Raw genomic sequence first — 55,660 nt, 5'->3', positions numbered from 1 at the left:
CCGGCACCGGCAGGATGTCGTCGCCGACGAACGGGGCGAGTACGAGCATGCCGTCGCCGCCCCTCTCGTCCCGCAGGTCGAGCACAGCCCGCTGGAGCTCCTCCACGGGACGGCCGCCGAACCCGGCGCGGGTTGCGGAAACGCCGAGCCTGTCCCCGAGTTCGTCCAGGAAGTCAGGTACGGCGCCCGCCTCGAAGAAGCCGCCGGACAGACTGACCGCGCGGTGGAAGCGGCCGTCGCGGGCGGGTGAGGAGAGCAGCGCGAGGACCGCCGCTCCCCCGGCCGACTGGCCGGCGACGGTGACCCGGTCCGGGTCTCCGCCGAAGGCTGCGATGTTCTCCCGCACCCAGTCGAGGGCGAGCAGCAGGTCCCGCAGGCCGAGGTTGGTGGGGACGCCGTCCAGTACGGCGAAGCCGTCGACGCCGAGACGGTAGCCGACGGTGACGCAGACGACGCCGTCGCGGGCGAAGGCGCGGCCGTCGTACCACGGGCTGGCCGGGCTCCCCGCGAGGAACGCGCCGCCGTGGATCCACACCAGGACCGGGAAGGGCCCGCGGTCGTCGTCCGCGGCCGGGGCGACGACGCCGAGGTTCAGCACGTCGTCGCCCGGGACCGACGGTTCCGGCACGGTGGTCGTGGCGAACAGGGGCACGCGCTGGGAGGTGGCGCCGTGCCGGGACGCGTCGTACGGCTGGCGGAACCGGCCGCGTGGGACCGGTGCGGCGAACCGCCGTGTGCCCGTGGGCGGTTGGGCGAAGGGGATGCCGAGGAAGCGTCGTGTCCGGCCGTCGCGCCGGCCGACGATCGTGCCGGCGGGAGCGAGCACGGCGTCCGGCTCTCCGGGTGCGTCGAGGGGGTTCATCTCGGTCACCGCATTCCCGTTCCGGAGATCCCCTGCACGAAGTAGCGCTGCAGGAACAGGAAGAGCAGCAGCACCGGCAGCATCACGACGATCGCACCGGCGAGCAGCAGGCCGTAGTCCGTGACGTGGGCGGCCGCCTGGCTGGTGGCGGCGAGGCCCACCGGCAGCGTGTAGGTGGACATGCTCTGGGCGACGATGAGCGGCCAGATGAAGTTGTTCCACGAGGCGAGGAACGACATGATCGTGATCGTCGCGACGGCGGGGCCCGCCAGCGGAAGAAAGATCCGGAAGAAGATCCGGAACTCGCCCGCGCCGTCGATCCGGGCCGCTTCGAGGAGTTCGTCGGGGATCGACGCCGCGTACTGCCGCATGATGAAGACGGACAGCGGCATCGCCACGCCGGGCAGGGCGATACCGGTGAGGGTGTCCGCCAGGCCGAGGTCGACGGTGATCACGAACTGGGTGACGAACACCGCGGTGAACGGCACCATCATCGCCGCCATGACCGCGCCGAACGCGATCCGTCTGCCCGCGAAGTCGAGCTTGGCGAGGGCGTACCCGGCGGCCGACGCCGCGACGATGTTGCCCGCCACCACGATGACCGCGACCACGACGCTGTTGACCACGAACTGGCCGAAACCCTCCGTTCTGAACAGTCGCAGGAAGTTGTCGAAGGTGACCTGCTGCGGGAGCCAGGCGCCGGGGTCGGAGCGGATCTCGTCGAGGCTGCGCAACGAGCCGCTGACCACCCAGAAGAACGGGAGCGTCGTGAGCAGCGCGCACAGCACCAGCGCGGCGTAGAGCAGCGGCCGGGCGACGGACCGGCGGGGCGCGGCGAGGCGGTCGGTGGTGGTCGCGGCGTTCCGCAACGCGGTGAGAGCGGTCATGCGCGGGGCCTCAGCAGTCGGAACTGGACAAGACTCACCACGGCCACCAGGACGAGCATCACGAAGGACGCGGCCGAGGACATCCCGAACTCGCCGGCCCCGAACTGGTGGTAGGTGTACAGCGCCACGGACTCGGTGGAGCCGAGCGGGCCGCCGTCCGTGAGCAGGTACGGCTCGTCGAAGACCTGGAGGTAGAACACGGTCAGCAGCACGGACACCATCAGGGTGGTCGGCAGCAGCAGCGGCAGGGTGATGTGCCACAACTGCCGCCGCTTTCCCGCCCCGTCGAGGGAGGCCGCCTCGTACACGTCGTCCGGGACGGCCTGCAGCCCGGCGAGGAACAGCACCATCGCGGTGCCGAAGTTGCGCCACACGCCGAGCAGGATGACCACGGGCATGGCGAGGTCCGGGTCGTCCAGCCAGTTCGGTCCGGCGAGGCCGACGGCGCCGAGCGCCTTGTTGACGGTGCCGTCGGCGTAGAAGGCGTACTGCCAGATCAGGGCGACCGCCACCACGTTGGTGACGACCGGCGCGAAGAAGAGCGTCCGGAAGGTGCCGCGCAGCCGGCGGATGCCGGAGTTCAGCGCGACGGCCAGCCCGAAGCCGATCAGCATGGTCAGCGGCACGCCGACGGCCACGAACAGGGCGGTGTTCAGGATGTCGCGCAGGAAGCTGTCGTCCTGGAACAGCCGGACGAAGTTGTCCAGGCCGGTGAAGTCGACCGCGAGCGGGTGCCTGAGGTCCGTGCCCCGCAGGTCGGTGAAGCTGAAGCCGAGCGCGGCGACGGTGGGGACGGCCGTGTAGAGCAGGAACACGAGGGCGAACGGTGTGAGGAACAGCCAGGCGACGGCCGTATGACGGGTGCGCCGCCGGGCGCGCTGCCGAGTGCCCGCAACGGGCGTGGTGGTGGTCATGGGCGGCTCACTTCGCGCCCGTGCCGAGGCTTTCGGCGTACGACTGGATGGTCGCGGCGGCCTTCTCGGCGGTCGACGTGCCCTTGACCACGGCTTCAGTCTCCTTGCCGATCCGGGTCGCGACCTGCTGCCAGGTGGTGACCTGCGGGAAGGTCCGGGTGTTCTTCAGCTGCGTGAGGAAGGCGTCGAGCAGCGGCTGGCCCTTGATGGCGGGGTCCTCCCAGGCCGAGATGACCGCCGGCAGCGAGCTGTACGCCTGGTACTGGGCGACCTGGGTGCTCGGCTTCGCCATGTACCGGACGAGCTTCCACGACGCGTCCGCGTCGCCGCCGCCCGCGAGGACGCCCCAGCTGCCGCCGGCGGAGAAGGAGACGTTGCCCGAGGACCCGGCCGGCAGGGGTGCGGTGGCCACATGGGAGGATGTCCAGCCCTTCTTCTTCGCGGCGGTGTCGAGCTGCCCGATCACCCACGGCCCGGTGATCATCGTGGCGGTCTTGCCGCTGACGAAGTACGGCTGGGCGTCGAGGAACGTGGGCGTGGCCGTGTCCGCGATGCCCGAGGTGAAGAACGACGCGTTGTACTTCAGCGCGTCGACCATCGCCGGCGTGTCGAGTGTCCAGGTCCCGTCGGAGGAGAGCAGCGAGCCGCCGGCCTGCCAGGCGTACATCGCGACGTCCTGGCCGTTGAAGATGTCCCACCCGTTGTCGGCACCCAGGCCGCGCTTGGCACCGGCGCCCTGGAGGGCCTTGAAGAACGGCACCATCTCCTCCCACGTGGCCGGCGCCTCGACCCCTGCCTTCTTGGCCAGGTCGGCGCGGTAGACGAGGGCGTACGTGTAGGCGTACCAGGGCACGGTGTAGGCCACGTCGTCGACCACGCCCGCGTCCCACAGGCTCTTGAAGAAGCCGTCCGGGTCGACGAGGCCGTCCGGCACGGGCCGCAGGATCGACGGGTCGAGGAACTGCGCCTGCGACTCGGGGAAGAACTGGGCGACGTCGGGCCCCTTGCCCGCCGCGACGGCCGACTGGAGCTTGGTGTAGTACTCGGCGTTCGGGATCAGCGTGACCTTCACGGTGACGTCCGGGTTCGCGGCCTTGAAGGGCTCGATGACCTTCTCGAGCACGTCGGCGTCGCCCTGGGCGGCCCAGACGGTGACGGTGCCGGTGGCCGGGGAGTCGTCGATCGGCTTGGCGGAGGCTTTCGCGGCGGCGGTGTCGTCCTCGCGCCCGCAGCCCGTCAGGCCGAGGGTGCCGAGGACGGCCATACCGGCGGTCAGCTTCAGGGCACCGCGTCTGGAGAGGTTGGGCACCTTGGGCTCCTGGGATTTCAGGGGGAAGTAGCGTTTTCGGTCCGACGGACCCAGGAGCGAAGCTATGAGCGATGCATTTCGGCCACATGCACGGGGCCGTCACGAATAATTTCGGAACTTGTAGCGAAATCGGTATGGGTGGCTTCGGGGTGATGTGCCCGGTCGGCGGGACGCGCTCGGCCCGATCTCCCTCACCAGCGTCGGCCAGGCGGGCCGCGAGATCGGCGGAAACGCCGCCCGTCTCGCCCAGGACCGGATCGCCGGATCGCCGACCGGAACCGGCCCTCGACCCAGGTCCGCCTCTCCCCCGCCCTGGTGGCACGCCGCACCACCGGCCGGCCACCGGCGGCGGCCGACGACGGTTCCGCCTGACGGCCCTGCACCTCGACATGGCGGCAGCCGTGGGGAGGCGACAGAGGAGCTCGAGCGGCCCGAGACCGCCTGGCGCCTGCTGGAGCCCGAAGATCTCCTGCGTGAGCAGGTTGCTGTCCGCTGCGAGCCTTCCGAGCACGGTCGGCTCGTAGAAGCAGCCGGGGCCGTCGATCCGCGACCCGCCGCACAGTACCTGCGCGCCCTTGGCAACGGCGTCCGCGACGAGACCGGCGACCTTGGTGAGTCTCGCCGTACCTGGACGAGCTGTTCACCGTGTACGACGTCCGGGACGCGGTGGGGGCGGTGTTGAAGCAGGTCATGGAGGCGGCCCGCCTGCCCCTGCCGGTGTACCGGCCGCTGCCCGGCGTCGCCCGCGACGGCGAGCACACCGAGCACCTCGCTCCCCTGCTGACCGAGCTGCAGAGCGTGGCCCGCGCCCACCCGGAGGCGGCATGGTGACCGTACTCACGGACGTGCGCCGCGCCCAGCGCATCACCGAGCGCGTTCCGGACCCCGAACTGCCCATGCTCACCCTGGCCGACCTCGGCGTGCTACGGGACGTCGAGGTCGGTGAGGACGGGACGGTCGTCGTCAGCCCACCCCGACCTACTCCGGCTGCCCGGCCTCGGCCGCGGTCCGCCCTCTCAACGCCGCCCTCGCGGGCGACGCGGAAAAGGCCTGCCGGCACCACTCACCGGCCGGTGCCCAACGGCGTGAAGTCCTTCACCGACCCACTGACCGTACGCGCGAACCTGACCGGCCTGGGCTACTACGTCCAGCTGCCGGGCCTCCTCGCGGATCAGGCCGACGACCAACTGCGCACCGCGTACACGGCTGCGGCGGGCGCCGCCGGGGTCAGCTCACTCACCCAGCTCAGGACCGTGGGCAGGGGCCGCCTCTGCGCCCGCCGACCGGAAGCGCAGAACAAGCGGGTACCGGTGGGTGACATCGACCCCTGGATAAAGCTGCTGAGCATGATGAACGACCCGAACTTCGGCACGGACCGCCGACTGCGCGGTTTCGTCACCCACACCCTGGCGGCGTTCACGGCACTGCCTACCAAGTAACCAGGCGGGTCGCTTCGCGCAGAGCGCCGTCCTCCTTGGGGCCCGGGCCCCGAGCGGGTCCCACCATCCCGCCCGGTGTAGAACACCGCGGCCGCCACCATCAGCCCTGGTGAACATCAGGATCAGGACCGTGCCGACCGGTCACCACCACAGCGCGTGGGCAATGAGGAGGTACGGCTGTCCCGGGCAAGCCGGTCGAGCAGAGCCGCTACGACTGGTCGCGCACGGCTTGTACGGGTACCGCGTCGGCTCGCCCGGCCCGCCAACGTCCGCTTCGACAAGGGCCGTTGGCTGCTGCTTCCCGGAATCCGCTCTACCACCTCCTGGCCGGGCGCGCGCCCTTCCACCCCGACCGCCCCAGCGATCGCGCAGCCGACATCGCGGACTTCTTTCGGGTGCCGCTCCCCTGGACTCTGGGCCGGGACCCTACTTGGCCAGGAACTCAAGCGGCGCCTTGTTCCACCTCGGCGGCGTGGGTCCACAGCAGCCATGGGGTGCGCCGTCGATCTCCAGGTCAGCACTTCGTGAGGTAATTGACAGGGTACTTTCGTACCTCTTAACGTACCCACATCCTGGCAACGCCGCCGAGGCTCAACGAGGAGCACCGATGCAGCACCTGTACGAGATAGACGTCCGGGTTCCGATGCGTGACGGCGTGGCCCTCGCCGCCAATGTGTGGCGGCCGGCCGACGGGGAGGCTCCGACGCTGCTCGTGCGCCTGCCCTACGGCAAGGACGTGATGGCCATCAGCCAGTCGACCACCCCCGACCTTCTGGCACTGGTGCAGGCCGGGTACGCGGTGGTGGTGCAGGACTGCCGGGGCACCCACCGCTCGGAAGGCGAGTTCGTTCCTCATATGGCCGACCGGGCCGACGGCGAGGACACCGTCGCCTGGATCACCGACCAGCCCTGGTCGGACGGCACGGTGGGCATGTACGGGCCGTCCTACCTCGGGATGGTCCAGTGGGAGACCGCCGTGACCGGCGCCCCGGGCCTCAAGGCGATCGCTCCGGCCCTCACCTCGATCGACAATTACGAGGCGCCCTGGTACTCACCGGGCGGTGCGCTCTCACTGAGCCTGGTCACGGTGTGGAACGCCATGATGTACGCGGCTGACGCGCAGCGGTCCCTGGGCCTCGGCGAGGACACCTTGTCCCAGCTGCAGGAGCTCGGGCAGGCGTTCCTGTTCCCGGAGCCGCTGAACGATGTGCTGCCGACGGCGGAGGTTCCGGTCCTGGCGGCGTACGGGAAGTGGTGGGACGACTGGATGGCCCACCCGTCCCACGACGGGTACTGGGATGCCATGGAGCTCACGCCCGAGCTCAAGAACGTCACCGTCCCGGCGCTGAACATCGGTGGCTGGTACGACCTCTACATCGGGCAGACCCTGCGCACCTACACCACCGCCCGCCAGAAGGCGGGCAGTGCGCAGGCGCGTGACGGGCAGCGGCTGATCATCGGTCCGTGGGATCACCTCTCCACGAGTGGCGTCTATCCCGACCGCTCCTTCGGGCCGCTGGCCAGTGCCGACATGCTGGGCCTGACCGGCCTGCATGTGAAGTTCTTCGACCGCTGGCTCCGCGGCGACACCACCGCGCTGGACGGCGTGGCGCCCGTGAAGATCTTCGTGATGGGCATCGACCAGTGGCGCGACGAGCAGGAGTGGCCGCTGCCCGACACGAGGTGGACCGACTTCCACCTCACCAGCGCCGGTCCCGCCAACACCGCGGGCGGCGACGGCGTGTTGACGACCGAGGCGCCGGCCGGCGCCGGGCACGAGACCTATCTCTACGACCCGCGCCGCCCGGTTCCCTCGGCCGGCGGGGCGTCGATGCCGACGACGCCGGGGTTCTGCGGCCCGGTCGACCAGCGGACGGTCGCCGGCCGCGAGGACGTCCTGTGCTTCGCCACGCCCGTACTCGACGAGGCCGTCGAGGTCACCGGCCCGGTCAGCCTGGAGCTGTTCGTCTCCTCGTCGGCGGTGGACACCGACTTCACCGCCAAGCTCGTCGACGTCTTCCCCGACGGCAAGGCGATCAACCTGTGCGACGGGATCCTGCGCACCCGCTACCGAAGCGGCCTCGCCACCGAAGAAATGATGGAGCCGGGCACGGTCTACGAGATCACCATCGACATGACGGGCACCTCCAATGTGTTCCTTCCCGGTCACCGCATCCGCGTGGACGTCTCCAGCAGCAACTTCCCCCGCTACGACCGCAACACCAACACCAGCGGCGTCATCGCTCACGAGAGCGAGGAGCAGATGATCCCCGCGGTCAACCACATCCACCACGGGCCGAACCACCCCAGCCGCCTGGTGCTGCCGGTCATCGACCGGAAGGACCAGCAGTGAGCGCGGCCGACCGGGTGTCCGAATTGACCGCGACCTTCGCAGCTCCTTCCCTCGACGTGGCCCAACTGTTGTGCGACCGGCACCCCGCCGACCGCGTCGCGTTCACCGTGGTCGACGGCACCGGCAAGGCTTCGACGCTGACCTTCGGCGAGCTCGCCGCCGACTCGCACCGCTGTGCGCGGGCGCTGCAAGGGCTTGGCGTCGGTCCGGGTGACCGGGTGGCGACCCTGATGGGCAAGAGCACCGACCTGGTCACCGTCATCCTCGCGATCTGGCGGCTCGGCGCGGTCTACGTCCCGCTGTTCACCGCGTTCGCGCCCCAGGCCATCGCGCTGCGCCTGGAAGGCTCCGGTGCGCACGTGGTGGTCGTCGACCCGGACCAGCGCCACAAGCTCGACCCGGGCCCCGACATGCCCGACGACCCTCGGCGCCGTGTCGTCGTCACCGGAACCGGCACGCAGCGCGGTGACGTGTCACTCGCCGACCTCGTCGCTGCCGCGTCGCCCGAGCCGGTACCCGCCATCCCCACGAGCGGGGACGGACCCCTGGTGCACATGTTCACCTCCGGCACCACCGGCAAGCCCAAGGGAGTCATCCACCCCGTCTCCTACATCGCCGGATGGCAGATCTACCTGGAGTACGGCCTCGGCGTCACCCAGGACAGCAAGTACTGGTGCGCCGCCGACCCCGGCTGGGCCTACGGGCTGTACTCCGTCATCGTCGCGCCGATGGCCGCCGGCATCCCCAGCCTGCTGCTGTCCGGCGGGTTCTCCGCCGAGACGACCTGGCGCACCCTCGTCGACCACCAGGTCACCGACTTCACCGCCGCCCCGACCGTGTACCGGGGACTGCGCTCCTCAACGGTGCCCGTGCCGCAGAAACTGCACCTGCAACGGGCGTCCAGCGCGGGCGAGCCCCTGACCCCCGAGGTCAACGAGTGGGCCGGCGCCACGCTGGGTCTGGCCGTGCACGATCACTTCGGCCAGACCGAGGTCGGCATGCCCCTGGCCAACCACCACCATCCGGAACTCGCCCGTCCCCTCAAGACGGGATCGATGGGCCGGCCGGTGCCCGGCTGGAGCCTCACCGTCCTGGCCGACGAGAAGGACGAGCCCGCCGGACCGGGCGTGCTCGGCCGGGTCGCGATCGACGTCACGGCGAGCCCGCTGATGACCTTCCGCGACTACCAGATCCCCGGGCAGAGCGGCACCAAGTTCACCGCCGACGGCCGCTGGTACCTCACCGGCGACGCCGGGCGCATCGACGCCGACGGCGACTTCTTCTTCTCCTCACGCGACGACGACGTCATCATCATGGCCGGCTACCGGATCGGGCCGTTCGAGATCGAGAGCGTCCTCGCCCAGCACCCCGCCGTCGCCGAGTGCAGCGTCATCGGCGCACCCGACGACGTCCGCGGCGAGGTCATCGAGGCGTACGTCGTCCTCCGCGACGGCGTCGACGGCTCACCGGAACTCGCCACCGAGCTCCAGCTTCTGGTCAAGACCCGCTACGCCGCCCACGCCTACCCCCGCACGATCCACTTCATCGACGCCCTGCCCAAGACGCCCAGCGGCAAGACCCAGCGCTACCTGCTGCGTAAACGCCGACGTACCGAACTCGCCACCCCGGAGTCCCGTTGACCGGCATGGAACCCCTGCTCGTCGAGCAACGCGGCCCCGTCCGGTGGCTGTGGCTCAACCGCCCCGAGCGGCGCAACGCCCTCGACATCACCCTCATCGAAGCCCTGGACAAGCAGATCACCAGCGCCGAGGCCGATCCTGGGACTGCGGTCATCGCGGTGGCGGGCAAAGGACCGAGCTTCTGTGCCGGCGGGGACTTCCACCAGTTCCTGGAACTGCACGACAAGGGCGACAACCCGGTCGGCTTCCTGACCGACCTGTCGGCCTGCTTCAGCCGCATCGAGGCCAGCCCGAAACCCTGGGTCGCCGTGCTGCACGGTCACGCCGTCGCCGGGGGCCTGGAACTCGCGCTGGCCTGCGATGTCGTCGTGGCCGCCGACACCACACTCATCGGCGACGGTCACCTGAAGCGGCGGCTGGTACCGGCCGGCGGGTCAAGCGTCCGGCTTCCCGGTGCGGTCGGCCGCGGGCTGGCCCGCTGGCTCCTGCTCACCGGCGAACTGCTGCCCGCGACCGCCTTCGCACACACCGGCTGGATCCGCGCGATCGTGCCCGAGGCCGACCTCGACGCCACCGCCACCCGTACCTGCCGGCAGTTGGCCGACCGCAACAGCCCCGCCCAGCAACGGCTCAAGACACTCCTGCACCGGATCGACGGCATCGCCCCCGAGCAGGCCCTGCGGGAGGAACTGGCCGTCTTCGCCGACAACTGGCCGGCGAGCTCGGTGGCGGACGCCCTGCGGGCCTTCCTCGCTCCCCCCACCACGAAAGCAGACACCAAGTGAATCGCTACCATGGACGCGTCGTCGCCATCACCGGCGCCGCGCAAGGTCTCGGCCTCGCCATGGCGACCCGGTTCGCCGCAGAGGGCGCCACGGTCGCGCTGGCCGACGTCAAGGAACAAGCCCTCACCGACGCCGCCGGGACGATCGCCGACGCCCACGAGGCGAAACTCCGCGCCGACGTGGTGGACGTGACGGACTCCGCTCAGGTCGATGCCTGGATCGACGGCGTCACCGCCGACCTCGGCCGCCTCGACGTGCTGGTCAACAACGCCGGCATCATCCGCGACAACCGCGTCGAGGACATCACCGACGACGACTGGCACGCCGTCATCGATGTCAGCCTCACCGGTGGCTTCCACTGCGCCCGCGCCGTGTTCGGCCCCATGAAACGCCAGGGCTACGGACGCATCGTCAGCTTCTCCTCCATGTCATGGCGCGGGAACTTCGGCCAGACCAACTACGTGGCCGCCAAGGCCGGCATCGTCGGCATGACCCGCACCCTCGCCCTCGAGGGCGCCCGCCACGGCATCACCGCCAACGCCATCGCCCCCGGCCTCATCGAGACACCCATGCTCGCCTCCATGAACGGCCCCGCACGGGACAAACTCACCAACAAGATCCCGATGCGCCGCACCGGCAGGCCCGAGGACATCGCGGAAGCCGCGGCCTTCCTCGCCAGCGAGGCCGCCGGCTACATCACCGGCATCGTCCTGGACGTGGACGGCGGCATCTCCATCGGGTCCTCGATCCGGTGACACCGCCTTGACGGTCAGGCGGTGACTGCGGGCTCGCCGTCGGGGACTGCCACGGCCCAGGTGGCCATGGCATCGAGGACCTCGCGCAGACCTTCACCGAGAGGGGTGAGCCAGTACTCGACCCGCGGCGGGATCTCCGCGTAGGCGGTGCGGATGACGATGCCGTGCCTCTCGAACTGGCGGAGCCGGCTGGTCAGGGTGTGCGGGCTGATACCGGGCAGGGCGTCACGCAGCTCTGTGAAGCGGTGGGGTCCCCGCAGGAGCTCGCGCTCCCCTGTCGTCGCCGTCACCGCCGTGGACGGTGCCCGCGCGCCGGCCGTCGACCACTCCTCCACCGTGGACCTGGCCGATGCCTACCGTGGCGCTGAGGGGGTGTTCGTCCACCTGCCGGTGGCCCCGGAGGAGGACCGCCTGGCCTTCGCGCAGTAACATCGTGGCCGCCGTCGGCGAGGCCCGGCCTGCCAGCGTGGTGTTCTCCACCAGCGGCGGCCTCGTCAGCACCGAGGGCGACAGCGGTCGGGACGACTCGGAAGAGAGCGCTGTTACGGTGCTTGCCGTCGGGCTGGCGGACAGCGGGGGCTCCCACGCAGTGATCGAGCCCGGTTCTACCCGGAGAACCTGCTGCTGCCGACCGTCATCACAGGCGTCCGCGAGGAAGACGTACTGCGCTACGCGCTGCCCAGCGGCTTCCGCGCCTCCTGGGCCTCACACCTCGACATCGCCGACACCGCCACCGCGCTGTTCGAACGCACCGACGTCACCGGTGTGGCCTCCGTCGGCCAGTGCCCGGCGATCAGCGGCGGGAACCTGGCCGAGGCACTCAGCACCCGGCTCGGACGGACCGTGACCTACGAGGCGACCGACCCCCACGCCTTCTTCACGCCGCTCGCACCCATGCTGAGCGAGCAGGCTACCGCCGCGTCGCGGACATGTACCGGGCACCATCGAGGAGACCACCGACGCCTCTCTCCAGGGTACGTTGGACGGCACTTTGGTACCTCTTCGAAAGGCCCGGCCTTCCGGCCGGGGCGACGGCCCGCCACTTCCGGCGAAGACCCTCATGGGAGACTGCTGCGGTGACAGCCCCGACTGACTCGCGTGACCGACGACCGCGCCGAACGGCACGCAGGCGGGTCGTCGACACACGCCGGCGGGACGAACTGCTGCGTCAGGCCGAGGCAATCATCCTGGCCGAGGGCTTCACCGCGGTGACCATGGATCAGCTCGCGCAACGGCTGGAGTGCTCCAAGGCCACGCTGTACAGCCTGGCCTCCACGAAGGAACAACTGGTCCTTGCGGTCACCCGCGCCTTCTTCCGGGAGGCCACAGCCGAGATCGAGCAGGCCGTCCAGGCCGAGCCCGATCCCAGGCAGCGCATCCGGGTCTACCTCGCCGGCGTCGGCACGGCCATGCGCCGCCACTCCAACGCCTTCTACGACGACATGGTCGGCTACGAACCGACCGCACAGATCTACCGCACGAACTCCGCCGCCGCCGCGCAGCGGGTCCATGAACTGATCGAAGAGGGCGTGCGGACCGGCGTCTTCCGCGCGCTCAACGGGCACTTCGCCGCCCAGGTCGTGGCGGTGACCATCGACGCGGTCCAGTCGGGGGTCCTTCTGGAGAGCACCGGCCTGACCGCCGGCGAGGCCTTCTCCGAGCTCGGGGACCTCCTGCTGGACGGGCTCAGTGCGGGGCAGGACGCACCCGGATAAGAAGGGGTGCGCCTCCCGGATCGTCTCCGACCGGGCGCCCGGTCCTCACCCGGACGACGTCGGCAGGACCACGCGGGACACCGCGCCGCTGTCGTGGTGGACGGTGCGCGTGCACGGCCACAACTCGCCCCCGGTGCCGGGCAGTTCACCGGTTCCCTCGTTGCTTGCGTACCGCGGATGACAGCCGCCGGCGATCAGCAGACGTATCTGGTGTCCGGCCTTGGCCTCGTGCGCGCAGGAGTTCAGCCGCACACGTACGGACTACACCGGATCGAGGGGAGAGGTGGGATCCAGCCGAAGGAATCCTTCGGCGAAGGTGCGCGACACGCCTTCGAAGTCGACGTCGCAGAGCCGTACGAAGCTGGAGACGTCGGAGCGTCTCGGCTACGTACCGTCGGGGGCCGGCCGCCCGCCGACGCCCAGTCACCGCACCGGGCGGAGATCCTCCTGCTCGACGGCGTGTACACACCGGACGGCACCGGCCTGACCGGGATTGAACCAGGAAGACATCGGACGGCTGCAGATCGAGCACCTCGCGGCACGCGGCACCGGCACATCGGCTATGCCGCGCTGGACGACCCCCCGAGAGCGGCCCTTCTGTCTGCCGCGCCTTGAGGGAGCCACCCGGGCTTGCCGTGATCTGGGACTGCCTGCGCCGCAGGTGGGTCAGCATGCGCTACTCGCGGGCCAGTGCCCGAGCCGCCGTCGTGGAGTGGACTCAGGGCGCCACCCCGGTCACCCCGGTCACCCCGGTCGCCGCGTTCAACGATCTGATCGCCCTCGCCGTCCTGGCAGCCGCCGCACGCAGCTCATCGACGTCCCCGGACGACCTGGCCCTCATCGGCGTCGACGACCTCCCCGTGAGCTCGCTCGCCGTACCGGCCCTGACCACCATCGGGCTGGACCTCACCGCGGCAGCCGGCGATCTCACCGCCGTCATCCTCTCGACGGTCGGCGCTCCGGTCCCGGCCCCGGGAGTGCCCGGCCGGGCCGGGCCCGGGCGACATCCTCGCGCTCATCCGGCGCGAGACGGCGTAGCCGCCTGGTTGACGGCCCTGTCGTGAATACGGCGAGCCGGTCCGAGGCGAGCATCCGCGAGGGTGTCGCGCACCGCCGGAAGGGCGGTGCTGCCGCGGCGACGGTACGGCGGTTTCGGACGGACCCGACGGAGCGCGGGAGGGAGGGTGGCGGCCGTGTTCGCCCTCATGAGCGTCGGCGAGAAGGCGGGGGCGCGTACGGGGCGAGCGCCAGGCAGAACCATGACGTCGGCAGGCGCCGCTTCGAGGCGACGCCTGCCGATCAGGAGTCAGGGGTGGGCGTAGCCCTGGAAGATCTCGCTGTTCACGCCGGCTGCGCGCCACTGCTGATCTGCTCGGCCAGCTTGAGCAGCTCTTCGACGTGGTAGATCTCGGTGATCTTGCCGTCGACGATGCGCATGATGTCCTGGCCGTTGATGTCGACCGAGTTGCCGCTGGCGGCGAACCCGAAGGCGTCTCCGGTGTGGATCGCCGTCATCCGCCAGTGGAGAACCACCCAGCCGCCGGGAAGTGGTCGATCACATTCGGGGCGAACACCTCGTCCGCCCCGTCGACGTCGCCGGTGTCGTAGAGCTCCAACTCGCGCGCGGCGACCCGGAGCACGGTGCTCGTGGCCGAGCGCACCATCTCACTCGCGGTGTTGGACGAGGTGATGGCGGTCATGGAGTCCTCCATGGTGTGGGGTGCGGGCTGGCGACGGCTACGGTTTCCGAACGGCACCAGTTACTTCAAATGCACTAATGGGGGGCGCGCGAGTGATACAGAGCACACCGTGCGACCGGCCCGTTTACAACTTTCCCGTCCTGAAGTCCGCGCTGCTCTTGAGGACCGCCGATTCCATACTCCAGTTCTCCAGCTGAACCCTGTCCCAAAGACTCCCCTTGCCGAGTTCGCTCCCCAACTGATCCTCCCGACGGAACCACTCCTCGGCACTTTTGATCCTGCCGGGGTGAATTTCGTCGAGCAGCGCGTAGTCCCTGGTGATGATCCCGTACTTCCACACATTCCAGAAGCCGGTGAAATTGTCACGGAAACTCATGGTGCTCTTGTCGTCGGGGTCGGCGTTGTATCCAGCAGGGTGATCGGCAAGCCCCGTCAGGTCCGGACTGTTCCAGTACGCGTCCAGATCGGTGTCGATGTACTGCGCCGGGTGCCCGGTGACCTTCTCGAAAGCCGCGGCCATGTCGGCATAGGTCATGTGCTCGATGGCGACTTCGAGGTCCATACCGTTGGCCCGTTCCGGGTGGTCGAAGAGCCAGCGGACATAGAAGCCGCAGTCATCCAGGGCCACGTGCGGGACGGCCCCCTCACCGAGCGGGACTCGCCACGTGACGACACCGTCCTCGACGGAGGGTGTCATGGGCGTCAGCGGTGAGATCACCATCTCGATATAGGGCCCAGAGGTGAAGACCGCCGCTCCCATCCGGTCCCTGTTCTTTTCGTTCTGGAACAGCACCCATTCGGCCATGCGGCCCTTGCCGTCATAGTGGCCGGTGCGGAACCTGGAGTCGTAGCCCGACTTCTTGAGGGCGTAGTCGAGGTTTCCGTAGACGAAGAACTTGATACCTTCTTCGATCGCGATCTCATAAGTACGGATGGCCCAGTAGGTCTCCGTTTTCTCGCCGGTGTTGAACCCGTCGATGTTGATGAACGCTCCGTCGCAGCCGCGAAATCCTTCGCGCAGTACGTCCTCGTCGGCGAACGTCCCTTCGAGGATGGAGACGTTGCCGAGCGCAACGAGCTCCTGGGCTCGGGGGGAACTGGCCTCCCGGGTGAGGACCTTGACGGAGTACTTCTTGTCCGCGACAAGAGCGCGAACAACGGGCATTCCCTGGGCCCCTGTGCCGCCGATGACGAAGATGGAGGAGGTGGCATGAGTAGACATGGGTGCGACTCCAAGCTGGAAACCGATCGGTTTCCATCACTGTACACCGATCGGTTTCCGAGCGGCAACCGCTCAGGCACGCAAAACCGTCCGACTCGATGACGGTCGGTTGCTCGGGGCGGGTGCGTGGCGTCGGAACCCAGGGCAGCAAACCCTGTCACCGTGTGGCGACCACCCCCTCGAAGCGGGTACTCGCTCCCAGCTTGCGCATCGCGCAGCGCAGACACGACTTGACCGTTTCGGGCAGCAGCGACAGCCGGCGCCCGACTTCGGCGTTGCTGCAGCCCCGCGCCACCTGCGCCAGAACGTCGAGTTCCCGGGGCGACAGGGGCGGGCCCGATAACGACACGTACAGGGACCTGCGCCGCGACTCGGCCCGTTTCGCCGCCGCACTCGCCGACCTGGGGATCGGGCCCGGCGACGCGGTCGCCACCCTGATGGCCAAGTCCGCCGATCTGGTCGTGGCCCTGCTGGACATCTGGCGCCGCGGGGCCATGCACGTACCGCTGTTCACCGCCTTCGCGCCGTCCGCCGTGGCACTGCGGCTCGGCGCGAGTGGAGCGAAGGCCGTCGTGGTCGACGCGGACCAGCACGGCAGGCTCGCACCCGGGGAGGACATGCCCGCCGACCGGCCCTGGCTGACCGTGGTCGCCGGGGGTGCCCCCGAGAGCGCGGAACTGTCCTCGGTGAACTGCTCGCCCGGTACTCCGGCGACGAGCCACAGGGCCGCCCGGCCGCGACGGGCCCGGACGACGCTCCGCTGGTCCTGTTGTTCACCTCGGGCACCACCGGCGCTCCCAAGGACGTTCCGGTTCCGTCCGGGCGCTGGCGTCGTGTTGGGAAGGCCCGGCCACCCCCGTGCCCTCCAGCGCGGTGAAGTTCCGGCGCGAGGCCGGCCGGCACAGTCAGGCGCTCGCGGAGATGGCGGTAGGCGGCCGGGATCGAGATGCCGTTGTCTCGGGCGAGTTGCGCCCGCCGGGTGCCGTCGGCGGATCAGCGCAGCACGAGTACCGCCTGCAAGTGAAGTGGTACGTGGCGGACATGTCCTTGGCCTGTTCACGCTGAAAGATCAGCGGCAGGCCTTCCACCAGACCGTCGATGCTGTTCGCTCGCAAGCTCATCGCCACATGCTTCGTGCGCTTGTTCGGGAACCGGTCGGTCACGTGCCGCTTGGCGCCGGAACCCGGGACGACGTAGACGGTCGGCCGGTTACGAACCAACCGCACAGATCTACCGCAAGAACTCCGCTGAAAAGCGCGGAGAAAGGGGCGCACTTCGCGGAGAGCACGACAGGTGCGACGCCTGCTTTCGACGTCCTCTGGATACTTGCGGCGGGCGCGCCGCAGAGAAACGGGTTCAGGCCACCGCCTCGCGCGAGCGGTAAGTCCATCCCCGCCGCACCGACCCGGCCCGGAAGTGGCCGCTGCACGAGGCCGGGCAGTTCGGGCGTGTGAGCACACCCGTCTTCCGACGACGGAGCCGCCAAAGCACGGCGTCAAGACAACGCCCAGCGGTGCAGTCGGCGGTCCCGCCACTCTGCGTCCGTAGGGCCGTTCGGCGCCGGTCCGGGAAGCGTTGGCGGAGGGTTGGGTTGTGCTGGTTGCGTTCGTGCTGGCGTGTGCCGGGGTGTCAGGCGCTGTCGGCGTTCGCGCGGGGGGTGACGCGGGCGGCGCTCTCCTTGAGGACGAGGTCGATCAGTCCGGGGAACCGCTGGTCGAGTTCTTCCTTGCGGAGGGTGTTGATGCGGCGGGTGCCGACGTCGTGCTGGTGAATGAGGCCGGCTTCGCGCAGGACGCGGAAGTGGCGGGTGAGTACGGAGGCGGTGACGTCCTTCTTGAAGACGCTGCAGGCCAGGCCGGGGGAGGCGGCGAGTGCGACGACGATGGCGAGCCGGGTCTCGTCGGTCAGTGCGCTCATGACCTTGAAGAGGTCGAAGTCGTCCATGTCGGGGTGGATGAGCGGGGATGCGGTGCGGCTGGCCATGAGAGAAGGGTATCGGCCTTCATGTACGCGTTCACGTGAACATAGGCTACGGTGAAGGCCGGAATGACCCCTTCACCAACGCCTTGATGGCGTGGCTTGCATCCAGAACGGAGCACATCCCATGAGCGCAACAACGGCGAATGAGTCGAGGACGAGCCAGAGCGAACCGGCTACGGAGGCCGTCGGCCGCCTTCGCGCGACGTTCAACACCGGCGTCACCCGCGGACTGGACTGGCGCGTCAACCAGCTGCAGCAACTGCGGGCCCTGCTGGTCGAAAACGAGAAGGAGCTGCTCGAAGCGCTCTGGGCGGATCTGAGGAAGAACGCCACCGAGGCCAAGATGGCGGAGATCGACCTTACCGTCGGTCACATCGATGAGACTCTGGCGAGTCTCGAGAGCTGGCTTCAGCCCCGCCCGGTGGAGGTTCCTGCCCTTTTCGGTCCCACTACAACGGCTTACACCAACTACGACCCGCTCGGGGTCGTCCTGGTGATCGGCACGTGGAACTTCCCGGTGCACCTTCTCATCGATCCCATCATCGGCGCACTGGCCGCCGGAAACACCGTGGTGGCCAAGCCGAGCGAGATCTCGGTGCACACCTCGGCGGTACTTTCACGCCTCCTGCGACAGTACTTCGACGCCGACGTCCTCACCGTGGTCGAGGGAGGCGCCGAGGAGACGACGGCCCTCCTGGCCCAACGCTTCGACCACATCTTCTACACGGGCAACGGCACGGTCGGCCGGATCGTCATGGCCGCAGCGGCCAAGAACCTCACCCCGGTCACGCTTGAACTCGGGGGCAAGTGTCCGGTCTTCGTAGCACCCGACGCTGACGTGGACGAGGCTGCGAAGCGGCTGGTCGGCGGCAAGTTCTTCAACGCGGGACAGGCGTGCGGAGCCACGGACTATGTTCTGGCTGATCCTGCCACCGCTGCCGCGCTGGTTCCCGCCCTCCGCACGGCGCTCGAAGCCCAGTTCGGCTCCACTCCGCAGACCGCACCCGACTACGGCCGGATCGTCAACGAGCGGCATTTCGACCGGCTTACCCGTCTGCTGGATTCCGGCCAGGTGGCGGTGGGAGGCCGGCACGACCGTGACGACCTGTACATCGCACCGACGGTGCTCACCGATGTCGACCCCGCATCGCCGGTCATGCAGGAGGAGATCTTCGGTCCGATCCTCCCCATCATCGAAGTCGCCGGCCTCGATGCCGCCATCGCCTTCATCAACGAACGCGACAAGCCGCTGGGGCTCTACGCCCTCACCACGTCCGAGGCCACCAAGTCGCGCCTGGTGAACGAGACGTCCTCCGGCGGCGTCTCCTGGGGGCAGCCGGGGATGCAGGTGCTCGTGCCCGGCCTGCCTTTCGGCGGCGTCGGCGAAAGCGGGATGGGCCACTACCACGGCCTGTATTCCCTCGAGACGTTCAGCCACCTCAAGAGTGTCGTGGACGTGCCGCTCAGTTAGCCTCGGCTCCCCCCGAAACAGACTGCCGGACTGATGAGCAGCAAAGCATAAAGTGGTTCTGACAAGCGAGAATGAGGATTGCCGAGGTCCCTGTTCCCGCCACCGCCGGAGCCACTTCCAGGTTCCTGGCCTCGTGGTCGAGTTGAGGGCGGTGGCCGTAGGGGCGTCTCACAGGCCGGGGCCAGTCCCGGGTCGACGTGATCATCGAAGCCCTGAATCGGCTCCATGCTCTCCCGAGCCCGGGCTGACCAGCACCTTCCCACCCTTAGGAGCACCACCCCACGGGGGTCGTGAAGACCGGCGCGCACCCGAGGCGACAACCGGCCGCTCAACTTGCCCGGACTCCGAAAATCCCTACCAACACTCACCGCACATAGGTAGGTCCGCCAGCAATGGCGGGTCCTTACGCAGGGGCGAGGACTGGCGCGGTGGCGGATTAGGTCAGGATTTGGTCCCCTCCGTTTCCAGCCCTGCCACATCGAGCCGTGCGTGCGATTCTCTCGCCTACGGCTCACCGACGCCGTTCACCACCGGCATTCGGTCTGCCCCGCCAGTCCCGGAAGGGCCTGGTTTCAACGACGGTTCCGTGCAGGACGATCAGGCTCAGGGAGTCGTCGGCGGTGGAGGAAACCACCGCTCAGCCGAACTTCCTGGTGCGCCCGTGATTCTTGGCGAGAGCCCGCCGTTCCGCATCCGCGCGTACGAGCCGATCCGGCCGACGAGTGGGGTGAGTTCCCAACCGGAAAGAGCCGGCCCACCCGGGCAGGAACGCATTCAGTTTCCTCCACGATGCTCCGCTCAGGCCGCGCGCTGGTCCGCTTCCGTCACACCGCCGCCCCGAACACCGAACTCGGTGACCAGCAGACCAAGAAGGGTCACTCGAGCGCGGACGAAGCGCGGCGGGCCCCGAGGGAAGCGGGCGGTACGACCCTCGGACTCATGTACGCGTTAACGCGTACATGAGCTGCAGTGAAGGGGCGGAATGACCTTCCTCCCGTTATCCACCGCATTACAGAAGGACACCCATGCCCGTCAACACTTCAGAGCTTTCGCCTCCTTCGTTGCTTTTCTCCCCGGTCACCCTCGGGAAGATCGAGCTCGCCAACCGCATCGTCATGGCACCGCTGACCCGGGTCCGGGCCGGTTCCTCCGGCATCCCCGGGGATCTGATGGTCGAGTACTACCGGCAGCGGGCGAGCGTCGGAATGATCATCACCGAGGGCACCTACCCCGACCACGCATCGCAGGGATGGGTCGGCGCGCCGGGCATCGCCACCGACGAGCAGGCGGCCGGCTGGCAGCGGGTGTTCGAGGCGGTGCACGCCGAGGGCGGCCGCATCGTCCTGCAGATCATGCACGCCGGCCGCGCCGCACACCCCGACGTCAACGGCAGCCGTCGCATCCTCGCCCCCAGCGCGATCGCCATCGACGGCAAGACGTTCACAGAGAAGGGCGAGCAGCCCTTCCCCGTACCGGAAGCGATGACCACCGCAGAGGCGCAGGCAGCCCTGGAGGACTTCGTCGCCGCGGCCCGCCGGGCCATCGAGGCGGGAGCGGACGGCGTGGAAATCCACGGCGCCAACGGCTACCTGCTCCACCAGTTCCTCTCCCCGGCGGCCAACCAGCGCACCGATGAATACGGCGGCTCGCCGCAGAACCGGGCTCGCTTCGTCGTCGAGGTGGTCACGGCGGTCGCCAAGGCCGTCGGTGCCGAGCGGGTCGGCCTGCGGATCTCGCCGGAGATCAGCCTCGCGGACGTCTTCGAAACTGACCGGGATGACGTCCTGGCCACCTACGGCACACTGGTGGACCAACTGCGCCCGCTGGGCCTGGCCTACCTCTCCGTCCTGCACCCCGAGCCGGGCGGCGAGCTGGTGCAGGAGCTGCGGCAGCGCTTCGGCGGCAAGCTGCTCGTCAACAGCGGCTTCCTCGGGGGGGCAGACCACCCGCGAGGACGCGACACAGCGGATCGAGGCCGATCACGCCGACGCCGTGGTCGTGGGCCGGGCTCTCATCGCCAACCCCGACCTGGTCGAGCGTTGGCAGGGCGGGCACCCCGAGAACGAGCCGCGGCCGGAACTGTTCTACGTACCTGGCGCCGAGGGCTACACCGATTACCCCTTCCTCCAGTCGGGCCAAGAACTCACGGGTGCGCCGGTCCATGCTGCGGCCCGCCACTCAGGATGAGCTCGCCGCCCTCGCTGGACAGGCCCCCGTGTTCCCGTTCGACGGCCGGCCAGTCCTCCAGCCGCGTCTTCAGGCTCCGTCTCCGCGCCGGCAGTGGGCTGGCTCCGCAACGGTATCGGTGCCGGCGTCACCACCACGGCCACTGCCAGCCATGGCCTCCTCCGTCCATCAGAAAGCAGGAGCACACATGACCACCCTCGGCATCATCGGAAGCGGAAACATCGGCGCCGCCGTCGCGCGCCTCGCGGTCGCAGCAGGCATCCCTGTCGTGGTGTCCAACTCCCGAGGACCGCAGAGCCTCGCCGACCTCGTCGCCGAGCTGGGCCCGCCGGCCACGGCCGGCACGGTCGAGCAGGCGGCCCGGGCTGGTGACCTCGTCCTGCTGTCTGTACCACTCAGTGCGCACACCGCTGTCCCGGCCGCGCTGCTCGCGGGCAAGACCGTGTTGGACACCAGCAACTACTACCCTTCCCGCGACGGCCGGATCGCCGAGCTCGACGACGACAAGCTCACCACCAGTGAGCTGGTCCACCGGCACTTCGACGGAGCCCGGCTGGTCAAGGCGTTCAGCAACATCCTGGCCCACCACATCCCCCAGCTGGCCCGCCCCTCGGAGAACCCGGGAGCCGCCGACCGCACCGCACTGCCGATCGCCGGTGACGACGCCGGCACGAAAGCCGACGCGGCGACGCTGATCAACCGACTGGGATTCGACACCATCGACACCGGCTCGCTCGCGCAGAGTTGGCGCTTCGAGCCGGACGCCACCGCCTACACCCGCCTCTACCTCGCCGATCCCTCCACGCCCGACGAGCAGATCTTCACAGCGCCCGGCCGCCCCGTTCCCGCCGCCGAGCTGCGAACCGCGCTCCAGGCAGCCGAGCGGGTACGGGTGGCCGACCGCGTCATCTGACCCCGACAGCGCCCACAGCTCAATCAGTACACAACACGGTCATTCTCCGCGGGGAGCACCTGATACCCGTGCTGACCGCGACGCCGCTGCGTGCCCGGACGCACAGCGTCCCGTGGGTCGGCTGGGGTGTGCGCCGTCCATGGTCTTGGTGGCCGTGGAAACGGTGGGCTCCTCACGGGAAAAGATGCCTGTTGTGGTGTCGGATGGCGAGGAGCCGGTTGAGTGTCCGCGCCTGGCTGGTTGTCGGTCAGCCGGGCGGCAGCCTGGGCGGTCCGTCGTGGCGGGCACGGATGACCAGCTCACGCCATGCCGAATTGCGGGCCTCGTGGCTGGTGCCCGCGGCGAGCAGTAGTGTGCGCAGCTCCTCCGGCAGCAGAATCCGGTCGGTCAGCCCGCCGAAGCCACGTGCATCGAACGGCACGCGGGTCGGCGCCTCGGTCGGCATGGTGAACGCCTTCTCCGCCACGTCCAGCGGCGTCGATGGCCAGGACGAGGTGGCTGTTACGGAACTCCGCACAGGCGGTGCGCCAACGGAAGTCGGCGCGTGAACGCTCTTCAGGTTTTCCCGGTATGGCTTTGGGCCCTTGGGCAGGCTGCGGGGCACAGGTGAGATCGCGATGTCGACGTCGCGGTCGCCGCCGCCACTGCGCGAGTGTTCCGTAAAGCACTGCCGCCCGCTGGACGACCGCGGTAGCAGACCACGCAACTCGTCCGTTTGCACTGGGTTTGGTCTTGCCCTGTGCCCACGGCCAGGCGGCTTCGGAGGATCCGGATCCGGGCCCATGCCCATGACGCAGGCACCACCGGCGACAGTTGAGGGCCCCGGCGGATCATCCGCTGGGGCCCTCGCTCATGCGACGGGTCTCAGATGGTCGCGTTGTCGATCACGAACCGGTACCGCACGTCGCTGGCTTCCATCCGCGTGAACGCCTCGTTGATCTCGGAGGCGGCGATGAGTTCGATCTCTGCGCCGAGGCCGTGCTCGGCGCAGAAGTCGAGCATCTCCTGGGTCTCGGCGATGCCGCCCATTGCCGAACCGGCGAGGGTCTTGTTGCCGTAGATGAGCGAGAAGAGGTTCAGCGCGATCGACTCCTCGGGGACACCGACGTTCACCAGCGCACCGGGCATCTTGAGCAGGCTGAGGTAGGCGTCGAAGTTCAGCGGCGCCGAGACGGTGGAGACGATGAGGTCGAAGCTGCCCGCCAGTTCCTGGAAGGTGGCCGGGTCGCTGGTGGCGTAGTAGTGGTCGGCGCCCAGGCGCAGGCCGTCGTCCTTCTTGCGCAGCGACTGCGACAGGACGGTGACCTCCGCGCCCATCACGTGCGCGATCTTGACGCCGATGTGGCCGAGACCGCCCAGGCCGAGGATGGCGACCTTCTTGCCGGGGCCCGCGCCCCACTGCTTCAGCGGGGAGTACATGGTGATGCCGGCGCACAGCAGCGGCGCGGCCACATCGAGGGAGAGGCCGTCGGGGATGCGCACGACGTAGTTCTCGTCGACGACGATCTTCTGCGAGTAGCCGCCGTAGGTGACTTCGCCGTCACGGCCGATGGCGTTGTACGTGGAGGTCATGCCGCCGTTGGTGCACATCTGCTCCAGGCCGGCCTCGCAGTTGTCGCACTCACGGCAGGAGTCGACCAGACAGCCGACACCCACACGGTCGCCGACCTTGTACTTGGTGACGCCGGAGCCGACCTCGGAGACGACGCCTGCGATCTCGTGGCCCGGGACCATCGGGAAGAAGGCCTTGCCCCAGCCCTCGCGGGCCTGGCTGACGTCGGTGTGACAGACACCGGTGAACTTGATGTCGATCAGCACGTCGTGCTCGCGGACCGCCCGACGTTCGATGGTGGTGCGCTCCAGCGGAGCCTTGGCGGCGGGGGCGGCGTACGCGGCGACAGTCGTCATGCCGTGGTTCTCCTTGCGGGAGGGGGAGTGGGGAGGGGGGAGGGGGGAGGGGGGAGGGGGAAGGGCAAGCCCAGCTGCTTGCTTCCGGCCGGGCCTGCTTCTTCACCCTAACGCATGTTCACGTTAACGCGTACATGAAGGCCGTTACCCTTCTCTCATGGCCAGCCGCACCGCATCCCCGCTCATCCACCCCGACATGGACGACTTCGACCTCTTCAAGGTCATGAGCGCACTGACCGACGAGACCCGGCTCGCCATCGTCGTCGCACTCGCCGCCTCCCCCGGCCTGGCCTGCAGCGTCTTCAAGAAGGACGTCACCGCCTCCGTACTCACCCGCCACTTCCGCGTCCTGCGCGAAGCCGGCCTCATCCACCAGCACGACGTCGGCACCCGCCGCATCAACACCCTCCGCAAGGAAGAACTCGACCAGCGGTTCCCCGGACTGCTCGACCTCGTCCTCAAGGAGAGCGCCGCCCGCGTCACCCCCCGCGCGAACGCCGACAGCGCCTGACACCCCGGCACACGCCAGCACGAACGCAACCAGCACAACCCAACCCTCCGCCAACGCTTCCCGGAACGGCGCCGAACGGCCCGGTCCCGCCGCCGCGGAAGGTCTTCTGGGCGTCCTGGTTCGCGGCAGTGAGGATTCGGCACCTCGATGTCGGCGGCGGCCTGTTCGATCACTGCCACCAGTCGATGCACACAGCCGCGTCCGCACTGCCTGCCCGGGCACGCAGCTTGGGCGCATCTCGGTGAGCGCGACCCACATCGCCTCGCGGGGCTCGTTGGCCGCGTACCGCCCAGTTCGGGGTGGGCGATGGCGATGGCGATGGCGTCGCCGGCCGCCGTCCGGTCGCTCTTCGTGCCGCCCTGGCCTGCGGCGGCCGTGCTCATCTTTCGCGAACTCCTTCGTTCACTCCCTCCCCCACAAGTTCCCGGTCGGGAAATTGATCACCGCGATCACGACCACCCCGGCCGCACGCGCCAGGGGCCTGGCCTCCTGGACCGCAGCCCTGTCGCTCGGCGCCCTCATCGCCCCACTCATGTCCGGCGGCATCGTCGAACACGCGCCCTTCCAGTGGGCGTTCGGCGCGGCCGGCGTGCTCGCCGTGATCACCGCCGTGGCGGCCTGGCTGCTCGGCACCGAGTCCAGCGCTCCGCAGGGCCGCTCGCTGGACTGGCCGGGGCAGATCACCATCGCCGTGGCCATGCTCGGCCTGCTGCACGGCATCATCCAGGGTCCCTCGGACGGCTGGGGCTCGGCCCGCATCGTCGCGTCCTTCGTCACCTTCGCCGTCTTCATCGCCGCGTTCATCGTGGTGGAGAACCGCAGCACGGCCCCGATGCTGCGGCTGAGCCTCTTCCGTATCCCGGCGTTCGCCGCGTCGGCCGCGATGGCGGTGATCGGCATGCTGGGCTTCCTCGGCGGCGCGTACGACCTGAGCATCCGGCTCGGTGTCATCCAGCACCGGGGTCCCTTCGAGGCCGCGATACCGGTCATGATCATCCAGGCGTGCACGCCGTTCATCTGGCCCCTGCTGGTCCGTCTGCTGCATCGCATCGGACCTGGCCCCATGCTTGTCACCGGCTTCCTGGCGATGGCCGCGGGCCAGCTGTGGTTGCGATCGCTGCCGATCCATGAGACCGCTCTGCCGCCCATGCTGGGCCCGCTGATCTTGAACGGCGTCGGTTTCGGCCTGGTCGTCGCCGCGATCACCGCCGCCGCCGTCAACGTCGTACCGCAGAACCTGACCGGCATGGCGGCAGCCACCACCAGCCTGGTCCGCGACCTCGGTCAGACCCTCGGCCCGGCCGTCGTCGGCGCCGTCGCCCTCGGCATGGCCGCCGGCCGGCTGACCGGGAGCCTCGCGGATGCCGGACTGACCCCGAAGGAGCACGGCACGGCCTCCGCCATCCTGCACGAGGGCGGCCCGCTGGCCCTGCACACCGCCGACCTCGGGCCACTCAGCGCCAAGCTCGCCCCGTACACCACGGACGCCCTGGCCCACGGCTACAACAACGGGCTGATCCTCACCGCCGTCGCCTGCGTGACCGCCGCCGTGATCGCCGCCGTCTTCGTCGGCTTCCGACCGAGCGGCACCGCGCCGGCCGAGGCGGAGGGAAGCGCGGCATGAAGTTCGCGAGCTTCGTCCACGACGGGAAACGGCAGTCGGGCATCGTCGCCGCCGACCAGCTCCACCCCTTCGAACAGCCCGTCGACCTCCTGGACCTGATCGTGGAGGGCGAGGACGCCCTGCGCGAGGCGGGAGAACGCGCCCTGACCGCCTCCCTGCCCGTGCCCCCGGCCGACGCGCGCCTGCTGCCTCCGCTGCAGCCGCCCACCGTTCGCGACTACATGACCTTCGAAAGCCATGTCGCGGGAGTCGCACGGGGATACGGCGACACCGTCCCCGAGGAGTGGTACGCCGCACCGGCGTTCTACTTCACCAACCCGTACGCGATGATCGGCGCCCACGACGACGTCCCGGTACCGCCGGGCTGCGGGCGCTTCGACTTCGAACTCGAAGTCGCCGCCGTCGTCGGCAAGGCGGGCCGGGATCTGACGCCCGAGCAGGCACGTGACCACATCCTCGGCTACACGATCCTCAACGACTGGTCCGCCCGCGACCTCCAGGGCCGCGAGATGAGGGTCAAACTCGGCCCGGCCAAGGGCAAGGACACCTCCACCACCCTCGGCCCCTGGCTCGTCACCACCGACGAACTCGAACCCCACCGCAACGCCGACGGCCTCCTCGACCTCGCCCTCACCGTCAACGGCGAGACAGTCGGGCGGGACCGACTGGCCAACATGGCCTGGACGTTCGAGGAGATGGCGGCGTACGCCTCCCGTGGCACCTGGATCCGCCCCGGCGACGTCCTGGGCTCCGGAACCTGCGGCAACGGCGGCTGCCTGGCGGAACTCTGGGGCCGCCACGGCATCCTCGAACCACCGCCCCTCGTCCCCGGCGACAGCGTCACCATGACCGTCGAGGGCATCGGCACCATCAGCAACACCGTCGTCGAGGGCGTCGTCCCCGTGCCTCTGCCACCTGCCCGCCGCAGGCGATGACCACCGTGCGATGAGCTCTGGCACCACGCCGGTGCCGGACAGCGCGTCCGGCACCGGAGAAAGGTTTGGACTTCCCGGCGTTCGTGCGATCCGACCTGAAACGAACCGTCAGCACCCAACCACCCACCGGATCGACCGCTGCCCCCTCATCCGATCGAGAAGTGGATCAGAGGTCGAGGACCAGGCGGTCGCCCCAAGCGATGCCAAGAGGGCCAGCGCGGCGATCGGCGTCCATTCCTCAGCAGATGACGAGGTCCGGCCACTGGTCGGCGAGTGCGGGCACTTCTACACATCACAACTTGGTGCGTCAGGCCGGCACGACCCGAAGACTGTGCAGGCTCTGAGCAGGCACGCAAGGTCACCGAAACGTGGGAGACCTACGCCCACCCACCGCGGGCTGTGGAGGGCGTGACCGTCACGACCTTCAGCGGATTGTTCGCTCCGCCGGACACTCCCGAGGAGCACGCCGCTCGACGACCAGCCCGCCAGGGAGACTTGACCCGGTCCGCCCCTACCGCGAGCGTAGGGCCAGAAAGGCACCTGTTCCGGTCTTGGCCGGAGCGGTGAAGCGAACTGAATACCACGTGGCAGGCAGCAAGCGACCGACCAGGCAGTTTCCGTCCGACGGAAGTCCTATTGCCGGAGTGGAGGCGACATCGTCATGGTGTTTCCCACACGACGTCGAGGATGACGGGACCCGCTCATGCCGCACATGACTGCTTTTGCCAGGAACCAGTGGTACGTCGCCGCCTACAGCCACGAGGTGGGGCGCGAGGAGTTGCTCGGCCGCACGATCCTCGGTGAGCCGCTCGTCTTTTACCGCACCGAGGAGGAGGGCACTCCCGTCGCGCTGCACGACCGCTGCGTGCACCGGCGCTACCCGCTCTCGAAGAGCGGCCTCGACGGCGATCGCATCGTCTGCGGCTACCACGGCTTCACCTACGACCAGACCGGCGCCTGCGTGTACGTGCCGGGCCAGAAGCGCATCCCGCGCACCGCCCGCGTCGCCTCCTACCCGGTCGTCGAGCAGGACTCGCTGATCTGGGTGTGGATCGGCGACCCGGCGCTCGCCGACCCGCAGACCATCCCGCGCGCCCGCCACCTGGACTCCCCCGGCTGGGTCACCGTGCGCGGCATGGAACCGATCGACGCCGACTACGGCCTGCTGGTCGACAACCTCCTCGACCTGTCCCACGAGACGTATCTGCACGGCGGCTACATCGGCACCCCCGAGGTCGCTGAGACGCCGATCACCACCGAGGTCGACGAGGGCGCCGGGATCGTACGGGTGAGCCGGCACATGGACGACGCCGAATGCCCGCCGTTCTACGCCAAGTCCACCGGCATCCAGGGCCGGATCACACGCTGGCAGGACATCGAGTACCACGCGCCCTGCCTCTACCTGCTGCACAGCCGGATCGCGCCGGTCGGTGTGGTGCCCGAGGCGGACGGCAGCGACCCGAACGGCTTCCACACCGAGATCACGTACGCCATCACGCCGTCCGCCGACGGCAAGGTGTACGACTTCTGGATGGTCTCGCGCGACTGGGCGACCGAGGACCCCGAGGTCACGGAGTTCCTGCGGGGCAACAACCACACCGTCGTCATGCAGGACGTCGACGCGCTCAACCTGCTCCAGGAGACGCTCGGCAGCGAGCGCACCGGCTACCAGGAGCTGAGCATCAACATCGACACCGGCGGCCTGGCCGCCCGCCGTATCCTCGCCCGCCTGGTCGAGGAGGGCGCCAAGCCCATGGAGAAGGTCCAGTGACCAGCCCGACGGGCGAGGTCTACCGCATCGACTGGCTGCCGGGCACGGACCTCCTGCACGGCACCTGTCACTGCGGCCGCGAGCACACCTCGCAGGACCCCATCGAGATGTGGGAGTGGATGCTCGCCCACCCACAAGGACACGAGCCGCAAGGACACCAACCGCACGGACACGAGCCGCGAGGATCCAGCTCATGAGCCTGTACGAAGCCGAACTCGTCGTCGACCGGCGGGAGTTCGCGGCCGACGGGGTACTCGCCCTGACCCTGCGCCACCCGCTGGGCGAACGGCTTCCGGACTGGGAGCCCGGCGCCCACATCGACGTCGTGCTCGGACCGGAGCTGGAGCGGCAGTACTCGCTGTGCGGCGACCCGGGCGACCGGGACACCTGGCGGATCGCCGTCCTGCGCGAGCCGGACGGGCGCGGCGGATCCGCCCATGTGCACGGGCAGTTGGGGCAGGGCGACAAGGTGCGGGTGCGCGGGCCCCGGAACCACTTCGCGCTGCGAACCGCGCCCCGCTACCGGTTCGTCGCCGGCGGCATCGGCATCACGCCGATCCTGCCGATGCTGGCGGCGGCCGAGGCGGCGGGCGCCGAGTGGACGCTGCTGTACGGCGGGCGCAGCCGGGAATCCATGGCGTTCACCGAGGAGTTGGGCCGCTACGGGGACCGCGTCACGATCGCGCCCCAGGACGAGGCCGGCCTGCTGGACCTGGGCGCGGTGCTCGACGAAGTCCCCGAGGGCACGCTCGTCTACTGCTGCGGGCCCGGGCCGCTCCTCGACGCGGTGGAGGCGCGGTCCCCGGCCGGGGTGCTGCACGTCGAGCGGTTCCAGCCGAAGGAGCAAGGGAGCGGCGAGAACACCGAGTTCGAGGTCGAGCTGGCGCAGAGCGGCCGCACGCTCACGGTCCCGAAGGACGTCTCCGTGCTGGACGCGGTGCGCTCCGCGGGCGTCGAGGTGCTGTTCTCCTGCACCGAGGGCACCTGCGGGACCTGTGAGACCGACGTCCTCGAAGGCACCCCGGACCACCGGGACTCGGTCCTCTCGGACGAGGAGCGCGAGGCCGGGGAGACCATGCTCATCTGTGTGTCCCGGTGCCGCGGGAAGCGGCTCGTCCTCGACCTGTAGACAGGGCGAGGTCGGTCTCGATCCCGGCGACCGCCGCCAGCAGGTGCGGCAGCAGGTCCCGGCGTACCGACACCAGGGACCTGCGGCTGGCGTGCACCGGGATGTTCACCGCCGCCACCACCGCGCCGCCCCGGTCCCGCACCGGGGCGGCGATCGAGCGCAGCCCTTCCTCCAACTCCTGGTCGACGAGGGCGTATCCCTGCCGGCGCACCCGGGCGAGCTCCGTCCGCAGCGCCCGGGCCGACACGATGGTGCGGGCGGTCAGCGGACGCAGGTCGGTGCGGGCGAGCCGCGCCGTGAGGTCCTCGTCCGGCAGCTGGGCGAGGATCACCCGGCCCACCGAGGTGACATGGGCGGGGAAGCGGGTGCCGACGGTGATCGCCGCGGCCATGATGCGGCGCGCGGGCACCCGGGCCACGTACACGACGTCGTCGCCGTCCAGCACGCACAGCGACGACGACTCCCTGGTGCACTCGACCAGTTGCTCCAGATGCGGTTCGGCGATCTCGGGCAGCGAGGCGCTCGACAGGTAGGAGTAGCCGAGCTCCAGTACGCGCGGGGTGAGCCGGAAGGTGCGGCCGTCCTGGTGGACGTAGCCGAGGTCGACGAGGGTCAGCAGCAGCCGGCGGGCGGCCGCGCGGGTCAGGTCGCAGGTGCGGGCGACCTCGCTGAGCGTGCACACCGGATGCTCGGCGTCGAAGGCGCGGATGACGGCGAGCCCGCGTTCGAAGGACCTCACGAAGTGCGCTGCGCGGACCGGCTCGGGCATCGGGGCCTCCAGCACTGTCAACCATGTCGTCGGCCAACCCCCAACTGACCCTGAACCGTTGCGAGTTCTACCTTCCCGCAGAGCATGCTCGCGCACTAGTGTGCGGTCTGCGCACAACCTGTCGGAACACCGCTGCACCCGATGTCTGCACAGGAGGAGCCATGCGTCGTCTGTTCGCCGGTCTCACCGCCGGCGCTTTCCTGCTCGCCGGGACGGCCTGCGGCTCGTCCGACGGCGGTTCGTCGGACGCGGGCGCGTCGTCCGGCGGGACCACCACCGTCAAGCTGGGGCTCATCCCCATCGTCGACGTCGCGCCGATCTATCTGGGCCAGAAAAAGGGCTTCTACAGCAAGCACGGCCTGAAACTGTCGATCTCCATCGCCCAGGGCGGTGCGGCGATCGTGCCCGGAGTCACCAGCGGGCAGTTCCAGTTCGGGTTCTCCAACGTGACCTCGCTGCTGGTCGCCCAGTCGACGGGCGTGCCCGTCAAGGCCGTTGCCAACGGCATCGCGTCGACCGGTGTGGAGGGCAAGGACTTCAGCGCCCTCATGGTGAAGAAGGGCAGCCCGATCAAGTCGCCCAAGGAGCTCGAGGGCAAGAAGGTCGCCATCAACTCTCTGAAGAACATCAACGAGACCGCGGTGCGCGAGTCGGTGCGCAAGGCGGGCGGCGACCCCGACAAGGTGAACTTCGTCGAGCTGGCCTTCGACCAGATGCCCGCGGCCCTCGACGGCGGCCGGATCGACGCCGCGAGTGTGGTCGAGCCCGCGCAGGCCACCGTCAAGAGCCAGGGCGGCACCGTGATCGCCACGCCGATCGTGGACGTGGCGAAGGACACCACGGTCGCGCTGTACTTCACGTCGGCGCAGTACCTGCAGCAGAACCCCGACGTGGTGAAGAAGTTCAAGGACGCCACCGCCGAGTCCCTCGCGTACGCCGAGGCCCACCCGGACGAGGCCCGCGAGATCATCACGACGTACACGAAGATCCCGGCGTCGGTGCTGACGCAGGTGACGCTCCCGAAGTGGCCGGCCGATCCGAACCGGGCCTCCATCGAGGCGCTGGCGAAGCTCGGCGAGCAGGACGGTCTCTTCAAGAAGACCCCCGACGTGGACGCGCTCCTGCCGTGAAAGGTGAGAACGCGGCCCTGGGCGCCGCCGGGCTCGCGGCCTTCCTCGCCCTCGGCGAGGCGGTGCCGCGGCTCGGCCTCGTCAAGGAGGAGTACTTCCCGCCGACCAGCCGCATCGCCGACGCCCTCGCGGACGAACTCGCCGACAGCGCCTTCTGGTCGGCGCTCGGCGACACCCTCACCGGCTGGGCGCTGGGCCTGGCGATCGCGGCCTGCGCGGGCGTCGTCGCCGGGGTGGTGATCTCCGTGGTCCCGTATCTGCGCGAGGCGACGGCCTCGACGATCGAGTTCCTGCGCCCCATCCCCTCGGTCGCGCTGATCCCTCTTGCGGTGCTGCTGTACGGCTCCGAACTGCGCTCGGTGCTCCTGCTGGTCGTGTACGCCTCCTTCTGGCAGATCCTCATCCAGACCCTGTACGGCGTCCAGGACGTCGACCCGGTCGCCGAGGAGACGGCCCGCTCGTACGGCCTCGGCACCTGGGCGCGCGTGAGGCACGTGCTGTGGCCGACCGCGCTGCCGTACGTCATGACGGGCCTGCGGCTGGCCGCGGCGGTCGCCCTGATCCTCGCCATCACCGCCGAACTCGTCATCGGCGCACCGGGGTTGGGCGCGCGGATCGCGGTCGCGCAGAACTCGCAGGCGGTCCCGGAGATGTACGCGCTGATCGTGGTCACCGGTCTGCTGGGACTGCTCATCAACGTGGGCGCGCGTACCGTGGAGCGACGGGCGCTGGCCTGGCACCAGTCGGTGCGCGGGGAGGTGGCGGTATGAGGCGCGTCCTGCTGCGGCTGCTCTTCGTACTCGCCCTGCCCGCGCTGCTCGTCGCGATCTGGTGGCTCGCGTCCGACAACAGCACGGACGTGTTCTGGCCGCCCCTGCGCACGATCATGCGGACCTTCCCCGACGTGTGGACCGCCGAACGGCTCCAGGACGACGTCCTGCCCAGCGTGCTGCGCCTGACGGGCGGTTACGCCCTCGCGGCCGTGGTGGGCGTGGCGGCCGGCACGGTCATCGGCTCCTACCGGCGCGTGCGCGCGGTGTGCGAACCGGTCCTGGAGTTCCTGCGGGCCGTGCCGCCGCCGGTGCTCGTGCCGGTCATCATGCTGTTCGCGGGCATCGACGACACGATGAAGGTCACCGTGATCGCGAGCGGCTGTGTCTGGCCGATCCTGCTCAACACGGTCGAGGGCGTCCGCGCGGTCGACTCCGTGATGGCCGAAACGGCACGCTCGTACGGCATCAAGGGGCCCGCGCGTCTCACCCACCTGGTGCTGCCCTCGGCGAGCCCGCAGATCTTCGCGGGCCTGCGCCAGGCCCTGTCCATCGGCATCATCCTGATGGTCATCAGCGAGATGTTCGCGGCCAGCAACGGCCTCGGTTTCACCGTCGTCCAGTTCCAGCGCAGTTTCGCGATCCCCGACATGTGGACCGGGATCCTCGTCCTCGGTCTGCTCGGGTTCCTGCTCTCCGTCGTCTTCCAGCTGGTCGAGCGGCGGGCTCTGGCCTGGTACCACGGCCTGCGCGCCTCGGCCCGGCGGTCCCCTTGAGTCCCGTGAAAGGGCGGTCCATGCACGCACTCGCCGTATCCGGCCTGCAGAAGGTCTACGAGGGGTCCGGCCGCCGCGTCGAGGCGGTGCGCGACCTCACCTTCACCGTCGATGCCGGCGAACTCGTCTGCCTCGTCGGCCCGTCGGGCTGCGGCAAGACGACCCTGCTGAAGTGCATGGGCGGACTACTGACGCCCACCGACGGCGAAGTGCTGCTGGAGGGCCGGAAGGTGAACGGCCCGCCGCCCGGGATGGCGTTCGTCTTCCAGGAGTACGGACGCAGCCTGTTCCCCTGGATGCGGGTCGCCCAGAACGTCGAACTCCCCCTGAAGCAGAAGGGCTTGAGCAAGTCGCGGCGCCGGGAGCTGGTCGCGGACGCGCTGGAGTCGGTCGGGCTCACGGACGCCGCCGACGCCTACCCCTGGCAGCTGTCGGGCGGTATGCAGCAGCGCGTCGCCATCGCCCGCGCGCTGGCGTACGAGCCCCAGGTCCTGCTGATGGACGAGCCGTTCGCGGCGGTCGACGCGCAGACCCGCGCCGACCTGGAGGACCTCGTACGGGGGCTGTGGCGGGAGCGCGGGATCACGATCCTGTTCGTCACCCACGACATCGACGAGGCCGTCTACCTGGGCCAGCGGGTGATCGTCCTGTCCTCCTCCCCCACCGTGGTGCGGGAACAGCTCAAGGTCGATCTGCCGGACGAGCGGGACCAGTTGCACACGCGCGTGGCCCCGCGCTTCGCCGAGCTGCGGACCCATGTGTACGAGCAGATCCAGGCGGCCAAGCGCGGGGCGGGTGCCGTCAAGACGGATACGCCTCCGCCTCGCTGACCCGGACGGCGCAGCGGGCAGGGTCGCGTGCCGCGTTCGTCTCAGCCGCGGGCCGCCCACAGGCCGCGGACGTGGCCGATGTGCCGGGTCATGACCTCGCGTACCGCGTCCTCGTCGCGGGCCAGCAGCGCGTCGAGGAGTTCGAGGTGCTCCTCGGCGGAGGCCAGCAGGCGGCCCCCTTCCAGCAGCGCGGTCAGGCCGTAGAGGCGGGAGCGCTTGCGCAGGTCGCCGACGACCTCGACGAGGTGTGCGTTGCCCGCGAGGGCGAGCAGGCCGAGGTGGAAGCGGGTGTCGGCCTCGACGTACGCGATCAGGTCACCGGCCACCGCGGCCTGGACGATCTCCCGGGCGGCCGGCCGCAGCGCCTCCAGCGAGACCGGGTCGGCGGCCTGGGCGAGCTCCACCACCGTGGGGATCTCGACGAGGGCGCGGATGTGGGTGTACTCGTCGAGCTGCTTCTCGGAGACGGCGGTGACCCGGAAACCCTTGTTGGGGACGGTGTCGACGAGGCCCTCCTTGGCCAGGTCCAGCATCGCCTCGCGAACCGGCGTCGCGGAGACGCCGAAGCGGGCGGCGAGCGTGGGCGCCGAGTAGACGTCGCCGGGGCGCAGCTCACCGGCGATCAGCGCGGCCCGCAGCGCGTCCGCCACTCGCTCGCGGTAGCTGCTCTTCTTGCCCCCCAGCGTGGGCAGGGCGGGAGCGGCGGCGGACGGGGCGCTGGTGCGCTGGGCGGCCATGGGGTGTCTCCTAGCTGTGCAATGTCACGCGACAGCCGTCATTGTCCTCGACGTCCGGAGCGTCTGCCGAAGCGTCTGCCGGAGCGTCTAGAGGACGAATCCGGCCGGGAACGGGTCGGTCGGGTCGAGCAGGTACTGGGCGGTGCCCGTGATCCAGGCACGGCCGGTGAAACTGGGCAGGACGGCCGGGATTCCGGCGACCTCGGTGGTGCCGAGGAGCCGGCCGGTGAAGTGCGTGCCGATGAAGGACTCGTTCAGGAACTCGGTGTTCAGGGGAAGTTCGCCCCGTGCGTGGAGCTGGGCCATGCGTGCGCTGGTGCCGGTTCCGCAGGGCGAGCGGTCGAACCAGCCGGGGTGGATCGCCATCGCGTGCCGTGAGTGGCGGGCGGTGGCGCCGGGCGCGAGCAGGTGGACGTGGTGACAGCCCCGGATGGACGGGTCCTCGGGGTGGACGGGTTCCTCCTCGGCGTTGATCGCCTCCATGAGGGACAGGCCGGCCTGGAGGATGTCGTCCTTGCGGGCGCGGTCGAAGGGCAGTCCGAACTGCTCCAGTGGCAGGATCGCGTAGAAGTTGCCGCCGTATGCCATGTCGTATGTCACGGTGCGTCCGTCGGCGAGGGCGATCTTGCGGTCGAGGGCGACGGAGAAGGACGGGACGTTGTTCAGGGTGACCGCCGTCGCGGCGCCGTCCTGGACCGCCACCTCGGCGACGACCACTCCGGCCGGGGTGTCGAGCCGGATCGTGGTGACCGGCTCGACGACCTCGACCATCCCGGTCTCGACTAGCACGGTCGCCACCCCGATCGTGCCGTGCCCGCACATGGGCAGATAGCCGGAGACCTCGATGTAGACGACACCCCAGTCGCAGTCGGGGCGGCTGGGCGGCTGGAGGATGGCGCCGCTCATCGCCGAGTGTCCGCGCGGCTCGTTCATCAGGAGCTGCTTGATGTCGTCGCGGTGCTCACGGAAGTACAGGCGCCGCTCGTTCATGGTCGCGCCGGGGATCGTGCCGATGCCGCCGGTGATCACCCGGGTGGGCATGCCCTCGGTGTGCGAGTCGACGGCGTGCAGGACGAGTTTGCTGCGCATGACGCTCCTGGTGGACGTGGGATGCCGACGGGGCCTGCCTACGCGAGTCCGGCCGCGACCGCCTTCTCGGTGGCGGCGCGGACGGTGGCCTCCTGCTCGGGCAGCAGCGGGACGCGCGGCGGGCGCACCGGGCCGCCGTGGCGGCCGACGATGTCCATGGACAGCTTGATGGCCTGCACGAACTCGACCTTGGAGTCCCAGCGCAGCAGCGGGTGCAGCTGCTCGTACAGCTTCCGGGCCGTGCCCAGGTCGCCGTCGACGGCCGCGCGGTATAGCGCGACGCTCGCGGCGGGCAGCGCGTTCGGGTAACCCGCCACCCAGCCCTTGGCGCCCGCGATCGCGAGCTCCAGCAGCACGTCGTCGGCACCGATCAACAGGTCCAGTTCCGGGGCGAGTTCGGCGAGTTGGTAGGCGCGGCGGACGTCGCCGGAGAACTCCTTGACGGCGTGGATGTACCCCTCGCCGTGCAGCCTGGCGAGCAGTTCGGGCACCAGGTCGACCTTGGTGTCGATGGGGTTGTTGTACGCCACGATCGGGATGCCCGCCTCGGCGACCTCGGCGTAGTGGGCGAGGACGGAGCGTTCGTCGGCGCGGTAGGCGTTGGGCGGCAGCAGCATCACGGCGGCGCAGCCCGCGTCCTTGGCCTGCTCGGCCCAGCGGCGGGCCTCGGCCGAGCCGTAGGCGGCCACGCCCGGCATCACGCGCTCCCCGCCGATGGCGGCGACGGCCGTCGCGACGACCTTGGCGCGCTCCTCGGGGGTGAGCACCTGGTACTCGCCGAGCGAGCCGTTCGGTACGACGCCGTCGCAGCCGTTGTCGACCAGCCAGGTGCAGTGTTCGGCGAACCTGGCGTGATCGACGGAGAGGTCGTCGTTCAGCGGGAGGGCGGTGGCGACGAGGACGCCGCGCCAGGGGAGGGGCTCGGTGGTGGTCATGCGGGATCCCATCTTCATAGGGTGTGACATTTTACTGGTCCTCGGACTCCCCGGCGTGGGCCAGCACCCCCAGCGGCACGGGGCGCGCGAACGGCCGCCTGGACGGCGTGGGCTCGCAGCCGGCGAGTCCCGCGACCGCGGGCCCGCACACCCGGCCCTGGCACCAGCCCATCCCGGCGCGCGTCAGCAGCTTCACCGTGCGCAGGTCCCCGGCGCCGAGTTCCGTCACGGCCGCGCGGATCGCGCCGCCGGTGACCTCCTCGCAGCGGCAGACGACGGTGTCGTCGGTGACCTGCTCGGTCCAGTGCGCGGGCGGCGCGTACACGCTGTCCAGCGCGGTGAAGAAGGCCCGCAGCCGGGTACGGGTCCGCGCGGCCGCCGCCCACGCGCGCAGGTCGGGTCCGGTGCCGCGCAGACGGGCCGCGGCGGAGCGTCCGGCGATGTGCCCCTCGGCGAGGGAGAGGGCGGCGCCGCCGATGCCGGTGGTCTCGCCCGCCGCCCAGATACCGGGGACGCTCGTGCGCTGTTCGTCGTCGACGTGGACGTCCGTCCCGTCGAGGCGGCAGCCCAGTGTGTCGGCGAGATCGGTGTGCGGCAGCAGGCCGTGGCCGACAGCGAGGGTGTCGCAGGGGATGCGCCGCGCGGTGCCGGGCCGCCCGCGCCCTTCGGCGTCGAGCGCGGCTACGGTGACCGCCTCCAGCCGCTCGGTGCCGTGCGCCGCGACGACGGCGTGCCCCGTGAGGAGCCGCACGCGGTGACGCAGCAACCGGGCCGCGTACCGGGCGCCTTCGGCGACCTTGCCCGGCTGGGCGGCCAGCGCGCGGCTCCGCCGTACGAACGCCTTGGGGCCGGCGGACTCGACGAGGGCGGCCACCTCCACCCCGGCCGCGGCGAGGCCGGTCGCGACGGGCAGCAGCAGCGGTCCGGTTCCGGCGACGACGGCGGTGCGGCCGGACACCGCGAGGGTGCCCTTGAGCATGGCCTGGGCGCCGCCCGCGGTGACGACGCCGGGGAGGGTCCAGCCGGGGAAGGGCAGCACCTTCTCGTAGCCGCCGGTGGCGAGGAGGACGGCGTCGGCGCGGACCTCGACGGGCTCCTCCTGTTCGGGGCCGAGCAGGGCGTGCACCGTCCATCCGTCGTCGTGCCGCTCGACGAACCAGACGTGATGATCCGCCAAGTGCCTGACTACGCCTGCCTCCACGTGGGTGCGCAGGCCGTCCCGCAGCCGCTCCCAGGCCCGCCACTGGTGGTGCAGGGCCTGCGGGCGGCGGGCGCGCAGTTCGCTCGCCGGCTGCCGGTAGAACTGGCCGCCCGCCTCGGCGGCCGAGTCGAGGAGCGTGACGCGTACGCCGTGCGCCGCCGCGGCGACGGTGGCGGCGAGACCGGCAGGCCCCGCGCCGATCACCGCGAGATGCGGTACGGCCGCTTTCCGTTCCCGGTCAGTCATCGTGGCCCGTCCCCTCCTGCGTACGGATGGCGTCGCCCGGCCGCAGGGGCACCAGGCAGGCCCGCTGGTTCGGGCGGTCGTTGACGGTGACCAGGCAGTCGAAGCAGACGCCGATCCCGCAGAAGATCCCCCGCGGGCGGCCCGCGCCGCGGGGGGTGCGCCAGGAGGTGACGCCGGCCGCCCAGAGCGCGGCGGCGACCGTCTGGCCGGGCAGTGCCTCGAGCTCACGGCCGTCCAGGGTGACCGTGAAGGCGGGGCCGGGCCGGGCGTCGGCCAGGTCCAGGGGGGAGCTCACGCGGCCTCCTCGGTGAAGCGGTCGGGCCGGAACGGCGTCAGGTTCAGGTCGGGGGTCTTCGCGGTGAGCGCCTGCGCGATCAGGTGCCCGGTGCCGGTGGCGAGGCCGATGCCCGCGCCCTCGTGACCGCAGGCGTGGTACAGGCCGGGGACGCGGGGGTCGGGGCCGATGGCGGGCAGGTGGTCGGGGAGGTAGGGCCGGAAGCCGAGGTAGGCGCGCAGGGCGCGGATGTCCGAGAGGAAGGGGAACAGCCGGGTCGCACCCGCCGCCAGGGCGCGTACGACGGGCAGCGAGAACGTCCGGTCGAAGCCGACCCGTTCCCGGCTCGCGCCGATCAGGACCGGCCCGGCCGCCGTGCCCTCGACGACCGGCGAGGTCTGCAGCGCGGCCGAGTCGCTGGCCACGTCGGCCACGTAGTCGGCGGCGTACACCTTGTGGCGGACCATGCGCGGGAGCGGTTCGGTGACGAGGACGAAGCCGCGGCGCGGCAGGACGGGGAGAAACGCTCCGGCGAGGGCGGCCAGGTCCGAGCCCCAGGTGCCCGCCGCGTTGATGACGGCGGGCGCGTGGATGTCCCCCTGGTCGGTACGGACACCGCGCACGGCTCCGGCCGCGGTGCGCGGTACGCCGGTCACGGTCCGGCCGGTGAGCAGGCGGGCGCCCGACGCGCGGAGCAGGTGGGCGGCGGCCAGGGCGGGCATCACCTGGCTGTCCTGGGGATAGTGGACGGCGCCCGGCAGCCCCGGAGCGAGGTGGGGCTCGAGCTCGTACAGCGCGTCGCCCCCGACCGGTTCGGCGACCACTCCGGCGCCGCGCTGTTCCGCGGCGAAGCGCTCCAGTGCCGCGAGTGAGCCGGGCGAAGAGGCCACGACGACACCGCCCTTGGCCTCGTACTCGACGAACGTCCCGAATTCCTCGGCCAGTTCGCCCCACAGGCGCCCGGACAGCAGTGCGAGGTCCAGCTCCGGCCCCGGTGCCTTGTCGGAGACCAGCAGGTTGCCCTCACCCCCGCCGGTCGTACCGCCGGCCACCGGGCCGCGGTCGACGACGGTCACGTCCAGCCCGGCCCGGGCCGCGTACAGGGCACAGGCGGCGCCGATCATTCCGGCTCCGACGACCACGACATCGCAGGTCAGTCGCTCACTCACGTCAGTACTATGTCACATGCTTCTCTGTCTGGGAACGGCGCCGCACCACACAGGACCCGACGGAGGACATCGCAGCAGAACGGGGCGGAAGACCGCTGTTGACGAGGCGCCGTCGGCGACCTGAACGCCGACGGTGCCTGTCAGACCTCGGGGGCGGGCACCACGCTGAGGTGGCCCGCCGTACGGCGCGGACGCACCGTCCGGCGCGCCGGCGCCGCCGGGCGGCGGGCGGGGCGCAGGACCAGCGTCAGCCGGGTGTAGCCCATGTCGGCCAGGGTCCTGGGCGTCTCGTCGACGACCCGGCACTCGGTGGCCCCCCAGCGCGGGTCGGGGTGCGTCAGCGGGCGGACCGCGCCGTCGTGCTCGACGGCCTGCTCGCCGACCGCGCGGATCCAGTGCGGCAGACCCTGCCGGTAGGCGGCCTCCATGAGGGGGTCCTGGGCGATGTCCCGGCGGATCGACTGGAGGCCGTGGTCGTGGCCGTGCCGTTCCACGGCGGCGGCGAAGTGCGCCAGCATCGGCAGGCACCAGCGCGACTCGTGCTCGCCGAGGATGGTGCTCGCGTCCGGGTGGAAGAGCACGAACCTCAGGAAGTTCTCACCCGGCATCGCCGTCGGGTGCGGGCTCACGTCGCGGAAAAGTGACGCGAAAGCCGTGTTGGCCAGGACGACGTCCCAGCGGTGGTCGAGAACGACGGACGGGAAGGGGACGGATTCCAGGAGGGTGGCGTAGTCCTGGAGATACGCCTGGGCCTCAAGACTCTCGGGGACGGGCCGCGGTACCGACCGCTGCCCACCTGCCTGATATGCCATCGGGAGGTCACCCCTCTTGCCTATGCGGCCTTCTCGCGGCCTTGTTGATCCTGGTGCCCCGACGCAAGTCGTGTCAACTATCGTGGCATTCCATGCTTGTTGACGGCTGAAATTGGCCACAGTTGTGGCGAGACCTGGATGTAAGTTCGAACAACCCGCTACTCTCCGGGAAGTTCACGGCAACCGCTTGTGAGAAGCCAGTGAGAAACGTAGGAGATCTGTCGGTGTCGGAAGGCTTCGAGGGTCCGGGCGACGTGGCGTCGACGGTGCTGCCGGCCGTCGTCGCCCGTGTCACCGCGCTCGCGGACCGGCTCGGGGTGCCGCACGCGGAGGTCTTCGACACCGGCCGGCTGTCGGTCGCCTCCGGCGTGACCGAACCCGTGGTCAAGGCCCTGCTGAGCGGCCGGCCCGCGGGCGAGCCCGATGTCCAGGCCCGTTTCCTGCAGCGCCTGGACCTGCTGCGCCGCACCCGGCTCAAGCCGAACGGCCGCAAGCACACCCAGCAGGAGATCGCCGACGGCGCCGGCATGTCCCGGCAGCAGGCGGGGGCGCTCATCAACGGCGACCGGCGTCCCACCATGGAGCACTGCGACGCGATCCAGCGCTTCTTCCGGGTGCACGCCGGCTTTCTCACGGCCGAGGACCCCGAGGCGCTGGCGGGCACCCTGCAGCGGACCGAGCAGGAGCTCCTGCAGAAACTCGCCGACCGTGAACGCGAGGCGGCGGCGGTCGCCGACGATCCGCTGGAGCGGCTGTTGCAGGACCACGGCGTCCGCGGGATCGCCTGGCGGGCCGCACAGCTGCCCACCGACCAGCACCGCGACAAGGTGGCGGAATGGCTGGACATGCTCTTGGAAAGCGTCAAGCGGCCCGAGTCGTGATCCGGGGGAGAACTGTGGGCATCGGTAAGGAAATGCGCCGCCTGAGCGGCGAACTGGTCGCGGAACTGACCCTTCCGGCACCCGCGCGGCCCGCGGACCTGTACGGCGCCCTGTGCGGCGCGATGAGCAGACGGCGCGGCCGCCCGGTCCACTTCCGTACGTCCGCCTTCCCGCCCGGCACCGCCAGCGGGCTGTGGCTCGACATGGCCGACCAGGACCTCGTGGTGATCGAGGAACGCACCGCGCCCGACCACCAGTTGGTGATCCTCGGCCACGAGCTGTGGCACATGAAGGCCGGGCACTGCAGCCACCACGTCGAGGGCGCGGCGGTCGCCGCCCGCTTACTGTGCGACGACGCGGACCTGCAGGCGACGGTACTGAAGGTCGCCGCCCGCAGCCGCTTCGACCGGACCGACGAGAAGGAAGCCGAACGCTTCGGCCTCCTCCTCGCCAGCAAGTGCCGCACCTGGCTCGCCGGTTCGTCACTGCGGGGCCCGGTGCAGCGCGATCACCTGGCGGGCCGCATCGAGGCGTCGCTGGGCTATCTGGGACCGCAGGGCTGACGCCCTGCGGACACTCACGTAGCGCTGCGTTCGCTCGCCTCGCGCAGATCGCGCTCCACCGCGCGGTTGCGGGCCGAGTCCGGGCCGCCCGCCGAGGTGCCGGGGCGGCCCGAGCAGAGCAGGTCGCGCCAGTGCTCGCGGCTCCAGTGGGCCGGTTCGGTGCCGGCGGTGAACTCCTCGACGAGGGCGACGAAGCGGGTCGGGTCGGTGTGGAACGGGAAGTGGCCGGCCTGCTCGAAGATCTCCAGGCGGCTGCCCGGCATCGCCTCGTGCGCCCCGTAGGCGTGCCGTACGGGCACCACGCTGTCCCGGTCGCCCCACAGCAGCATGGTCGGCATGCCCTCGGTCAGGTAGCAGCGGTCGAGCATGGTCACGACCTGCCCGCGCCAGTCGACGACCGCGCGCAGGGTGCGGATGAAGGCGTTGCGGGAGGTCTCGTCGGGCAGCGCGTCGACGAGGGTGAGCAACTCGGGGGCGTCCTGGCCGAGGTCGGTGTCGAGGAGCTTCATCAGGCGTACCGCAAGGCCGACTTGGAGGCGCATGCCGGGCAGGCGCAGGCCGGAGAGCATGAGGTGGGCGCCGGGCAGGGACACCAGCCGCAGGACGGGGTTGACCTCGCGGCCGACACCGCCCGCGCTGACCAGGACGAGCCGTTCGGTGCGCTCGGGGAACTGGTAGGCGAACTGCATCGCCACGCCCCCGCCGAGCGAGTGTCCGAGGAGGGTCGCGGACTCGATGCCGAGGGTGGTGAGCAGGTCGCGCACTCCGTTGGCGTACGCGGCCACCGAGTAGTCGGCGCGCGGCTTGTCGGAGTCGCCGTGGCCGAGGAGGTCGGGGGCGATGACGGTGTGGGTGCGGGCGAGGTCCGGGATCAGTTCGGCCCAGGTCGCGGAGGAGTCCCCTATGCCGTGGATGAGAACCAATACCGGCCCTTGGCCGGCCATGCGGAAGGCACGGCGGTAGCCGTGCACGACGCGGTACTGCAACTCGAGTTCTGTGTCGCTCACCGAGCGCAGCCGTACGGTGCGCGCGGGGCGATGTCGCGGGGCGTCGACCACGCGCTCGCCTCCCGTTCCCATGGCCGCGGCCTGGCGGCCGAAAGCCCTTCCCTCCAGCGTAGGGGCGCATTCCCCCGGGGGATTTCGGTGAGGTTTCGCCTCCGCTAAGCGGGCGAACCGACGCCTACCCCGGCCCGATTGTCAGTGGCGGGCGGCAAGCTGGAGGGGCGCCGCCGATGTGGGGGCGCACGACCGACGACGCCGACCCGGGGGAGCCGACCGATGCCCACCGCCGTACTGACCGACCGCGAGCGCACCGCCGTACAGGCCTATCTGCGGCTGTTGCACACCGTGCGCGCGGCTTTCGACGTGTCGTCCGGCTCGCCGGAGGCCGGCCGACCACCCGTGGTCCCGCCCGCCGTGCTCGCCGAGGCGGAGCAGGCCCTGGCCCGCGCGGGACTGGCGGGCAACGAGGAGGCGTTCTTCCGGCTGCTGCACACCTGGTGCCCGCCGGACGCGTAGTGAGGGGTCAGCCGTGCCGCACGAAGGCCGTCAGGCGTGCGGCACGGCGACCGCCGTCGCCACCAGCCCTCGCCCGGCGGTCCAGCGACCGTCGAAGTGCCCGAGCCGCCGGCCGCCCACCCATGGCCCGGGCACGAGGAGTTCGGCGCGGAAGGTGCCGCCCAGCCGTGCTCCGGGGGCGACGAGGATCTCGATGTCGGCCTCGCTGAAGTCCAGCCACTGCCCGGTGAGGGGGAACCACGCCTTGTAGACGGATTCCTTGGCGCTGAACAGCAGCCGGTCCCAGTGCGTGCCGGGGTGGTCCCGGGCGAGCCGGAGCAGCCGGTCGCGTTCCGCGGGCAGCGACACCGAGGACAGGACGCCGTCCGGGAGCGGGCCGTCCGGTTCGGCGTCGATGCCGAGTGAGGCGAGGTCGGTGGCGCGGACCAGGGCGGCGGCGCAGTAGCCGTCGCAGTGGGTCATGCTGCCGGTGAGGCCGGCGGGCCAGCGCGGGGCGCCGCGTTCCCCGGGCAGGACGGGCTGCGGCGGCACGCCGAGCTTCTCCATGGCCCGGCGGGCGCAGCCGCGTACGGCGGTGAACTCGCGGCGCCGTTTGGGCACCGCCTGGGTCAGGACGGCCTCTTCCTCGGGGTACAGCCGCGTGTTCCCGGCCTCCTCGTGGCCGTACGCCTCCACGGCCACCACCGTGGCCGGCACCAGTTCCTCGATCACCGGGCCCCGACCTCCCTGGGCACGATCCGGCGCAGCCGCCCCGGCGGCTCCTGGCGGGTGCGCCACTCGCGGGGGTATCCCACGGACACCTCTTCGAAGCGGACGCCCTCGTGCCAGGTGGTCCGCGGTATGTGGAGATGGCCGTAGACCATGGTCTCGACACGGAACCTGCGGTGCCAGTCCGCGGTGCCGGTGGTGCCGCACCACATGGCGAACTCGGGGTGCCACAGGACGTCCGTGGGATGCCGGTCCAGGGGGTAGTGGTTGACGAGGATCGTCGGCAGGTCGTCGGGCAGGGCGGCGAGCCGGCGTTCCGTCTCGGCGAGGCGGGCCCGGCACCAGGCCTCGCGGGACGGGTACGGGTCGGGGTGCAGCAGGTACTCGTCGTTGCACACGATGCCCGTGCCGTGCGCGTACTCCAGTCCCTGTTCCTTGGTCGCGCAGCCGGCCGGCAGGAAGGAGTAGTCGTACAGCAGGAACAGGGGGGCGACGACGACCGGGCCGCCGGGGCCGTCCCACACGGGGTAGGGGTCCTCGGGTGTCGTCACGCCGAGTTCCCGGCACAGGGCGACCAGGTGGTCGTAGCGGGCGACTCCGCGCAGGGTGACGGGGTCCTTCGGATGGGTCCACAGTTCGTGGTTGCCGGGGGCCCAGAGGACCTTGCGGAAGCGGCCGGCGAGGGTTTCCAGGGCCCAGCGGATGTCGGACACGGTCTCCGAGACGTCGCCGGCCACCAGGAGCCAGTCCTCGTCCGTCTCGGGGCGCATCCTCTCGACGAGGGCGCGGTTCTCCTCGTACCCGATGTGCAGATCGCTGATAGCCAGCAGCTGCCCGGCACCGCCGACCGTCGACGTCACTTCTCCCCCTGTGAGCATCCGAAGAGGTCCACGACAACACAGGGGCCCTCGCGAGGACAAGACCGGACCGGGTCGGCCGATCTTCGGCGGACCCCGCGACACGCGCCGATCATGCCCCTCACCACGGTGTCAGCATGATCGGAAAATCCGTAACACGCACGTTGCACGCGGCACCCCTTCAAAGCCGTATGATCGCCCCAACACCACCCGCCCATGAACGCCCCTCGCACGGGGCGGTTCGGTGTTCCTCCAACCACCCTGCCCGGGCACGGGCGAGCTCCGCCCTGCCCGCGAACCGTGAAAGGCGGCCTGCATGGTCTCTCGCGTACGCGTCTGGCTCAACCGCACGTACGCGGAGAACGTGTTCTTCATGGATCAGCTGCGGCGAAATCCCAGCGACCGCGCCGTCGAGATCCATGCAACGCACGGCGACGCGGACTCCCCCGTACTGGCCGCGGCCGACACCGCCGACCTGGAGCCGGAGGGCCTGTCCCCGGCCGCGTACGTCGAGTACGCGCTCGACCAGTGCACGCGGCGCGGCATCGACGTCTTCGTGCCCCGGCTGCACCAGTCGGCGATCGTGGCGCACCGCGCCGACTTCGAGGCGGCCGGTACGGCGCTGCTGGCACCGCCCCCGGAGGCGGTGGCCGTCTTCCACGACAAGGTGATCGCCTACGAGGCGGTCCAGGCGATCGGCGCGCCGGTTCCGCCGTGGTGGCGGGTACGCGACGCGGACCAACTCGTCTCCGCCGTCGAGGAGTTGGAGGCGGGCGGCCACAAGGCGTGCTTCAAGCCGGCGTCCGGTGCGGGCGGGGTGGGCTTCCGCGTGATCACGCGCGCCCCCTTCTCGCTCATGCACCTCAACGGCTTCCCGAGCCCGTACGTCCCGCTGGACGTGGTCCTGGAGGCCCTCAAGCAGGCCGACGCGGAGGGGGAGGAGCCGGTCGACTGGCTGGTCATGCCGCGGCTGGAACAGCCGGAGGTGTCGGTGGACTGCCTCACCGGCCCCGACAACCGGATCCGGCTGGCCATCGGCCGCACCAAGAACGGCCGCCGACGCGGGTTCACGCTCGCCGAGCAGTGGCTGGAGCCGGCGCGGCGGATCGCAGAGGGCTTCGGGCTGCACTACCTGTCCAACATCCAGTTCCGGATGTTCGGCGGGACGCCGGTCCTCATGGACGTCAACACGCGCCCGGCGGGCGGGCTGCACCAGCTGGCGCTGTGCGGGGTGAACGCCCCTTGGGCGGCCGTGCAGTTGGCGCTGGGCGAGGACCCGGGCGAGATCGTGCCGCCGTTCCTGGGCCAGGACTACACGGTGGTCTCGGGCCCGCGCCAGCTGCGGCCGGTGTCCATCCCCCAGCAGCGCGCGGAGGTGCACGACCCGCTCCCGGCGGTCCCCGCACCGGCCCCGCAGCAGGCGGAGCAGGTCACCGCGGAGACCGACGCCACGGCTTCCGCGACAGCCTCGGCCTCGGCCTCGGCTTCCGCTTCGGCCATCGCACCGGCCTAGCCCTCACCGTTCCGCACCCACCTCATCCGCGCCGACCGCACTTTTCGGCGGCACGGGTGAGGACCGGTGCGAACCCCGCCGTCCGGGTGCCGAGGCTGCGGGCGTGGGCCGGTTCACTCGGCCGGATAGCCCCATTTCCTGGCCAACTCGCCCAGCCGGGGCGGCGGTTCGAACCCGGGGTGGGATGCGCGCGCGGGCCGGATTCGGCCCGACGTGAACCGCTGATTCCGTCCGTGACCTGGTGATTTACCGTTCTCTTAATTCTTCATGGGAACTGTCCCCAGAGGTGGGACCTCAGAAGCGTCCCGACCCGCGGTACAGCTCCACCTCCCCGTCCAGCTCGACCGCGAGGACCGTGGCGTGCGGGTCGAGGTCGGCCGCGGCGGGCGGGTCGATCCACAGCACGCCGACGGCCTCGTGGAGTCCGCCGACGACCCGGTGGGCGAGTTCGGTGCCGGTACCGAGGACGGTCACCCTGCGGACCGGCGTGACCAGGCCGCGCACACCGATCTCGGCGCGCGGGATGTCGTACAGGGTGAGGTAGAGGGTGCGGCCGTCGGCGGAGAGGGTGCTGGGCCCGTAGTGGTGGCCGGCCGGCAGCCCGCGCACCGTGCCGTACACGGCCTCGGAGTGCTTGCGGATCCACTCCCCCAGGCCTTCGAGGCGCTCGACCTGCGGCTCGGGGATGGTGCCGTCCTCCATCGGGCCGACGTCGAGGAGGAGGTTGCCGCCCCCCCCGATGGTCTCGGTGAAGTAGCGGATCAGCTGGGTGAGCGACTTGTGGTTGTGGTCGTGGTGCTGGTAACCCCACGAGTCGTTGATCGTCAGGCACAACTCCCAGGGGCCGTCCGGGGGTTCGATGGGGGCGCCCTGTTCGGGAGTGGCGTAGTCGCCCTCGCTGAGCATGCGGGCGTTGAAGACGACGTCGGGCGAGTACGAGCGGATGAGCGCGGCGAGTTCCCTGATGCGCCACTGCTCCTCGCTGCGGTCCCACTCGCCGTCGAACCACATGAGGTCGGGCCGGTAGCGGGAGGCCAGTTCACGGATCTGGCCGTCGCGGTAGGCGATGAACCGCTCCCAGGCGTCGAGGTCCTCGAACTCGGCCGCGACCTCGGAGTAGCGGTTGTCCTCCTGCTCCGGCGGGCGGCCCGGCTTGCGGGTGGAGGCGTAGTCGGGGTGGTTCCAGTCCGAGTGCGAGTAGTACAGGCCGACCTTGAGGCCCTTCTCGCGCAGGGCGTCGGCGTAGGGGCCGATGTAGTCGCGGCCGAGGTTGAGGTCGCCGTACGCGCTGTCCCACAGGGCGACGCCGTCGTGGTGCCGGCTGGTGAGGACGGCGTACCTGGCGCCTGCCCGGGCGAAGAGGTCGGCCCAGGCGCGCGGGTCGTAGTTCGCGCCGGTGAAGCGGGCGAGCTGGGACATGTACTGGTCGTGCGGCACGATGTCGTCGTAGAACGACCAGGACTCCTGGACGCCGTCGACGGCATAGATCCCCCAGTGGACGAAGATCCCCAACTTGGCGTCGGTGAACCACGGCTGCATGGGCACGGCTGAACTCCTCGTCAGGGCAAGATCACTTCGGGAAAAGGGGCGGGCGCGGTGAGCGTGCCCGCCCCTGGGGGCCGGTCGCTACCGGCCGGTGGCGCCGCGCCGCAGACGGAGCGTCAGGACCTGGAAGGGGCGCAGCGAGACCGCGATCGCGCCGTCGCCGTCGATCTCCGCTGCCTCGTCGGGCAGCGGCCGCTCCAGCAGGTCGGTGACCTGCGCGCCGGCGAGCGGGAATCCGGTGCGCAGCACGCCCCGGGCGCGGCCGCCGCGCGACTCGTACAACCGCACGACCACGTCGCCGGACTCGTCGTCGGCGAGCTTGACCGCCTCGACGGTCACGCCGTCGCCGTCCACGGACACCACCGGCTCGGGTGCGCCCGCCGCGTCCGCGACGCGCAGCGGCAGGTTGAGGGCGTAGCCCTCGGCGACCGCGTCACCGATCGTGGCGCCCGGGAGGAGGGAGTACGTGAACGTGTGCTTGCCCTGGTCGGCCTCGGGGTCCGGGATGCGCGGGGCGCGCACCAGGCTGAGGTGGACCGAGGTGGTCGTACCGCCGTCCTCGCGGACCGTGCGGGAGACGTCGTGGCCGTAGGTGGAGTCGTTGATGACCGCGACGCCGTAGCCGGGTTCGCCGATGTGCACCCAGCGGTGGCCGGAGACCTCGAAGCGGGCCGCCTCCCAGCTGGTGTTGGTGTGGGTGGGGCGCTGGACGTGGCCGAACTGGATCTCCGCGGAGGAGTGCGCCGCCCGGACGTCCACCGGGAAGCCGGCCTTGAGGATCTTCTCGGCCTCGTGCCAGTCGATCTCGGTCTCGAAGTCGATGCGGGGGCTGTCGGCGCGGAGGGTGATGGTCTGCGTGAGCGTCGAGCCCTTGCCGAAGGACCGCGTGACGCGGATCGCGCCGAGCAGGGGGTCGGCCGAGACGACCTCGACGGAGTCGGGGGACAGGAGATCCGTGTAGCGGTTCTTGTAGTGCTTGTCGATGTCCCAGGCGTCCCAGTAGTTCGGGAGGTCGGTGTGCAGGCGGAGCAGGTTGCCCTTGTCGGCCAGCACTTCGCGGTTCGACCGCAGATCGTAGACAGAAGACAGTGTGCCGTCTTCCGCAACCTGTACACGGACCAGACCGTTGTCGAGGACCAGGCCCTTTGCCTTCACCGGCTGCGCGGGCTCGGCGTCGGTCAGGGGCGCGCTGCCGCCCGCGGGCACCTCCACGTACGCCGGTGTGCCGTCGGCCGTACGGACGACCTCCGCCCGGTCGCAGGGGCTGGTGTTGAACACGCGGGTGCCACCGGTGCCCAGGGCCGCGACCGCCTCGGCCGTCAGCGCCTCCAGTTCCTCGGCCACCCGCGCGTACTCGGCCTCCGCCTCGCGGTGCACCCAGGCGATCGAGGAGCCCGGCAGGATGTCGTGGAACTGGTGCAGCAGGACCGTCTTCCACAGCCGGTCGAGCTTCTGGTACGGGTACGCGTAGCCCGGCGCGTGCAGCGCGGCCGTCGTCGCCCACAGCTCGGCCTCGCGCAGCTTGTGCTCGCTGCGGCGGTTGCCCTGCTTGGTGCGGGCCTGGGAGGTGTAGGTGGCGCGGTGCAGTTCCAGGTAGAGCTCGCCGTTCCAGACCGGCGCCTCCTCGTACTCCTCGCGGGCCTTGGCGAAGAACGCGTCGGGGTGCTCGATGACGACCTTGGGCGAGCCCTCCAGGTCGGCGAGCCGGCGCGCCCGTTCCATGATCTCGCGGGTGGGGCCGCCACCGCCGTCGCCCCAGCCGAAGGGTGCCAGCGAGCGCGTACCGCCGCCCTTCTCACGGTAGTTGCGGACCGCGCGGTCCATCTCCTCGCCGCTGAAGCGGGCGTTGTAGGTGTCGACCGGCGGGAAGTGGGTGAAGATGCGGGTGCCGTCGATGCCCTCCCACCAGAAGGTGTGGTGGGGGAACTTGTTGGTCTGGTTCCAGGAGATCTTCTGGGTGAGGAACCACTCGTTGCCGGCGAGCTTGGCGAGCTGCGGGTAGGCCGCGGTGTAGCCGAAGGAGTCCGGCAGCCAGACGCCCTTGGTCTCGACGCCGAAGTGCTCGATGAAGAACCGCTTGCCGTGGATGAGCTGGCGGGCCATCGCCTCGCCGCCGGGCAGGTTGCCGTCGGCCTCGACCCACATGCCGCCGACCGGGGCCCACTGGCCCTTCTTCACCGAGTCCTGGATGCGGGACCAGACCTTCGGATAGTTGTCGCGCACCCACTCGTACTGCTGGGCCTGCGAGCAGGCGAAGATGAAGTCCTCGTACTCGTCGGCCAGGGACGTCACGTTGGAGAAGGTGCGGGACGTCTTGCGCTTGGTCTCGCGGATCGGCCACAGCCAGGCGGAGTCGATGTGGGCGTGGCCGACGCCGGAGACGGTGTGGGCGCTGGCGTGGGCGGGCCGGGCGAGGACGGGGGCCAGCACCTCGCGCACGGCGGCGGCGCTGCCGGACACGTCGTCCAGGTCGAGGGTGTCCATGGCCCGGTCCAGGGCGTGCATGATCTCGTGGCGGCGCGGCTCGTGCTCGGCGAGGTGGACCATGAGTTCGGTCAGCACCTGGAGGTCCAGGTCGAGGTGCCAGACCTCCTCGTCGAGGACGGCGAGGTCGGCGCGCTGGAAGGTGTACAGCGGCTTGTCGCCCGCCGTCAGGATGTCGCCCATCGGGGTCGGGGCCGAGAAGTTGTTCGCGAGGATGTCGGGGTTGGAGGCCGCCTCGACCAGGTAGTCGATCACCTCGCCGCCCGTCGCGGGGTTGGCGATCGCCACGTACTGGTTGAGCGGGTTGACGGCCTTCAGAGGCGTCCCGTCCGTGAGGTGGACCAGCGCCTCGGCCTGGTTGCCGGGCCAGTCGCCCACGAAGCCGAGGTCGATGACCGCCTCGACGCGCTTTCCGGCCCACTCGGCGGGGACCTGCCCGCGCATCCGGAACCAGGTGGTGCCCCACGGCGGGCCCCACGGGGTGTCCATCGCGAAGGGCTCGTAGGGCGCGGCGGCGGCCTCCGCGAAGGGCACCGGCTCCCCCGGCGCCTGCCAGGCCTCGACCTCGAAGGGGACGGTGGCCGCGTAGATCGCGGGCTTGATGCGCTGGGTGTGGACGCGCTCGACGCGCTCCTCGATCCGGCGGCGTTCGTCGTGCATGAAGATCTCCAGGAACCAGGGAAGCCAGAAGGGTTGGAAAGCGCTTACCGAGCGCGCTCAGTCAAGGTACGCGAGACCGGGGTGGACGTCGGTGTACCCCTCGACCAGGCGCCGGGCCACGTTGACCGAGTCGACCAGCGGGTGCAGCGCGAAGGCCTTCACTGCCGTCGCACGGGAGCCGGACTCGGCGGCGGCCAGCACCTCCCGCTCGACGGCCTTCACCGAGCAGACCAGGCCGGTGGCGTGGTCGGGCAGCGGGGCGACGGCGACCGGGTGCGCGCCGTTGGCGTCGACCAGGCAGGGCACCTCGATGACGGCGTCCGCGTCGAGCACCGCGAGGGTGCCCTGGTTGCGGACGTTGAGGATCAGGGTCGTGCGCTCGTCGCGGGCGATGGCCCGCATCAGGGCGAGGGCCACCTTCTCGTAGCCGCCGGACAGGTCGTCGGCGTCGCGCTCGCCGGCACCCGCCGTCTCCCGGTTCTCTGACATGTAGGTGGCCTCGCGCTCGGCGCGGGTGCGGTCCCAGGCGGTCAGGGCGGCCGCGTCGGGGCGCTTCATCTCTTCGTAGAAGCGGGCCTGCTGGTCGGCGAGGAAGGCGCCGCGGGTCTTCTCGGCCTGCTGGTAGGCGCGGACGGCTTCCCGGTTGAAGTAGTAGTAGTGCAGGTACTCGTTGGGGATCGCACCCAGGGACCGCAGCCAGTCGACGCCGAAGAGCTTGCCCTCCTCGAAGGAGCCGAGCAGATCGGGGTCGGCGAGCAGACGCGGGAGCTCGTCGCGGCCGGCGACGCGCAGCCCGCGGACCCAGCCGAGGTGGTTGAGGCCGACGTAGTCGATCCAGGCCTCGCGCGGATTCGCGCCGAGCACGCGGGCGATACGGCGGCCGAGGCCGACCGGCGAGTCGCAGATGCCGATGACGCGGTCGCCGAGGTGGCGGGACATGGCCTCGGTGACCAGTCCGGCCGGGTTGGTGAAATTGATGAGCCAGGCGTCGGGGGCGAGGCGGGCCACGCGGCGCGCGATGTCGACGGCGACGGGGACCGTCCGCAGACCGTAGGCGATGCCGCCCGCGCCGACGGTCTCCTGGCCGAGGACACCCTCGGCCAGCGCCACCCGCTCGTCGTGGGCCCGGCCCTCCAGACCGCCGACGCGGATCGCGGAGAAGATGAAGTCGGCGCCGCGCAGGGCCTCGTCGAGGTCGGTGGTGGCGGTCACCTTGGGTGCGTCGGGTACGCCGACGGCCTGTTCATCCAGTACACGGGCGACTGCATACAGTCGACTGTCGTCCAGATCGTGCAGAACGACTTCCGTGACCCGGCCCTCGGCGCGGTCCGTCAGCAGCGCCCCGTACACGAGCGGCACCCGGAATCCGCCGCCGCCCAGAATCGTCAGCTTCACGCCGCACCCGCCTTTCCTCGTTCGTCCACCAGGACCACGTCGACGCCCGCCTCCTCCAGGGAGGACCGGGTCGCCGCGTTCACCGGCGCGTTCGTCACCACCGCGTCCAGGTCCCCGGGACCGCAGACCTGCGCCATGCCGGTACCCGGGAACTTCGCCGAGTCGGCGAGCAGGACGACCTTGTCACTGGCCTTGATCATGGCCCGTTTCACCGGGACCTCGACGACCGTCGTGTCCATCACCTGCCCACCGGGGCGCACTCCACTGGTGCCGAGGAAGAGCCAGTCGGCGTGCAGCTGGCGCAGGTTGTCCTCGGTGAGGAAGCCGACCAGGGAGCGGTACTCGCGGCGGACCATGCCGCCGAGCAGCACCAGCTCGATGCCCTCGTCGTCGGCGAGCTCCTCGTAGACCACCAGGTTGCTGGTGATCACGGTGAGGCGGCGGCCGTGCAGCCGGCGGGCCAGGCGGTAGGCGGTGGTGCCGATGTCGAGCAGCACCGACTGACCGTCGGCGACCATGGCGGCGGCGTGCTCGGCTATGGCGTCCTTCTCGGCCACGCGCACCTCGGCGACCTCGGCGAAGGGCTGGTCGCCCTCGTCGGCCACGGCGCCGCCGTGCACCCGTGTCAGCAGGCCGTCCTCCTCGAGTTTGACGAGGTCACGTCTGACCGTGGCGGGGCTCACGCCCAGCTGCTCGGAGAGATCGGTCACGGCCGCGGGCCCGCCGGAGCGAAGGACCCGCAGGATGAGTTGATGTCGTCGTTCTGCCAGCACGACGTGAACACTACTCGTCATCTTCAATCATTTCCATGCTCGCTTCTGCTGAGGTCTTGACCAATGTCGCCGAGCAGCGCACGATTCCGGTCACGAAATGAAGAGTTTTGACGAGCTCTCCCGACGAGAGGATGTGCGCGTGGACGACGACCGGCCCGACGTGCTGCTGACCGGGCTGCTCTTCTACGACCTCGTCCTCACCGGTCTGGACAGGCCGCCCACGCCGGGCGAGGAGATCTGGACGGCCGGCATGGGCTGCGGCCCCGGCGGCATCGCCAACCTGGCCGCCGCCGCCGCCCGCTTCGGCCTGCGGACCTCCCTGGCGACGGTCTTCGGCGACGACTTCTACGGCGCGTACTGCCGGGAGATCCTCGCCGGCCAGGAAGGCGTCGACCTCTCGCTGTCCCGCGTCGCCCAGGGCTGGCACACCCCGGTCACCGTCGCGCTCGCGCACGGCCAGGACCGGGCCCTCGTCACGCACGGCCAGGAACCGCCGTACTCGCAGGACGCACTGATGGGCGACCCGCCCGAGGCGCGCACCGCCCTCGTGCACCTCGAGGCCGAACCGCGCGCCTGGCTCGCCAAGGCCGCCGCGAACGGCACCCAGATCTACGCCGACGTCGGCTGGGACCCCACCCAGGAGTGGTCCACCGCCCTCCTGGACCAGCTCTCCCTGTGCCACGCCTTCCTCCCCAACGAGACCGAGGCGATGGCCTACACCCGCACCGACAGCGCGGTCGCGGCCCTCGGCACGCTCTCCGAGCTGGTGCCGGTGGCCGTGGTCACCCGCGGCGGCGACGGCGCCGTCGCCGTGGACCAGAGCACCGGCGAGTACGCCGACGTGCCCGCCCTCGACCTCGACGTCCTGGACGCGACGGGCGCCGGGGACGTCTTCGGCGCGAGCTTCGTGGCGGCCTCGCTGGGCGGCTGGCCGCTGGAGGAACGGCTGCGGTTCGCCGTACTGGCCGCGGGCCTGTCCGTGCAGCACCACGGTGGCGCGCTGGCGGCGCCCGGCTGGTACGGCATCGACCGCTGGTGGCGCTCCCTGACCGACCCCGAACTGAAGCGGACGTACGGCTTCCTGGCCGAGCGGCTGCCCGGCGATCCCGGTCCGCCCGTCCAGTACGCCCCGGTGACGCCTCCCGCACGGCAGCACTGACCCCCCGGGCTCGTAAGACCCCCGACATCCCCCCTCGTATGCGAAGTCACGAACAGATCCGAAAGGCGGTGGGAGCTGTGCGGCTCTCACGAAGAGGCCTCCTGCGCGCGGGCCTGGCCGGCACGGCCGCCACCGCGCTGGGCGGCCTGGCGTCCGGCTGTGCCGTTCCGACCGGCTCGACCGGCCGGAACCTGGTCCTGTGGTACTGGGACGGCGGCCTGGGCGACACGGTCATCGACAAGGCCAAGGCCCGTTACGGCAGCACGGTCGACCTCCAGGCCGTCAAGATCGGCGGCTACTACCGGTCCAAGCTGATCACCACGATGGCCGGCCGTGCCCACATCCCCGACATCGCCGGCCTCAAGGGCGAGGACATGGCGTCCTACCTGCCCAACGCGGACCAGTTCGTGGACCTGCGGACCCTGGGCGCGGAGAAGTACAAGAGCCAGTACCTGTCCTGGAAGTGGGACCAGGGCATCGCCGACGACGGCTCGATGGTGGGCTTCCCCATCGACTGCGGGCCGGTCGCCCACTTCTACCAGTACGAGGTCTTCCGCAAGGCGGGACTGCCGTACGAGCCCGCCGACGTGTCCCGGGAGCTCAACACCTGGGAGAAGTACTTCGCGGCGGGCGAGCAGCTCCGCAAGCGGATACCGGGGACCTCCCTGCTCACCGACGTCAACAGCGTCTTCGAGAACGTGGTGCAGCAGGGCAGCAAGCGGTACGTCGACAAGGACCGCAACTTCATCGGCGACCAGGAGCATGTGCGGGCGGCCTGGACGCTGGCCGTGGAGGCCAAGCGGCGCCGGATCGTCTCCAACCTGGTCACCGGCACCCCGGACCAGATCTCGGCG

General features: G+C 70.4%; 54 protein-coding genes and 5 pseudogenes (2 of these 59 cut by a window edge). 29 read left to right on the top strand and 30 right to left on the bottom strand.

Annotation, left to right across the window (positions count from 1 at the left end):
* The 5 genes and pseudogenes from QFZ76_RS41375 to QFZ76_RS41355 all read right to left on the bottom strand — a co-directional run.
* Window positions 1-862, bottom strand: the 5' portion of a protein-coding gene (locus QFZ76_RS41375) for a carboxylesterase family protein (protein ID WP_307678478.1). It extends 530 nt beyond the left edge of the window; the window shows 862 of its 1,392 coding nt (coding positions 1-862); it begins with the start codon at window positions 860-862; its stop codon lies off the left edge, out of view.
* Between the two features lie 5 nt (window positions 863-867).
* Window positions 868-1,749, bottom strand: a complete 882-nt coding sequence (locus QFZ76_RS41370; protein WP_307678477.1) for a carbohydrate ABC transporter permease — start codon at window positions 1,747-1,749, stop codon at window positions 868-870.
* Window positions 1,746-2,663 (bottom strand): carbohydrate ABC transporter permease, encoded by a 918-nt coding sequence (locus tag QFZ76_RS41365; RefSeq protein ID WP_307678476.1) that lies wholly within the window; start codon window positions 2,661-2,663, stop codon window positions 1,746-1,748. The genes QFZ76_RS41370 and QFZ76_RS41365 overlap by 4 nt, the downstream gene beginning before the upstream one ends.
* Window positions 2,664-2,670: 7 nt before the next feature.
* Window positions 2,671-3,972, bottom strand: a complete 1,302-nt coding sequence (locus QFZ76_RS41360) for an extracellular solute-binding protein (protein WP_307678475.1) — start codon at window positions 3,970-3,972, stop codon at window positions 2,671-2,673.
* Between the two features lie 517 nt (window positions 3,973-4,489).
* Window positions 4,490-4,534 (bottom strand): annotated as a pseudogene (locus tag QFZ76_RS41355) (hypothetical protein); the annotation flags it as partial.
* 53 nt (window positions 4,535-4,587) lie between these two features.
* On the opposite strand from QFZ76_RS41355, the pseudogene QFZ76_RS41350 reads away from it, so the two are divergent.
* The 6 genes and pseudogenes from QFZ76_RS41350 to QFZ76_RS41325 all read left to right on the top strand — a co-directional run.
* Window positions 4,588-4,803 (top strand): annotated as a pseudogene (locus QFZ76_RS41350) (Phenylacetic acid catabolic protein); the annotation flags it as partial.
* Window positions 4,797-5,411, top strand: coding sequence for a hypothetical protein (locus QFZ76_RS51960; protein WP_373464433.1), 615 nt, complete (start codon window positions 4,797-4,799; stop codon window positions 5,409-5,411). The pseudogene QFZ76_RS41350 and the gene QFZ76_RS51960, both read left to right, overlap by 7 nt.
* 607 nt (window positions 5,412-6,018) lie before the next feature.
* Window positions 6,019-7,764, top strand: coding sequence for a CocE/NonD family hydrolase (locus QFZ76_RS41340; protein WP_307678474.1), 1,746 nt, complete (start codon window positions 6,019-6,021; stop codon window positions 7,762-7,764).
* Window positions 7,761-9,404, top strand: a complete 1,644-nt coding sequence (locus tag QFZ76_RS41335) for an AMP-binding protein (RefSeq protein WP_307678473.1) — start codon at window positions 7,761-7,763, stop codon at window positions 9,402-9,404. Before QFZ76_RS41340 ends, QFZ76_RS41335 begins: the two co-directional genes overlap by 4 nt.
* Before the next feature lie 5 nt (window positions 9,405-9,409).
* Window positions 9,410-10,189 (top strand): enoyl-CoA hydratase/isomerase family protein, encoded by a 780-nt coding sequence (locus QFZ76_RS41330; protein ID WP_307680283.1) that lies wholly within the window; start codon window positions 9,410-9,412, stop codon window positions 10,187-10,189.
* Window positions 10,186-10,944: an SDR family NAD(P)-dependent oxidoreductase gene (locus tag QFZ76_RS41325; RefSeq protein ID WP_307678472.1), complete on the top strand. Its 759-nt coding sequence runs from the start codon at window positions 10,186-10,188 to the stop codon at window positions 10,942-10,944. Before QFZ76_RS41330 ends, QFZ76_RS41325 begins: the two co-directional genes overlap by 4 nt.
* A 14-nt stretch (window positions 10,945-10,958) precedes the next feature.
* On the opposite strand, the gene QFZ76_RS41320 is transcribed toward QFZ76_RS41325, so the two are convergent.
* The gene (locus QFZ76_RS41320) at window positions 10,959-11,234 is read right to left on the bottom strand and encodes a helix-turn-helix domain-containing protein (RefSeq protein ID WP_307678471.1); all 276 of its coding nucleotides are present in this window, start codon (window positions 11,232-11,234) and stop codon (window positions 10,959-10,961) included.
* Between the two features lie 4 nt (window positions 11,235-11,238).
* Here QFZ76_RS41320 and QFZ76_RS41315 point away from each other — a divergent pair, with 4 nt between their 5' ends.
* Entirely contained in the window at window positions 11,239-11,373 is a 135-nt protein-coding gene (locus QFZ76_RS41315; protein WP_307678470.1) for a hypothetical protein, read from the top strand.
* Window positions 11,374-12,020: 647 nt separating this feature from the next.
* Window positions 12,021-12,659 carry a TetR/AcrR family transcriptional regulator gene (locus tag QFZ76_RS41310; protein WP_307678469.1) on the top strand — a complete coding sequence of 213 codons (639 nt, stop codon included), beginning with the start codon at window positions 12,021-12,023 and terminating at the stop codon, window positions 12,657-12,659.
* A 45-nt stretch (window positions 12,660-12,704) separates the two neighbouring features.
* On the opposite strand, the gene QFZ76_RS41305 is transcribed toward QFZ76_RS41310, so the two are convergent.
* Complete coding sequence (locus QFZ76_RS41305; protein ID WP_307678468.1) at window positions 12,705-12,911, bottom strand: CocE/NonD family hydrolase C-terminal non-catalytic domain-containing protein; 207 nt, start codon at window positions 12,909-12,911, stop codon at window positions 12,705-12,707.
* A 419-nt stretch (window positions 12,912-13,330) separates the two neighbouring features.
* Between QFZ76_RS41305 and QFZ76_RS41300 the strand changes: the two genes are divergently transcribed.
* Window positions 13,331-13,723: a substrate-binding domain-containing protein gene (locus QFZ76_RS41300; protein WP_307678467.1), complete on the top strand. Its 393-nt coding sequence runs from the start codon at window positions 13,331-13,333 to the stop codon at window positions 13,721-13,723.
* Between the two features lie 277 nt (window positions 13,724-14,000).
* Here QFZ76_RS41300 and QFZ76_RS41295 read toward each other — a convergent pair whose 3' ends face one another.
* From QFZ76_RS41295 to QFZ76_RS41280, 4 genes are all read right to left on the bottom strand, one after another.
* Window positions 14,001-14,174 carry an ester cyclase gene (locus QFZ76_RS41295; protein ID WP_307678466.1) on the bottom strand — a complete coding sequence of 58 codons (174 nt, stop codon included), beginning with the start codon at window positions 14,172-14,174 and terminating at the stop codon, window positions 14,001-14,003.
* The gene (locus QFZ76_RS41290) at window positions 14,171-14,359 is read right to left on the bottom strand and encodes a hypothetical protein (protein WP_307678465.1); all 189 of its coding nucleotides are present in this window, start codon (window positions 14,357-14,359) and stop codon (window positions 14,171-14,173) included. Before QFZ76_RS41290 ends, QFZ76_RS41295 begins: the two co-directional genes overlap by 4 nt.
* 124 nt (window positions 14,360-14,483) lie before the next feature.
* Entirely contained in the window at window positions 14,484-15,581 is a 1,098-nt protein-coding gene (locus tag QFZ76_RS41285) for an NmrA family NAD(P)-binding protein (RefSeq protein WP_307678464.1), read from the bottom strand.
* A gap of 157 nt (window positions 15,582-15,738) precedes the next feature.
* Window positions 15,739-15,930, bottom strand: coding sequence for a helix-turn-helix transcriptional regulator (locus tag QFZ76_RS41280; RefSeq protein ID WP_373464432.1), 192 nt, complete (start codon window positions 15,928-15,930; stop codon window positions 15,739-15,741).
* Here QFZ76_RS41280 and QFZ76_RS41275 point away from each other — a divergent pair.
* Window positions 15,857-16,138: pseudogene (locus QFZ76_RS41275) on the top strand (AMP-binding protein); the annotation flags it as partial. The gene QFZ76_RS41280 and the pseudogene QFZ76_RS41275 sit on opposite strands and share 74 nt — an antisense overlap.
* A gap of 282 nt (window positions 16,139-16,420) precedes the next feature.
* Here QFZ76_RS41275 and QFZ76_RS41270 read toward each other — a convergent pair.
* Window positions 16,421-16,598: pseudogene (locus tag QFZ76_RS41270) on the bottom strand (IS5/IS1182 family transposase); the annotation flags it as partial.
* A 612-nt stretch (window positions 16,599-17,210) separates the two neighbouring features.
* Window positions 17,211-17,564 carry a helix-turn-helix transcriptional regulator gene (locus QFZ76_RS41265; protein ID WP_307678463.1) on the bottom strand — a complete coding sequence of 118 codons (354 nt, stop codon included), beginning with the start codon at window positions 17,562-17,564 and terminating at the stop codon, window positions 17,211-17,213.
* Window positions 17,565-17,685: 121 nt separating this feature from the next.
* On the opposite strand from QFZ76_RS41265, the gene QFZ76_RS41260 reads away from it, so the two are divergent.
* From QFZ76_RS41260 to QFZ76_RS41250, 3 genes and pseudogenes are all read left to right on the top strand, one after another.
* Window positions 17,686-19,032: an aldehyde dehydrogenase family protein gene (locus tag QFZ76_RS41260; protein ID WP_307678462.1), complete on the top strand. Its 1,347-nt coding sequence runs from the start codon at window positions 17,686-17,688 to the stop codon at window positions 19,030-19,032.
* A 1,025-nt stretch (window positions 19,033-20,057) separates the two neighbouring features.
* Window positions 20,058-21,219, top strand: a pseudogene (locus QFZ76_RS41255) (alkene reductase).
* Between the two features lie 187 nt (window positions 21,220-21,406).
* Window positions 21,407-22,132 (top strand): NADPH-dependent F420 reductase, encoded by a 726-nt coding sequence (locus QFZ76_RS41250; protein ID WP_307678460.1) that lies wholly within the window; start codon window positions 21,407-21,409, stop codon window positions 22,130-22,132.
* A gap of 247 nt (window positions 22,133-22,379) precedes the next feature.
* Here QFZ76_RS41250 and QFZ76_RS41245 read toward each other — a convergent pair whose 3' ends face one another.
* Both QFZ76_RS41245 and QFZ76_RS41240 read right to left on the bottom strand, forming a co-directional pair.
* Complete coding sequence (locus tag QFZ76_RS41245) at window positions 22,380-22,598, bottom strand: hypothetical protein (RefSeq protein WP_307678459.1); 219 nt, start codon at window positions 22,596-22,598, stop codon at window positions 22,380-22,382.
* Window positions 22,599-22,996: 398 nt separating this feature from the next.
* Complete coding sequence (locus tag QFZ76_RS41240; protein ID WP_307678458.1) at window positions 22,997-24,040, bottom strand: NAD(P)-dependent alcohol dehydrogenase; 1,044 nt, start codon at window positions 24,038-24,040, stop codon at window positions 22,997-22,999.
* Between the two features lie 157 nt (window positions 24,041-24,197).
* Here QFZ76_RS41240 and QFZ76_RS41235 point away from each other — a divergent pair, with 157 nt between their 5' ends.
* The 6 genes from QFZ76_RS41235 to QFZ76_RS41210 all read left to right on the top strand — a co-directional run bounded on the left by QFZ76_RS41235 (window position 24,198) and on the right by QFZ76_RS41210 (window position 30,010).
* Window positions 24,198-24,551, top strand: a complete 354-nt coding sequence (locus QFZ76_RS41235; protein WP_307678457.1) for a helix-turn-helix transcriptional regulator — start codon at window positions 24,198-24,200, stop codon at window positions 24,549-24,551.
* Window positions 24,552-24,987: 436 nt separating this feature from the next.
* Entirely contained in the window at window positions 24,988-26,175 is a 1,188-nt protein-coding gene (locus QFZ76_RS41230) for an MFS transporter (protein ID WP_307678456.1), read from the top strand.
* Window positions 26,172-27,110 carry a fumarylacetoacetate hydrolase family protein gene (locus QFZ76_RS41225; RefSeq protein ID WP_307678455.1) on the top strand — a complete coding sequence of 313 codons (939 nt, stop codon included), beginning with the start codon at window positions 26,172-26,174 and terminating at the stop codon, window positions 27,108-27,110. Before QFZ76_RS41230 ends, QFZ76_RS41225 begins: the two co-directional genes overlap by 4 nt.
* 703 nt (window positions 27,111-27,813) lie before the next feature.
* Window positions 27,814-28,881, top strand: a complete 1,068-nt coding sequence (locus QFZ76_RS41220) for an aromatic ring-hydroxylating dioxygenase subunit alpha (protein ID WP_307678454.1) — start codon at window positions 27,814-27,816, stop codon at window positions 28,879-28,881.
* Entirely contained in the window at window positions 28,878-29,078 is a 201-nt protein-coding gene (locus QFZ76_RS41215) for a hypothetical protein (protein WP_307678453.1), read from the top strand. The genes QFZ76_RS41220 and QFZ76_RS41215 overlap by 4 nt, the downstream gene beginning before the upstream one ends.
* Window positions 29,075-30,010, top strand: coding sequence for a PDR/VanB family oxidoreductase (locus QFZ76_RS41210; protein ID WP_307678452.1), 936 nt, complete (start codon window positions 29,075-29,077; stop codon window positions 30,008-30,010). Before QFZ76_RS41215 ends, QFZ76_RS41210 begins: the two co-directional genes overlap by 4 nt.
* On the opposite strand, the gene QFZ76_RS41205 is transcribed toward QFZ76_RS41210, so the two are convergent.
* Window positions 29,961-30,779: an IclR family transcriptional regulator C-terminal domain-containing protein gene (locus tag QFZ76_RS41205; protein ID WP_307678451.1), complete on the bottom strand. Its 819-nt coding sequence runs from the start codon at window positions 30,777-30,779 to the stop codon at window positions 29,961-29,963. The genes QFZ76_RS41210 and QFZ76_RS41205 overlap by 50 nt on opposite strands.
* Window positions 30,780-30,940: 161 nt before the next feature.
* Between QFZ76_RS41205 and QFZ76_RS41200 the strand changes: the two genes are divergently transcribed.
* From QFZ76_RS41200 to QFZ76_RS41185, 4 genes are read left to right on the top strand one after another with little or no spacing between them, the layout of a single operon-like run.
* Window positions 30,941-31,909: an ABC transporter substrate-binding protein gene (locus QFZ76_RS41200; RefSeq protein WP_307678450.1), complete on the top strand. Its 969-nt coding sequence runs from the start codon at window positions 30,941-30,943 to the stop codon at window positions 31,907-31,909.
* Window positions 31,906-32,679 carry an ABC transporter permease gene (locus QFZ76_RS41195; protein WP_266450275.1) on the top strand — a complete coding sequence of 258 codons (774 nt, stop codon included), beginning with the start codon at window positions 31,906-31,908 and terminating at the stop codon, window positions 32,677-32,679. Before QFZ76_RS41200 ends, QFZ76_RS41195 begins: the two co-directional genes overlap by 4 nt.
* Window positions 32,676-33,455 (top strand): ABC transporter permease, encoded by a 780-nt coding sequence (locus QFZ76_RS41190; RefSeq protein WP_307678449.1) that lies wholly within the window; start codon window positions 32,676-32,678, stop codon window positions 33,453-33,455. Before QFZ76_RS41195 ends, QFZ76_RS41190 begins: the two co-directional genes overlap by 4 nt.
* Before the next feature lie 20 nt (window positions 33,456-33,475).
* On the top strand, window positions 33,476-34,285 hold the full coding sequence (locus QFZ76_RS41185) for an ABC transporter ATP-binding protein (protein ID WP_307678448.1): 810 nt from the start codon (window positions 33,476-33,478) through the stop codon (window positions 34,283-34,285).
* Between the two features lie 41 nt (window positions 34,286-34,326).
* Here the strand turns inward: QFZ76_RS41185 and QFZ76_RS41180 are convergent, their stop codons facing one another.
* The 7 genes from QFZ76_RS41180 to QFZ76_RS41150 form a co-directional block, all read right to left on the bottom strand.
* A complete protein-coding gene (locus QFZ76_RS41180) occupies window positions 34,327-35,022 on the bottom strand; it encodes a GntR family transcriptional regulator (protein WP_266450269.1) in 696 nt (231 codons plus the stop codon).
* Between the two features lie 87 nt (window positions 35,023-35,109).
* Window positions 35,110-36,111 carry a proline racemase family protein gene (locus QFZ76_RS41175; RefSeq protein WP_307678447.1) on the bottom strand — a complete coding sequence of 334 codons (1,002 nt, stop codon included), beginning with the start codon at window positions 36,109-36,111 and terminating at the stop codon, window positions 35,110-35,112.
* 38 nt (window positions 36,112-36,149) lie between these two features.
* Complete coding sequence (locus QFZ76_RS41170) at window positions 36,150-37,046, bottom strand: dihydrodipicolinate synthase family protein (protein WP_307678446.1); 897 nt, start codon at window positions 37,044-37,046, stop codon at window positions 36,150-36,152.
* A gap of 31 nt (window positions 37,047-37,077) precedes the next feature.
* Window positions 37,078-38,493 (bottom strand): FAD-dependent oxidoreductase, encoded by a 1,416-nt coding sequence (locus QFZ76_RS41165; RefSeq protein WP_307678445.1) that lies wholly within the window; start codon window positions 38,491-38,493, stop codon window positions 37,078-37,080.
* Window positions 38,486-38,788, bottom strand: coding sequence for a (2Fe-2S)-binding protein (locus QFZ76_RS41160; RefSeq protein WP_307678444.1), 303 nt, complete (start codon window positions 38,786-38,788; stop codon window positions 38,486-38,488). Before QFZ76_RS41160 ends, QFZ76_RS41165 begins: the two co-directional genes overlap by 8 nt.
* A complete protein-coding gene (locus QFZ76_RS41155; RefSeq protein ID WP_307678443.1) occupies window positions 38,785-39,936 on the bottom strand; it encodes an FAD-binding oxidoreductase in 1,152 nt (383 codons plus the stop codon). The genes QFZ76_RS41160 and QFZ76_RS41155 overlap by 4 nt, the downstream gene beginning before the upstream one ends.
* A 140-nt stretch (window positions 39,937-40,076) precedes the next feature.
* The gene (locus QFZ76_RS41150) at window positions 40,077-40,748 is read right to left on the bottom strand and encodes a hypothetical protein (protein ID WP_307678442.1); all 672 of its coding nucleotides are present in this window, start codon (window positions 40,746-40,748) and stop codon (window positions 40,077-40,079) included.
* Between the two features lie 224 nt (window positions 40,749-40,972).
* Here QFZ76_RS41150 and QFZ76_RS41145 point away from each other — a divergent pair, with 224 nt between their 5' ends.
* Window positions 40,973-41,629 carry a helix-turn-helix transcriptional regulator gene (locus tag QFZ76_RS41145; protein WP_307678441.1) on the top strand — a complete coding sequence of 219 codons (657 nt, stop codon included), beginning with the start codon at window positions 40,973-40,975 and terminating at the stop codon, window positions 41,627-41,629.
* Between the two features lie 32 nt (window positions 41,630-41,661).
* Window positions 41,662-42,192 carry a toxin-antitoxin system, toxin component gene (locus tag QFZ76_RS41140; RefSeq protein ID WP_266450254.1) on the top strand — a complete coding sequence of 177 codons (531 nt, stop codon included), beginning with the start codon at window positions 41,662-41,664 and terminating at the stop codon, window positions 42,190-42,192.
* Window positions 42,193-42,206: 14 nt separating this feature from the next.
* Here the strand turns inward: QFZ76_RS41140 and QFZ76_RS41135 are convergent, their stop codons facing one another.
* Window positions 42,207-43,271: an alpha/beta fold hydrolase gene (locus QFZ76_RS41135; protein WP_307678440.1), complete on the bottom strand. Its 1,065-nt coding sequence runs from the start codon at window positions 43,269-43,271 to the stop codon at window positions 42,207-42,209.
* A 201-nt stretch (window positions 43,272-43,472) separates the two neighbouring features.
* Between QFZ76_RS41135 and QFZ76_RS41130 the strand changes: the two genes are divergently transcribed.
* Complete coding sequence (locus QFZ76_RS41130; protein ID WP_266450251.1) at window positions 43,473-43,712, top strand: hypothetical protein; 240 nt, start codon at window positions 43,473-43,475, stop codon at window positions 43,710-43,712.
* A gap of 30 nt (window positions 43,713-43,742) precedes the next feature.
* Here the strand turns inward: QFZ76_RS41130 and QFZ76_RS41125 are convergent, their stop codons facing one another.
* Both QFZ76_RS41125 and QFZ76_RS41120 read right to left on the bottom strand, forming a co-directional pair.
* Window positions 43,743-44,423: a 4'-phosphopantetheinyl transferase gene (locus QFZ76_RS41125; RefSeq protein ID WP_307678439.1), complete on the bottom strand. Its 681-nt coding sequence runs from the start codon at window positions 44,421-44,423 to the stop codon at window positions 43,743-43,745.
* A complete protein-coding gene (locus QFZ76_RS41120) occupies window positions 44,420-45,280 on the bottom strand; it encodes a metallophosphoesterase (protein ID WP_307678438.1) in 861 nt (286 codons plus the stop codon). The genes QFZ76_RS41125 and QFZ76_RS41120 overlap by 4 nt, the downstream gene beginning before the upstream one ends.
* 313 nt (window positions 45,281-45,593) lie before the next feature.
* On the opposite strand from QFZ76_RS41120, the gene QFZ76_RS41115 reads away from it, so the two are divergent.
* Entirely contained in the window at window positions 45,594-46,790 is a 1,197-nt protein-coding gene (locus QFZ76_RS41115; protein WP_307678437.1) for an ATP-grasp domain-containing protein, read from the top strand.
* A 294-nt stretch (window positions 46,791-47,084) separates the two neighbouring features.
* Here QFZ76_RS41115 and QFZ76_RS41110 read toward each other — a convergent pair whose 3' ends face one another.
* The 4 genes from QFZ76_RS41110 to QFZ76_RS41095 all read right to left on the bottom strand — a co-directional run bounded on the left by QFZ76_RS41110 (window position 47,085) and on the right by QFZ76_RS41095 (window position 53,647).
* Complete coding sequence (locus tag QFZ76_RS41110) at window positions 47,085-48,335, bottom strand: alpha-L-fucosidase (protein WP_307678436.1); 1,251 nt, start codon at window positions 48,333-48,335, stop codon at window positions 47,085-47,087.
* A gap of 81 nt (window positions 48,336-48,416) precedes the next feature.
* Window positions 48,417-51,479, bottom strand: a complete 3,063-nt coding sequence (locus tag QFZ76_RS41105) for a glycoside hydrolase family 38 C-terminal domain-containing protein (protein WP_307678435.1) — start codon at window positions 51,477-51,479, stop codon at window positions 48,417-48,419.
* Window positions 51,480-51,536: 57 nt separating this feature from the next.
* Window positions 51,537-52,874 (bottom strand): 6-phospho-beta-glucosidase, encoded by a 1,338-nt coding sequence (locus QFZ76_RS41100; protein ID WP_307678434.1) that lies wholly within the window; start codon window positions 52,872-52,874, stop codon window positions 51,537-51,539.
* Complete coding sequence (locus QFZ76_RS41095) at window positions 52,871-53,647, bottom strand: DeoR/GlpR family DNA-binding transcription regulator (protein WP_307680282.1); 777 nt, start codon at window positions 53,645-53,647, stop codon at window positions 52,871-52,873. The genes QFZ76_RS41100 and QFZ76_RS41095 overlap by 4 nt, the downstream gene beginning before the upstream one ends.
* A gap of 139 nt (window positions 53,648-53,786) precedes the next feature.
* On the opposite strand from QFZ76_RS41095, the gene QFZ76_RS41090 reads away from it, so the two are divergent.
* Both QFZ76_RS41090 and QFZ76_RS41085 read left to right on the top strand, forming a co-directional pair.
* Window positions 53,787-54,806, top strand: coding sequence for a carbohydrate kinase family protein (locus QFZ76_RS41090; protein WP_307678433.1), 1,020 nt, complete (start codon window positions 53,787-53,789; stop codon window positions 54,804-54,806).
* Window positions 54,807-54,883: 77 nt separating this feature from the next.
* A protein-coding gene (locus QFZ76_RS41085) for an ABC transporter substrate-binding protein (protein WP_307680281.1) crosses the window boundary here: on the top strand, window positions 54,884-55,660 show its 5' portion. Its footprint extends 510 nt past the window's final position; 777 of the gene's 1,287 nt are visible here — the first part of the coding sequence; the start codon lies at window positions 54,884-54,886; the stop codon falls past the right edge of the window.

The organism is Streptomyces sp. V4I2 (assembly GCF_030817655.1).
GTDB lineage: Bacteria > Actinomycetota > Actinomycetes > Streptomycetales > Streptomycetaceae > Streptomyces > Streptomyces plumbiresistens.
The sequence above is the reverse complement of the archived record's forward strand: the minus strand, read 5'-3'. Positions and strand labels throughout refer to the sequence as shown.

Bases quoted from the DNA above. Each gene is read 5' to 3' on its own strand.
- QFZ76_RS41340 (WP_307678474.1), top strand. From the start codon at position 6,019: ATGCAGCACCTGTACGAGATAGACGTCCGGGTTCCGATGCGTGACGGC.
- QFZ76_RS41105 (WP_307678435.1), bottom strand. From the start codon at position 51,479: ATGCACGACGAACGCCGCCGGATCGAGGAGCGCGTCGAGCGCGTCCAC.
- QFZ76_RS41225 (WP_307678455.1), top strand. From the start codon at position 26,172: ATGAAGTTCGCGAGCTTCGTCCACGACGGGAAACGGCAGTCGGGCATC.
- QFZ76_RS41290 (WP_307678465.1), bottom strand. From the start codon at position 14,359: ATGACCGCCATCACCTCGTCCAACACCGCGAGTGAGATGGTGCGCTCG.
- QFZ76_RS51960 (WP_373464433.1), top strand. From the start codon at position 4,797: ATGGTGACCGTACTCACGGACGTGCGCCGCGCCCAGCGCATCACCGAG.
- QFZ76_RS41265 (WP_307678463.1), bottom strand. From the start codon at position 17,564: ATGGCCAGCCGCACCGCATCCCCGCTCATCCACCCCGACATGGACGAC.
- QFZ76_RS41150 (WP_307678442.1), bottom strand. From the start codon at position 40,748: ATGGCATATCAGGCAGGTGGGCAGCGGTCGGTACCGCGGCCCGTCCCC.
- QFZ76_RS41300 (WP_307678467.1), top strand. From the start codon at position 13,331: ATGCGCTACTCGCGGGCCAGTGCCCGAGCCGCCGTCGTGGAGTGGACT.
- QFZ76_RS41200 (WP_307678450.1), top strand. From the start codon at position 30,941: ATGCGTCGTCTGTTCGCCGGTCTCACCGCCGGCGCTTTCCTGCTCGCC.
- QFZ76_RS41370 (WP_307678477.1), bottom strand. From the start codon at position 1,749: ATGACCGCTCTCACCGCGTTGCGGAACGCCGCGACCACCACCGACCGC.
- QFZ76_RS41140 (WP_266450254.1), top strand. From the start codon at position 41,662: ATGCGCCGCCTGAGCGGCGAACTGGTCGCGGAACTGACCCTTCCGGCA.
- QFZ76_RS41135 (WP_307678440.1), bottom strand. From the start codon at position 43,271: ATGGGAACGGGAGGCGAGCGCGTGGTCGACGCCCCGCGACATCGCCCC.
- QFZ76_RS41115 (WP_307678437.1), top strand. From the start codon at position 45,594: ATGGTCTCTCGCGTACGCGTCTGGCTCAACCGCACGTACGCGGAGAAC.
- QFZ76_RS41330 (WP_307680283.1), top strand. From the start codon at position 9,410: ATGGAACCCCTGCTCGTCGAGCAACGCGGCCCCGTCCGGTGGCTGTGG.
- QFZ76_RS41165 (WP_307678445.1), bottom strand. From the start codon at position 38,493: ATGACTGACCGGGAACGGAAAGCGGCCGTACCGCATCTCGCGGTGATC.
- QFZ76_RS41250 (WP_307678460.1), top strand. From the start codon at position 21,407: ATGACCACCCTCGGCATCATCGGAAGCGGAAACATCGGCGCCGCCGTC.
- QFZ76_RS41185 (WP_307678448.1), top strand. From the start codon at position 33,476: ATGCACGCACTCGCCGTATCCGGCCTGCAGAAGGTCTACGAGGGGTCC.
- QFZ76_RS41210 (WP_307678452.1), top strand. From the start codon at position 29,075: ATGAGCCTGTACGAAGCCGAACTCGTCGTCGACCGGCGGGAGTTCGCG.
- QFZ76_RS41365 (WP_307678476.1), bottom strand. From the start codon at position 2,663: ATGACCACCACCACGCCCGTTGCGGGCACTCGGCAGCGCGCCCGGCGG.
- QFZ76_RS41235 (WP_307678457.1), top strand. From the start codon at position 24,198: ATGGCCAGCCGCACCGCATCCCCGCTCATCCACCCCGACATGGACGAC.
- QFZ76_RS41285 (WP_307678464.1), bottom strand. From the start codon at position 15,581: ATGTCTACTCATGCCACCTCCTCCATCTTCGTCATCGGCGGCACAGGG.
- QFZ76_RS41190 (WP_307678449.1), top strand. From the start codon at position 32,676: ATGAGGCGCGTCCTGCTGCGGCTGCTCTTCGTACTCGCCCTGCCCGCG.
- QFZ76_RS41180 (WP_266450269.1), bottom strand. From the start codon at position 35,022: ATGGCCGCCCAGCGCACCAGCGCCCCGTCCGCCGCCGCTCCCGCCCTG.
- QFZ76_RS41295 (WP_307678466.1), bottom strand. From the start codon at position 14,174: ATGACGGCGATCCACACCGGAGACGCCTTCGGGTTCGCCGCCAGCGGC.
- QFZ76_RS41205 (WP_307678451.1), bottom strand. From the start codon at position 30,779: ATGCCCGAGCCGGTCCGCGCAGCGCACTTCGTGAGGTCCTTCGAACGC.
- QFZ76_RS41240 (WP_307678458.1), bottom strand. From the start codon at position 24,040: ATGACGACTGTCGCCGCGTACGCCGCCCCCGCCGCCAAGGCTCCGCTG.
- QFZ76_RS41220 (WP_307678454.1), top strand. From the start codon at position 27,814: ATGCCGCACATGACTGCTTTTGCCAGGAACCAGTGGTACGTCGCCGCC.
- QFZ76_RS41260 (WP_307678462.1), top strand. From the start codon at position 17,686: ATGAGCGCAACAACGGCGAATGAGTCGAGGACGAGCCAGAGCGAACCG.
- QFZ76_RS41130 (WP_266450251.1), top strand. From the start codon at position 43,473: ATGCCCACCGCCGTACTGACCGACCGCGAGCGCACCGCCGTACAGGCC.
- QFZ76_RS41170 (WP_307678446.1), bottom strand. From the start codon at position 37,046: ATGACCACCACCGAGCCCCTCCCCTGGCGCGGCGTCCTCGTCGCCACC.
- QFZ76_RS41175 (WP_307678447.1), bottom strand. From the start codon at position 36,111: ATGCGCAGCAAACTCGTCCTGCACGCCGTCGACTCGCACACCGAGGGC.